This is a genomic window from Nocardioides hungaricus, assembly GCF_054782915.1.
Genome location: NZ_BAAGRO010000032.1, coordinates 88,784 through 146,454, shown reverse-complemented (window position 1 = coordinate 146,454; position 57,671 = coordinate 88,784). Strand labels below are relative to the sequence as shown.

The 57,671-nt window shown below is 72.7% G+C and carries 48 protein-coding genes and 1 pseudogene (1 of these 49 cut by a window edge); 33 read left to right on the top strand and 16 right to left on the bottom strand.

All coding sequences use genetic code 11. The annotated features are described in order from the left end of the window. Positions 1–914, bottom strand: the 5' portion of a protein-coding gene (locus ACYVKX_RS13370) for a mechanosensitive ion channel family protein (protein ID WP_460833091.1). The gene continues 112 nt to the left of window position 1, outside the view; the window shows 914 of its 1,026 coding nt (coding positions 1–914); the start codon lies at positions 912–914; its stop codon lies beyond the left edge, outside the window. 83 nt (positions 915–997) lie between these two features. On the opposite strand from ACYVKX_RS13370, the gene ACYVKX_RS13365 reads away from it, so the two are divergent. Both ACYVKX_RS13365 and ACYVKX_RS13360 read left to right on the top strand, forming a co-directional pair. Beyond that, the gene (locus tag ACYVKX_RS13365) at positions 998–1,369 is read left to right on the top strand and encodes a hypothetical protein (protein ID WP_460833089.1); all 372 of its coding nucleotides are present in this window, start codon (positions 998–1,000) and stop codon (positions 1,367–1,369) included. Then, positions 1,356–1,739, top strand: a complete 384-nt coding sequence (locus tag ACYVKX_RS13360) for a DUF5130 family protein (RefSeq protein WP_460833087.1) — start codon at positions 1,356–1,358, stop codon at positions 1,737–1,739. The genes ACYVKX_RS13365 and ACYVKX_RS13360 overlap by 14 nt, the downstream gene beginning before the upstream one ends. 43 nt (positions 1,740–1,782) lie before the next feature. Here ACYVKX_RS13360 and pepN read toward each other — a convergent pair whose 3' ends face one another. Then, the gene (pepN, locus tag ACYVKX_RS13355; RefSeq protein ID WP_460833085.1) at positions 1,783–4,350 is read right to left on the bottom strand and encodes an aminopeptidase N; all 2,568 of its coding nucleotides are present in this window, start codon (positions 4,348–4,350) and stop codon (positions 1,783–1,785) included. Between the two features lie 18 nt (positions 4,351–4,368). Here pepN and chrA point away from each other — a divergent pair, with 18 nt between their 5' ends. The 3 genes and pseudogenes from chrA (at position 4,369) to ACYVKX_RS13340 (ending at position 6,099) form a co-directional block, all read left to right on the top strand. Then, positions 4,369–5,502 carry a chromate efflux transporter gene (gene chrA, locus ACYVKX_RS13350; RefSeq protein WP_460833083.1) on the top strand — a complete coding sequence of 378 codons (1,134 nt, stop codon included), beginning with the start codon at positions 4,369–4,371 and terminating at the stop codon, positions 5,500–5,502. Further along, positions 5,499–5,618, top strand: a pseudogene (locus ACYVKX_RS13345) (mycothiol-dependent nitroreductase Rv2466c family protein); the annotation flags it as partial. The gene chrA and the pseudogene ACYVKX_RS13345, both read left to right, overlap by 4 nt. Before the next feature lie 82 nt (positions 5,619–5,700). Continuing rightward, complete coding sequence (locus ACYVKX_RS13340; RefSeq protein WP_460833149.1) at positions 5,701–6,099, top strand: mycothiol-dependent nitroreductase Rv2466c family protein; 399 nt, start codon at positions 5,701–5,703, stop codon at positions 6,097–6,099. An 89-nt stretch (positions 6,100–6,188) separates the two neighbouring features. On the opposite strand, the gene ACYVKX_RS13335 is transcribed toward ACYVKX_RS13340, so the two are convergent. After that, positions 6,189–6,341 carry a hypothetical protein gene (locus ACYVKX_RS13335; protein WP_460833081.1) on the bottom strand — a complete coding sequence of 51 codons (153 nt, stop codon included), beginning with the start codon at positions 6,339–6,341 and terminating at the stop codon, positions 6,189–6,191. Positions 6,342–6,681: 340 nt separating this feature from the next. Between ACYVKX_RS13335 and metG the strand changes: the two genes are divergently transcribed. Further along, positions 6,682–8,505, top strand: coding sequence for a methionine--tRNA ligase (gene metG, locus ACYVKX_RS13330; protein WP_460833079.1), 1,824 nt, complete (start codon positions 6,682–6,684; stop codon positions 8,503–8,505). A 21-nt stretch (positions 8,506–8,526) separates the two neighbouring features. On the opposite strand, the gene arfB is transcribed toward metG, so the two are convergent. Together arfB and ACYVKX_RS13320 are read right to left on the bottom strand one after the other, a co-directional pair. After that, entirely contained in the window at positions 8,527–8,946 is a 420-nt protein-coding gene (gene arfB / locus ACYVKX_RS13325) for an alternative ribosome rescue aminoacyl-tRNA hydrolase ArfB (protein WP_460833077.1), read from the bottom strand. 2 nt (positions 8,947–8,948) lie between these two features. Then, complete coding sequence (locus ACYVKX_RS13320) at positions 8,949–9,350, bottom strand: CoA-binding protein (RefSeq protein ID WP_460833075.1); 402 nt, start codon at positions 9,348–9,350, stop codon at positions 8,949–8,951. A 152-nt stretch (positions 9,351–9,502) separates the two neighbouring features. On the opposite strand from ACYVKX_RS13320, the gene ACYVKX_RS13315 reads away from it, so the two are divergent. Next, positions 9,503–10,330 (top strand): hypothetical protein, encoded by an 828-nt coding sequence (locus tag ACYVKX_RS13315; RefSeq protein ID WP_460833073.1) that lies wholly within the window; start codon positions 9,503–9,505, stop codon positions 10,328–10,330. 114 nt (positions 10,331–10,444) lie between these two features. After that, positions 10,445–11,617 (top strand): acyl-CoA dehydrogenase family protein, encoded by a 1,173-nt coding sequence (locus tag ACYVKX_RS13310; RefSeq protein ID WP_460833071.1) that lies wholly within the window; start codon positions 10,445–10,447, stop codon positions 11,615–11,617. Here ACYVKX_RS13310 and ACYVKX_RS13305 read toward each other — a convergent pair. The 7 genes from ACYVKX_RS13305 to ACYVKX_RS13275 form a co-directional block, all read right to left on the bottom strand. Then, positions 11,606–14,119, bottom strand: coding sequence for an AMP-binding protein (locus tag ACYVKX_RS13305; protein ID WP_460833069.1), 2,514 nt, complete (start codon positions 14,117–14,119; stop codon positions 11,606–11,608). The genes ACYVKX_RS13310 and ACYVKX_RS13305 overlap by 12 nt on opposite strands. After that, on the bottom strand, positions 14,116–15,183 hold the full coding sequence (locus tag ACYVKX_RS13300) for an ABC transporter ATP-binding protein (RefSeq protein ID WP_460833066.1): 1,068 nt from the start codon (positions 15,181–15,183) through the stop codon (positions 14,116–14,118). The genes ACYVKX_RS13305 and ACYVKX_RS13300 overlap by 4 nt, the downstream gene beginning before the upstream one ends. Continuing rightward, a complete protein-coding gene (locus tag ACYVKX_RS13295) occupies positions 15,180–16,676 on the bottom strand; it encodes an ABC transporter permease (RefSeq protein ID WP_460833064.1) in 1,497 nt (498 codons plus the stop codon). Before ACYVKX_RS13295 ends, ACYVKX_RS13300 begins: the two co-directional genes overlap by 4 nt. Before the next feature lie 62 nt (positions 16,677–16,738). After that, a complete protein-coding gene (locus ACYVKX_RS13290; protein ID WP_460833062.1) occupies positions 16,739–17,740 on the bottom strand; it encodes an iron ABC transporter substrate-binding protein in 1,002 nt (333 codons plus the stop codon). Positions 17,741–18,046: 306 nt separating this feature from the next. Beyond that, positions 18,047–18,784 carry a GntR family transcriptional regulator gene (locus ACYVKX_RS13285; protein ID WP_460833060.1) on the bottom strand — a complete coding sequence of 246 codons (738 nt, stop codon included), beginning with the start codon at positions 18,782–18,784 and terminating at the stop codon, positions 18,047–18,049. Positions 18,785–18,804: 20 nt separating this feature from the next. Continuing rightward, complete coding sequence (locus ACYVKX_RS13280) at positions 18,805–20,568, bottom strand: thioredoxin domain-containing protein (protein WP_460833058.1); 1,764 nt, start codon at positions 20,566–20,568, stop codon at positions 18,805–18,807. After that, positions 20,565–21,905 (bottom strand): hypothetical protein, encoded by a 1,341-nt coding sequence (locus ACYVKX_RS13275; protein WP_460833054.1) that lies wholly within the window; start codon positions 21,903–21,905, stop codon positions 20,565–20,567. The genes ACYVKX_RS13280 and ACYVKX_RS13275 overlap by 4 nt, the downstream gene beginning before the upstream one ends. Positions 21,906–22,057: 152 nt before the next feature. On the opposite strand from ACYVKX_RS13275, the gene ACYVKX_RS13270 reads away from it, so the two are divergent. The 9 genes from ACYVKX_RS13270 (at position 22,058) to ACYVKX_RS13230 (ending at position 32,795) form a co-directional block, all read left to right on the top strand. Then, positions 22,058–22,630: a hypothetical protein gene (locus ACYVKX_RS13270; protein ID WP_460833051.1), complete on the top strand. Its 573-nt coding sequence runs from the start codon at positions 22,058–22,060 to the stop codon at positions 22,628–22,630. After that, on the top strand, positions 22,627–24,840 hold the full coding sequence (locus tag ACYVKX_RS13265) for an MFS transporter (RefSeq protein ID WP_460833048.1): 2,214 nt from the start codon (positions 22,627–22,629) through the stop codon (positions 24,838–24,840). Before ACYVKX_RS13270 ends, ACYVKX_RS13265 begins: the two co-directional genes overlap by 4 nt. Then, a complete protein-coding gene (locus ACYVKX_RS13260; RefSeq protein WP_460833045.1) occupies positions 24,837–27,893 on the top strand; it encodes an ABC transporter permease subunit in 3,057 nt (1,018 codons plus the stop codon). Before ACYVKX_RS13265 ends, ACYVKX_RS13260 begins: the two co-directional genes overlap by 4 nt. Before the next feature lie 63 nt (positions 27,894–27,956). Next, the gene (locus ACYVKX_RS13255) at positions 27,957–29,240 is read left to right on the top strand and encodes a M16 family metallopeptidase (protein WP_460833042.1); all 1,284 of its coding nucleotides are present in this window, start codon (positions 27,957–27,959) and stop codon (positions 29,238–29,240) included. A gap of 20 nt (positions 29,241–29,260) precedes the next feature. Beyond that, positions 29,261–30,622, top strand: coding sequence for a M16 family metallopeptidase (locus tag ACYVKX_RS13250; RefSeq protein ID WP_460833039.1), 1,362 nt, complete (start codon positions 29,261–29,263; stop codon positions 30,620–30,622). After that, a complete protein-coding gene (locus ACYVKX_RS13245) occupies positions 30,619–31,002 on the top strand; it encodes a hypothetical protein (protein WP_460833037.1) in 384 nt (127 codons plus the stop codon). The genes ACYVKX_RS13250 and ACYVKX_RS13245 overlap by 4 nt, the downstream gene beginning before the upstream one ends. Beyond that, the gene (pcp, locus tag ACYVKX_RS13240; RefSeq protein WP_460833035.1) at positions 30,999–31,604 is read left to right on the top strand and encodes a pyroglutamyl-peptidase I; all 606 of its coding nucleotides are present in this window, start codon (positions 30,999–31,001) and stop codon (positions 31,602–31,604) included. Before ACYVKX_RS13245 ends, pcp begins: the two co-directional genes overlap by 4 nt. A 47-nt stretch (positions 31,605–31,651) precedes the next feature. Then, entirely contained in the window at positions 31,652–32,386 is a 735-nt protein-coding gene (locus ACYVKX_RS13235) for a dienelactone hydrolase family protein (RefSeq protein ID WP_460833033.1), read from the top strand. A gap of 82 nt (positions 32,387–32,468) precedes the next feature. After that, on the top strand, positions 32,469–32,795 hold the full coding sequence (locus tag ACYVKX_RS13230) for a plasmid stabilization protein (RefSeq protein ID WP_460833031.1): 327 nt from the start codon (positions 32,469–32,471) through the stop codon (positions 32,793–32,795). 45 nt (positions 32,796–32,840) lie between these two features. Here ACYVKX_RS13230 and ACYVKX_RS13225 read toward each other — a convergent pair whose 3' ends face one another. Then, complete coding sequence (locus tag ACYVKX_RS13225; protein ID WP_460833029.1) at positions 32,841–34,037, bottom strand: LCP family protein; 1,197 nt, start codon at positions 34,035–34,037, stop codon at positions 32,841–32,843. Positions 34,038–34,180: 143 nt separating this feature from the next. Between ACYVKX_RS13225 and ACYVKX_RS13220 the strand changes: the two genes are divergently transcribed. From ACYVKX_RS13220 to ACYVKX_RS13175, 10 genes are all read left to right on the top strand, one after another. After that, positions 34,181–35,623 carry an LCP family protein gene (locus ACYVKX_RS13220; protein WP_460833027.1) on the top strand — a complete coding sequence of 481 codons (1,443 nt, stop codon included), beginning with the start codon at positions 34,181–34,183 and terminating at the stop codon, positions 35,621–35,623. Between the two features lie 72 nt (positions 35,624–35,695). Further along, the gene (locus ACYVKX_RS13215) at positions 35,696–36,244 is read left to right on the top strand and encodes a Uma2 family endonuclease (RefSeq protein ID WP_460833024.1); all 549 of its coding nucleotides are present in this window, start codon (positions 35,696–35,698) and stop codon (positions 36,242–36,244) included. Positions 36,245–36,248: 4 nt separating this feature from the next. Further along, positions 36,249–37,232: an SEC-C domain-containing protein gene (locus ACYVKX_RS13210; protein ID WP_460833021.1), complete on the top strand. Its 984-nt coding sequence runs from the start codon at positions 36,249–36,251 to the stop codon at positions 37,230–37,232. Positions 37,233–37,254: 22 nt separating this feature from the next. Next, on the top strand, positions 37,255–38,154 hold the full coding sequence (locus ACYVKX_RS13205) for a glycosyltransferase (RefSeq protein ID WP_460833018.1): 900 nt from the start codon (positions 37,255–37,257) through the stop codon (positions 38,152–38,154). Continuing rightward, a complete protein-coding gene (locus ACYVKX_RS13200; protein ID WP_460833015.1) occupies positions 38,147–39,088 on the top strand; it encodes a glycosyltransferase family 2 protein in 942 nt (313 codons plus the stop codon). Before ACYVKX_RS13205 ends, ACYVKX_RS13200 begins: the two co-directional genes overlap by 8 nt. A 6-nt stretch (positions 39,089–39,094) precedes the next feature. After that, positions 39,095–40,291, top strand: a complete 1,197-nt coding sequence (gene glf, locus ACYVKX_RS13195; protein WP_460833013.1) for a UDP-galactopyranose mutase — start codon at positions 39,095–39,097, stop codon at positions 40,289–40,291. An 8-nt stretch (positions 40,292–40,299) separates the two neighbouring features. Continuing rightward, the gene (locus ACYVKX_RS13190) at positions 40,300–42,294 is read left to right on the top strand and encodes a glycosyltransferase (protein ID WP_460833011.1); all 1,995 of its coding nucleotides are present in this window, start codon (positions 40,300–40,302) and stop codon (positions 42,292–42,294) included. Further along, positions 42,287–43,171: an ABC transporter permease gene (locus ACYVKX_RS13185; RefSeq protein ID WP_460833009.1), complete on the top strand. Its 885-nt coding sequence runs from the start codon at positions 42,287–42,289 to the stop codon at positions 43,169–43,171. The genes ACYVKX_RS13190 and ACYVKX_RS13185 overlap by 8 nt, the downstream gene beginning before the upstream one ends. Further along, positions 43,171–43,947, top strand: coding sequence for an ABC transporter ATP-binding protein (locus tag ACYVKX_RS13180; protein WP_460833006.1), 777 nt, complete (start codon positions 43,171–43,173; stop codon positions 43,945–43,947). Before ACYVKX_RS13185 ends, ACYVKX_RS13180 begins: the two co-directional genes overlap by 1 nt. Positions 43,948–44,268: 321 nt before the next feature. Then, complete coding sequence (locus ACYVKX_RS13175; RefSeq protein ID WP_460833004.1) at positions 44,269–47,130, top strand: FG-GAP-like repeat-containing protein; 2,862 nt, start codon at positions 44,269–44,271, stop codon at positions 47,128–47,130. Between the two features lie 7 nt (positions 47,131–47,137). Here the strand turns inward: ACYVKX_RS13175 and ACYVKX_RS13170 are convergent, their stop codons facing one another. Continuing rightward, the gene (locus tag ACYVKX_RS13170) at positions 47,138–47,851 is read right to left on the bottom strand and encodes a TIGR03089 family protein (RefSeq protein ID WP_460833002.1); all 714 of its coding nucleotides are present in this window, start codon (positions 47,849–47,851) and stop codon (positions 47,138–47,140) included. Between the two features lie 18 nt (positions 47,852–47,869). On the opposite strand from ACYVKX_RS13170, the gene ACYVKX_RS13165 reads away from it, so the two are divergent. From ACYVKX_RS13165 to ACYVKX_RS13155, 3 genes are all read left to right on the top strand, one after another. Then, entirely contained in the window at positions 47,870–48,955 is a 1,086-nt protein-coding gene (locus tag ACYVKX_RS13165) for a mannose-1-phosphate guanylyltransferase (RefSeq protein ID WP_460832999.1), read from the top strand. 101 nt (positions 48,956–49,056) lie between these two features. Beyond that, complete coding sequence (locus ACYVKX_RS13160) at positions 49,057–49,407, top strand: helix-turn-helix transcriptional regulator (RefSeq protein WP_460832997.1); 351 nt, start codon at positions 49,057–49,059, stop codon at positions 49,405–49,407. Further along, the gene (locus tag ACYVKX_RS13155; RefSeq protein ID WP_460832995.1) at positions 49,394–50,659 is read left to right on the top strand and encodes a type II toxin-antitoxin system HipA family toxin; all 1,266 of its coding nucleotides are present in this window, start codon (positions 49,394–49,396) and stop codon (positions 50,657–50,659) included. Before ACYVKX_RS13160 ends, ACYVKX_RS13155 begins: the two co-directional genes overlap by 14 nt. A 16-nt stretch (positions 50,660–50,675) precedes the next feature. Here ACYVKX_RS13155 and cofE read toward each other — a convergent pair whose 3' ends face one another. Beyond that, the gene (gene cofE / locus ACYVKX_RS13150; protein ID WP_460832993.1) at positions 50,676–51,638 is read right to left on the bottom strand and encodes a coenzyme F420-0:L-glutamate ligase; all 963 of its coding nucleotides are present in this window, start codon (positions 51,636–51,638) and stop codon (positions 50,676–50,678) included. Further along, complete coding sequence (gene cofD, locus ACYVKX_RS13145; protein ID WP_460832991.1) at positions 51,635–52,633, bottom strand: 2-phospho-L-lactate transferase; 999 nt, start codon at positions 52,631–52,633, stop codon at positions 51,635–51,637. The genes cofE and cofD overlap by 4 nt, the downstream gene beginning before the upstream one ends. Positions 52,634–52,838: 205 nt before the next feature. On the opposite strand from cofD, the gene ACYVKX_RS13140 reads away from it, so the two are divergent. The 3 genes from ACYVKX_RS13140 to ACYVKX_RS13130 all read left to right on the top strand — a co-directional run bounded on the left by ACYVKX_RS13140 (position 52,839) and on the right by ACYVKX_RS13130 (position 57,381). Then, positions 52,839–53,093, top strand: a complete 255-nt coding sequence (locus ACYVKX_RS13140) for a WhiB family transcriptional regulator (protein WP_460833147.1) — start codon at positions 52,839–52,841, stop codon at positions 53,091–53,093. A gap of 71 nt (positions 53,094–53,164) precedes the next feature. After that, on the top strand, positions 53,165–56,011 hold the full coding sequence (locus tag ACYVKX_RS13135) for a glycosyltransferase (protein WP_460832988.1): 2,847 nt from the start codon (positions 53,165–53,167) through the stop codon (positions 56,009–56,011). Beyond that, a complete protein-coding gene (locus ACYVKX_RS13130) occupies positions 56,008–57,381 on the top strand; it encodes a DUF5719 family protein (protein ID WP_460832986.1) in 1,374 nt (457 codons plus the stop codon). Before ACYVKX_RS13135 ends, ACYVKX_RS13130 begins: the two co-directional genes overlap by 4 nt. The last annotated feature ends 290 nt before the right edge of the window (positions 57,382–57,671 follow it).

The following is a 57,671-nucleotide window of genomic DNA, read 5'->3' as shown; positions in this document are numbered from 1 at the left end:
CGGGCCTTGATCCGCTGCCGCAGCGCCCGGGCGACGGCCCACTGCTCCATCGGCGCGGTCTTGAGCAGCACCCGCAGGGTGATCGCGTCCGGGGTGAACAGCTCGACGCCGGTGACCTCGGGCTCCTCGATGATCACGTCCTTGAACTCCTCGTCCTCCCACAGGTCGTGGGCGACCTCGCGGAGCACGCGCTGGACGCGCACCAGGTCCTCGTCGTAGCCGACGTTGACGTCGACGACCGCGCGCGCCCAGTTCTGGCTCATGTTGCCGACGCGGACGACCGCGCCGTTGGGGACGTACCAGACGGTGCCGTTGAGGTCGCGGAGCCGGGTGACCCGCAGGCTGACCGCCTCGACGGTGCCGCTGGCCTCGCCGAGGTCGATCACGTCGCCGACGCCGTACTGGTCCTCGAACATCATGAACACGCCGGAGAGGAAGTCCCGGACCAGCGACTGGGCGCCGAAGCCGAGCGCGATGCCGAGGATGCCGGCGCTGGCGATGATCGGCGCGATGTTCACGCCGAGCTCGCTGAGGACCATCGTGCCGAAGACCGCGATGAGCAGGCCGGTGATGACGCTCTTGAGCAGGTCGCCCATGGTCTTGGCGCGCTGCACCCGCCGGGTCTGGGTCGCCAGGTCGCGGGCGGACGCCTCCTGGGCCGCCTTGCCGCGGACGCCGAACCGGCTCATCCGGTCGGGTAGCACGCCGTCCTGGGCGCGGGACACCAGCCGGTCCACCAGCCGGTGCAGGATCCACCGGATCACCCACATGAGGAGCAGCAGCCCGACGATCGTCAGCGGCTTGCCGATGAGGACGTTGGCGACGTTCGCGACGGTCTGGTTGTCCGTCACGCTGTACGTCCACTCGCAGATGTCCTGTCCCGGGTCGCAGGCAGCGTTGTCGAAGCCGAACATGGGCACCATGTCTACCGCACCGATCAACCTCGTTCGACCGTCCCGGCGGTGAGGCCGGCCACGATCCTCGATACGATCTGCCCGTGACCACGAAGCTCGCGCACCTCCTTCGCCGCGCCCCCGTCGTCCTCCTCGCGGGCGGCATCGCGGGCGGCATCGTCGTCGCCGGTGCCGGCCCGGCGAGTGCGGACGTCCCCGAGTTCTGGGGCGGCGACCCCGCCGGCCCGGTCGACCCCTGGCACGCCGTGCTGGTGCTGGTCGGCATCCCGCTGCTGCTGTTCGTGGTGATCACGCTGCTCGTGGTCGTCCCGGGCATCGTCAAGGGCGAGCGGTTCACGCCCGGCGGTCAGGCGACCGCCGACCAGTGGTTCGGCGGCCCCCGCTCCGGCACCGACGAGCTGCCGGCGCCGGACACCGAGGAGTCGAAGGCGGGCGGCGCAAGTGGGCGTTGGTGAGTTCAACGGCGGCGAGCGGCTCCAGATCGACGAGGCGATCCGCCAGGCCGAGCTGGTCTCCCGCTTCGAGTTCAGCGTCTTCGTGGGCCGCGTCGATGGCGAGCCGCGCGCCTTCGCGACCCGGCTCCACAACCGGCTGGTCGCGCCCGCGCGCAGCGTGCTGATCCTGCTCGACCCGGCCGCTCGGGTGCTCGAGATCGTCACCGGCGTCGTCGTCCGCCGCAGCCTCACCGACCGCGAGGTCGAGCTGGTCGCGCTGCAGATGCAGAGCATGTTCGCCGCGGGCGACCTGGTCGGCGGCCTGCGTCGCGGCATCCAGGAGCTCGCCGACCACGCCACCGCTCCCGCGACGCTGCACGCTGAGTCCTGATCTTGTGGGTTTCGGCTGCTGGCAGCCGAAACCCACGGTCCGATCAGCCCTGGGCGTCGCGCGCCTGGGCGGCGAGCGCGCGGGCGACGTCGGCCCGGCCCTCGCGGACGTACCGCTTGGCGGCCGGATTGGCCGGGGAGGACTCCAACCACGCGTCGACGCGGTCGAGCAGCTCCGGGCTGGCCAGCGGCTTGGGGAAGATGAACTCCAGCGCGGTCGAGGCCCGCTGGGTGCCCTTCTCCTCCCACAGCGTGTCGGCGGCGGCGAGGTACCTCTCGACGTACGGCGCGAGCACCTCGTCCTGCCCGAACTGCTGGAACGCCAGGACGACGCTGCGCTGGGTCTCGTTCGGGACGTCGTCGCGCACCATCGCGATCTCCCACGCCTCGGCCTTGGCCTCGGCGGTCGGCCGCATCGCGCGCGCGGCGGCGGCGTGCTCCTGGCCGGAGATCGTGTTGTCGCGCTCGAGCTCCTCGTCGATCCGGGCCCCGTCGGCGCGGTCGTTGCGGGCCAGGCCGCCCAGCAGCGTCCAGCGCAGGTCGGTGTCGACCGCCAGGCCGTCGAAGGCGAGCGATCCGTCGAGCAGTCCCTCCAGGTCGGCGAGCGCGGTATCGGTGTGGGCGGCGGCCGCGTAGGCGCGGGCGAAGGAGAGCTGGTGGTCGCTGCCCGGCTCGGCGTTCTCCAGCAGCTTGCGCAGCCCCTGCTCCCAGGTCTCGCGCAGCGTGGCCCGGTTGGCCGGCGCGGCGTAGAGCGTCGAGGCCAGGGCGGCGTACGTCGGGATCCGGGCCACGCCGAACGCGTCGGTCTCGCTGCCGATGCCGCTGAGCACCAGCTCGACGAAGTCGGTCGCGCTCATCTCGGCGTCGCGGGTCATGTCCCACGCCGCGCCCCAGCACAGCGCGCGGGCGAGCGCGTCGTCGAGGCTCGCGATGCCGCCGACGACGGTCGCCAGCGAGCGCTCGTCGAGGCGGATCTTGGCGTAGGCCAGGTCGCCCTCGTTGAGCAGGAGCAGCGCGGGCTGCTCCTGGCCGACCAGGTCGGGGATCTCGGTCAGCTCGCCGGCGACGTCGGTCTCCAGAGAGGTACGCCGCACGAGCCGGCCCCCGGCGTCGGGCGCGGCGTCGTACAGGCCGATGCCGAGCCGGTGCCGACGCAGCGTCGGGTGGTCCGGGGGCGCGGTCTGGCGCACGGCGAACGAGGCGTAGCGGCCCTCGGCGTCGAGCTCGAACTCGGGGGCGAGGGTGTTCACCTCCGAGGTCTGCAGCCACTCCTGCGCCCAGGACTCGAGGTCGCGGCCGGAGGCCCGCTCGAGCGCGGCGAGGAGGTCGGCGAACTCGGTGTTCCCGAACTCGTGCTCCTTGAAGTAGCCGCGGACGCCCTCCAGGAAGTTGTCCAGGCCGACCCACGCGACCAGCTGCTTGAGCACCGAGGCGCCCTTGGCGTAGGTGATGCCGTCGAAGTTCACCTCGACCGCGCGCAGGTCGACGTTGTCGGCCGCGATCGGGTGGGTGCTGGGCAGCTGGTCCTGTCGGTAGGCCCAGTTCTTCCGCGCGTTGGTGAAGCCCACCCACGCCTCGGTGAACTCGGTCGCCTCGACGGCGGCGTGGTAGCAGGCCCACTCGGCGAACGACTCGTTGAGCCAGAGGTCGTCCCACCACTTCATCGTCACCAGGTCGCCGAACCACATGTGCGCCATCTCGTGGAGGATCACCTCGGCGCGGAACTCGTAGAACGAGCGGTCCTGGCGGCTGCGCGGGAGGTACTCGTCGCGCAGCGTCACGCAGCCGGCGTTCTCCATCGCGCCCATGTTGTACTCCGGCACGTAGAGCTGGTCGTACTTGCCGAAGGGGTACGGGTAGTCGAAGACCTCCTCGAAGAACGCGAAGCCCTGCTCGGTGAGCCTGACCAGCTCCTCGACATCGAGGTGCTCGACGAGCGACTGCCGGCAGTAGTGGCCGAGCGGGATGTCGCCGTCCTTGCCGTGGAAGACGTGCCGGACCTCGTGGTACTCGCCGGCGACGATCGCGGTGACGTAGGTCGACAGCGGCTTCGTCGGCGCGAACCGCCACACGGCCCGGTCGTCGCCGATCGGCTCCGGGGTCGGCGTGGGGGAGTTCGACACGACCTGCCAGCCCTCCGGCGCGGTCACGGTGAACGTGAACGGCGCCTTGAGGTCGGGCTGCTCGAAGGTGGTGTAGACGCGGCGGGCGTCCGGCACCTCGAACTGCGAGTAGGTGTAGACGCGGTCGTCGGCGGGGTCGACGAAGCGGTGCAGGCCCTCGCCCGTGCGGGAGTAGGTGCAGTCCGCGCGCACGACCAGCTCGTTCTCGGCGGCCAGGCCGGCCAGCGCGATCCGGCTGTCGGCGTACGCCGTGGCCGGGTCGATCGCGGTGCCGTTGAGCGTGATCTCGTGGACGGTCGCGTCGACGAGGTCCGCGAAGGTCTCGGCACCGGGCTCGGCGCAGGCGAACCGGATGGTCGTCGTCGATCCGAAGCTGGTGCTCTGTCCATCGGGGGCGGTCGTGAGGTCCAGGTCGACGGCGTACGACGTGACGTCCAGGAGCGCGGCGCGGACGGCCGCCTCGTCCCGGGTGAGGTTCGTTCCAGGCATGTGCGCCATCCTTGCACCGTGGCAAGCGGGAGCGGAAACGGCCGAGAGGTCGCCCTGGCCTTCCTCCGACTCGGCATCATCGCGTTCGGCGGGCCGGTGGCGCACGTCGCGATGATGCGCGAGGAGCTGGTACGCCGCCGCGGCTGGGTCAGCGACGAGCGCTTCCTCGACCTGGTCGGCGCCACCAACCTGATCCCGGGGCCGAACTCCACCGAGCTCGCGATCCACCTCGGCTACGACCGCGCCCGCTGGCGCGGCCTGCTGCTCGCCGGCGTCTGCTTCATCCTCCCCGCCGCGCTGATCGTCACCGGGCTGGCCTGGGCCTACGTGGAGTACGGCGACACCCCGTCGGCCGGGTGGGTGCTCGGCGGAGTGGTGCCCGCCGTACTCGCGATCGTCGCGTGGGCGCTGGTCGGCCTGGCCCGCACCGCCGTGAGGGGCCCGTGGCTCGCGCTGCTCGGGTCGGCCGCGCTGGCGGCGTACGCCCTCGGGGTCGACGAGCTGGTCGTCCTCTTCGGCGGCGCCGCCGTCGCGGGTGTCGTCCACCTGGCGAGCCGGGTCGGACGGCACGCGCTGGTCGCGCCGCTGGCCGTGCTCTTCCCGGACCCCACCGCGGGGCAGCTGGCCCAGCTCTTCTCGACGATGCTCAAGATCGGCTCGGTGCTCTACGGCAGCGGCTACGTGCTGCTCGCTTTCCTCGAGGGCGATCTCGTCGACCGGCTCGGCTGGATCACGCAGGAGCAGCTCCTCGACGCGATCTCCATCGGGCAGGTGACGCCGGGGCCGGTGTTCACCACCGCCACGTTCCTGGGCTACCTGGTCGCCGGTCCGCCCGGCGCGTTCGTCGCGACGGTCGGCATCTTCCTGCCGTCGTTCGTCCTCGTCGGCCTGCTGACGGCGATCACCGACCGGCTGCGCGCGTCGCCGTGGACCTCGGCGATGCTCGACGGCCTCAACGTCACCGCGCTCGCGCTCATGGCCGGCGTCTCGTGGCAGCTGGGCCGGGCCGCGCTGGTCGACGGCTGGACGGCCGGGATCTTCCTGGTGACGCTCGTGCTGCTCTGGCGGACGAGGCTCAACAGCGCCTGGTACGTCGCCGGGGGAGCGCTCGTGGGAATAGGGCTCGGCCTGGCCGGATTGACCCAGGCATGACCAACGCCGACTTCTGGTTCGACCCCGCCTGCCCGTTCGCGTGGATCACCTCGCGCTGGATCCTCGAGGTCGAGCGGGTCCGCGACATCGAGGTGACCTGGCACATCATGAGCCTCGCCCACCTCAACCAGGACAAGGACATCTCCGAGGAAGTACCGCGAGTTCCTGAAGACGGCGTGGGAGCCGGTCCGGGTGCTGATGGCCGCGGAGGAGAAGCGCGGCAAGGAGGTGCTGCTCCCGCTCTACACCGCGATGGGCACCCGCATCCACGTCGAGAAGCAGGACAGGGACCGCGCGATGATCGAGGCGGCCCTCGCCGACGCCGGGCTCGACGTCTCCCTCGCGGACGCGATGGACGACTCGTCGTACGACGAGGCGATCGCCGCCTCCCACCAGCGCGGCATGGACCAGGTCGGCAACGAGGTCGGCACGCCGACCATCGCGTTCGAGGGCCGGGCGTTCTTCGGCCCGGTGATCAGCAAGGCGCCGAAGGGCGAGGACGCCGGGCGGCTCTGGGATGCGTGCGTCACGCTGTCGGGCTACCCGCACTTCTACGAGCTCAAGCGCAGCCGCACCGAGGACCTCGACTTCGGCTGAGCCATACGGTGGTGGAGGTGTGACGAGCGCCAGCGAGGAGCCTCGAAACCACCTGACCGGTGGCTTCGCATCTCGACCACCGGGTCCGCTCAGCTGCTGCCTGTCCTGATCGCCGTCCCGGCCGCGACCGTCGTGGCCGCGACCGTGGCGGCGGTGATCGCCGCGATCGAGGCGTTGATCGCGTCGCGAACGGTCTTGGCCGCCCACGCGCCCTCGGCGATCGCCTTGGCGCGCTTGCGCACCTCCTTGGTCGGCAGGCCCGGCTGCCATCTCGCCGCAATTGCGCTGTTGTGGCAGTGGTTGGGCTGATCTGGCTGCCATCTCGGGGCAATTGCGCTGTTATGGCAGTGGTTGCCCCGGCTCGACTGCCATCTCGGGGCAATTGCGCTGATATGGCAATGCCCGCCGCGCTCCGACTGCCATCTCAGCGCAGACCGTCGGGCCAGCCACGTCGGATGACGCCCGGCTGGCGGGGACGTCGGACGGCTGGTCGTGGTGGCGGCCGGCGCGTATGACGTTGCGTCGTCCCGCCGGAAACGTCCCGGCGGAAACCGGGTGGCGGCCGATCCCTAGGATCGACCCATGAGCAGAGTCCTGTCCGCGGTCGCCTGGCCGTATGCCAACGGCCCGCGCCACATCGGCCATGTGGCCGGGTTCGGCGTGCCCTCCGACGTGTTCAGTCGGTACCTGCGGATGGCGGGCCACGACGTGCTCATGGTCTCCGGCTCCGACGAGCACGGCACCCCGATCCTCATCGCCGCCAACGAGGCCGGCATGACGCCGCAGGAGCTGGCCGACCAGAACCACCGGATCATCGCCGAGGACCTCGCCAGCCTGGGGCTGACCTACGACCTCTACACGCGCACCACGACCCGCAACCACCACGCGGTCGTGCAGGAGCTGTTCCTCGGCGTCTACGAGAACGGCTACTTCGTCGAGCAGACCACGTACGGCGCCATCTCGCCGTCCACCGGCCGCACCCTGCCCGACCGCTACATCGAGGGCACCTGCCCGATCTGCGGGTACGACGGCGCGCGCGGCGACCAGTGCGACAACTGCGGCAACCAGCTGGACCCGCACGACCTGATCGACCCGCGCTCGAAGATCAACGGGGAGACGCCGGAGTTCGTCGAGACCCAGCACTTCTTCCTCGACCTGCCGGCGCTGGCCGACGCGCTGGGCGAGTGGCTCGACGACCGCGAGGCGACCGGGCTGTGGCGGCCGAACGTGATCCGGTTCAGCCAGAACATCCTCGAGGAGATCCGTCCGCGGGCGATGACGCGCGACATCGACTGGGGCATCGCCGTCCCCCTCGACGGCTGGCGGGAGAACCCGACGAAGAAGCTCTACGTCTGGTTTGACGCGGTCATCGGCTACCTCTCGGCGTCCATCGAGTGGGCCCGCCGCTCTGCCGAGTCCGGGGGAGGCGACGCCGAGCGCTGGCGCGAGTGGTGGAACCCCGCGTCGGACTCCGGGCAGGAGGCGCTGTCCTACTACTTCATGGGCAAGGACAACATCACCTTCCACAGCCAGATCTGGCCGGCCGAGCTGCTGGCCTACGCCGGCAAGGGGGCTCGGGGAGGCACGCCGCGGCAGTACGGCGAGCTGAACCTCCCGACCGAGGTGGTCAGCAGCGAGTTCCTCACGATGGAGGGGCGGAAGTTCTCCTCCTCGAAGCGGGTCGTGATCTACGTGCGCGACCTGCTCAGCCGCTACCAGCCGGACGCCTTCCGCTACTTCGTCGCGGCGGCCGGCCCGGAGAGCCAGGACTCCGACTTCACCTGGTCGGAGTTCGTGCGCCGCACCAACGACGAGCTGGTCGCCGGCTGGGGCAACCTGGTCAACCGCACCGCGAACCTGATCGCCAAGAACTTCGGCGAGATCCCGGAGGCCGGCGAGCTGACCGCCGAGGACGAGGCGCTGCTGGCCGGTGTCGAGGCCGCGTTCGGCACCGTCGGCGACCTGATCGGCCGGCACCGGCAGAAGCAGGCGATCGGCGAGGCGATGCGCGCGGTCGCCGAGGTGAACAAGTACGTCTCCGACACCGAGCCGTGGAAGCTCAAGGGCGACGAGGAGCGCGAGCGTCTCGGCACGATCCTGCACGTCGTCGCGCAGTGCGTGGCCGATCTCAACCTGATCCTCAGTCCGTTCCTGCCGTTCGCTGCGAACGAGGTCGACAAGGCGCTCGGCGGCACCGGGGACGTGGCGCCGATGCCGCGGATCGAGGAGGTCGAGGACCTCGACGGCGGGGCGCCGTACCCGATCATCACCGGCGACTACTCCGGCTTCCCGGCGTGGGAGCGCAGGCCGATCGTGCCGGGCACGCCGGTGGCCAAGCCGACGCCGATCTTCACCAAGCTCGACCCGGCGATCGTGGACGAGGAGCTCGCGCGGCTGGGCGGGTGAGCGCGGGTCTGCGGGCGCGGGTCACGCGTCCCTGATCCGGCCGCGCAGCGCCTTGGTCTCGCCGCGCGCCCTCTTGGCGTCCAGCCGGCGCTGCTGCGAGCCCCGCGTGGGCTTCGTCGGCCGCCGGGGCGGCGGTGGCGGCGCGAGCGCCTCGCGCAGGCGCGACGCGAGCCGCTCGCGGGCCGCCACCCGGTTGCGGTGCTGGGAGCGGTGCTCGGAGGCGACGATGCGCACGGGCGAGCCGAGCCGGCCCACCAGCCGCACCCGTTGCGCCTCGGTCAGCGCGGTCGAGGCGGCGACGTCGTACTCCAGCTCGACCCGGCTGTCCGTGGTGTTGACCGACTGCCCGCCCGGCCCCGGGGAGCGGCTGAAGCGCTCCACCAGCTCGCTGTCCGGGATGTCGAGGCCGTCGGGGAGGCCCGGCCCCGGCGGGACCCGCACGCTCACCCCCGCCGGCGCCACTCGATGGCGGGGCAGGTGTCCATGACCATCGGTACGCCGGCGGCGACCGTGCGCCCGAAGGCGGCCTCGTCGACCACGCCCAGCTGGAACCACACGCCTCGCGCGCCGATCGCGACCGCCTGATCGGCGTACTCGCCGGCCGCCTCGGAGCGCCGGAACACGTCGACCGGGAACGGGATGTCGGCCAGGGTCGCGTAGCCCTGCTCGCCCAGCACCGTCGGCGCGTCGGGGTGCACCGGGACGATCCGCTTGCCGCGCCGTTGGAGCAGCGCCGCGATCTCGTAGGCGGTCCGGGACGGGTCGCCCGAGAGGCCCACGACGGCCCAGGTCTCGCCGTCGTCGAGCATCGTCCGGACCCATTCGGGGTCCTGCCAGTCGGCCATGCATTCCACTCTAGATCGAGGGCCGACCAGAACGGCTTTGCCCGACTTTCGCGGGTTCGGTGTCCACCGCCACATCGGCGGGGTAACGTGCCCCTCGTTGTTTGCTACCTCCTGGTAGCACCGATCGAGTTGCTCGGGAGGGAGCACATTTCATGAAGCTTCGCAGCATCACCCTTCGCGCCGCAGTTGCCGGCGCGACCACCGCACTGGCCGCCGGCGCCCTCGTCGCCGCCACGGTCCCGGCCAACGCCGCCACGGCGAGCACCGACTACACCTGCACCTCGGCGTTCTTCGAGGACACGTTCCCGATGAACATCGACGTGCCGCTGCTCCCGCCGTCGGCACCGGCCGGCTACCCGATCGCTCAGGGTCAGCTGTCGTTCTCGGCGGACCTGACCATCCCGGCCGCCACGGCCGCGTTCCTCCCGGCGACCGTCGACGGCGGCCAGTCCGACGACTACTCGGTCGGCTTCGGGTCCGAGGGCTCGGTCGCCGCGCCGATCGTGTTCGACGAGCGGGTCGACAACGAGGACGGCTCGGTGACGTTCAACGGCGCCGGCGCCAACGAGGCGTTCAGCACCCCGGCCGCCGGCACCTACGCGGTCACCATGCCGGCGAGCTTCACCCTGGTGCCGACCTCGGGTGGCACGGCGCTGCCGTTCGAGATCACCTGCACGAGCGACGCCCCGGGCTCGCTCGGCGACATCACGCTCACCAAGCAGGCCAGCGCCGCCACGGCGAAGGCGGTGAAGGCCGGCAAGAAGTACAAGGTCAACGTGACCGTGACCAACGAGTACAGCACTCCGACCGGCAAGGTCGTCGCGAAGCTCGGCAAGAAGTCCTTCAACGCCACCTTGAAGAAGGGCAAGGCGACCATCACCCTGCCCAAGTCCGCGAAGGGCAAGAAGGTCACCGTGACCTACAAGGGGGACGGCTTCACGCAGGCCGCGAAGACGACGGTCAAGGTGCCCAAGAAGTGACCTGAGCTCCACGAAGCTTCACACGAGCGCCCGGCCGGGTTCTGCCCCGGCCGGGCGCTCGGCACTTCCGGGACCGGCGCCGGGCCGCGGGTTACCCGCAAGTAGAGTCGGGGCATGAGCTCCGAGTTCCCGATGTTCGCGCTCTCCGAGGAGCACCGGGCGGTCCGTGAGGCGGTGCGGGCGGTGTGCGACGCGAAGGTCGCGCCGTTCGCCGCCGACGTCGACGAGAGCGCCCGCTACCCGCAGGAGGCGGCCGCGGCACTGCTGGCGGCGGACTTCCACGCGCCGCACGTGCCCGAGGAGTACGGCGGCGCCGGGGCCGACGCGCTCGCGACGGTGATCGTGATCGAGGAGGTCGCCCGCGCGTGCGCCTCGTCGAGTCTGATCCCGGCGGTGAACAAGCTGGGCTCGCTGCCGGTGCAGATCTCCGGTTCCGAGGAGCTCAAGGCGCACTACCTGGGCAGGCTCGCCCGCGGCGAGGGCGGCTTCTCCTACTGCCTCTCCGAGCCCGACGCCGGCTCGGACGCCGCGGGCATGAAGACGCGCGCGGTCCGTGACGGTGACACGTGGGTGCTCGACGGCGTGAAGCGCTGGATCACCAACGCCGGGGTGTCGGAGTACTACACGGTGATGGCGGTGACGGATCCCGAGAAGCGGTCCCGAGGCATCAGCGCCTTCGTGGTGGAGAGGACCGACGAGGGCGTCTCCTTCGGCGCGCCGGAGAGGAAGCTGGGCATCAAGGGCTCCCCGACCCGCGAGGTCTACCTCGACCACGTCCGCATCCCCGCGGCCCGGATGATCGGCGCCGAGGGCACCGGCTTCGAGACCGCGATGCGCACCCTGGACCACACCCGCGTGACGATCGCAGCGCAGGCGGTCGGGATCGCGCAGGGCGCGCTGGACTACGCGCTGGGGTACGCCGCGGAGCGTCGGCAGTTCGGGAGGCCGATCGGCGACTTCCAGGGCCTGCAGTTCCTGCTCGCCGACATGGGCATGAAGGTCGAGGCGGCCCGGCAGCTGACCTACGCCGCGGCCGGCAGGTCCGAGCGCGGCGACGCCGACCTGACCTTCTTCGGTGCCGCGGCCAAGTGCTTCGCCGCCGACGTGGCCATGCAGGTCACCACCGACGCGGTCCAGGTGCTGGGCGGCTACGGCTACACCCGCGACTACCCGGTCGAGCGGATGATGCGCGATGCCAAGATCACCCAGATCTACGAGGGCACCAACCAGGTCCAGCGGATCGTGATGGCCCGCCAGCTCCTCGCCGGCGTCCAGTCACAGATCTGAGCGGGAGCGTCGGCGGTAGGAGGCGAGGACCGCCCGTGCGGCCGCCGAGCCGCGCACCTGGATCTCGTAGGAGACCAGGCCGACGGCGATCGACGCCGCGATCGCCAGGACCTGGTGGCCGGCGGCCTCGATCTCGGGGTACACCTGCCAGTGGGTCAGGTAGATCCAGAACGACGCCTGCGCGACGTGCTGCACCGGGAGCGCCGCCAACCGCGGCAGGAGGACCGGCCACGGCACCAGCAGCAGGCACAGGCCGGCCATGACCAGGACCTGGCGCTGGAGGTCGTCGGGGAAGAACCCCCACGTGCCGAGGATCGCCAGCACGGCGACGACCGTCCGCTGCGGCCAGGACCGGGCCTCGGCCGCGGCCCAGCCGATCGCGAGGCACCAGGCGACGACCGCGATCGTGTACTTGTCCACGCCGTCGGCGGCGATACCGGTCATCGCGTACCGGATCGCCAGGGTGGCGACGACCGCGGCGACGGCGCTCCAGAACGGCGAGCGCCGCTGGATCCGGTCGACCACCGGGACGGCGAGCACCAGGGCGAGCGCGAGGTAGGTCCACACCAGCACCTCGAGGAACCAGAACTGCCAGTCGGCGCTCCACCCCGGACTGCCGAGCACCTGGTTGAGGTAGAGGGCAGTCGGTGCCGAGTAGTCGCCCGAGATCCGCCCGACGACCAGGATCCACAGGGTCGCCGGAGCCGCGACGGCGAGCGTGACGGCGGCGATCCGCCTGCTGCGGGCCGCCCGGCCCCTCGTCGCGAGCGTGAACCGGGCCAGGTTGAACCCGGCGACGGCGAGCAGCACATGGGCGCCGCCCATGACGATGTAGAGGTCGGTGTGCGAGACGACGATCAGCGTGATCGCGATCGCCCGCAGCAGCACCGGCATCTCCACCGGCGTCCACCCGCGCCGCCAGCGCGGCCGGTCCTCCGGCGCCCGGCTCCGGGACGCGAGCTCGACGGGCGTCAGGCGCTGCCAGCCCTGCGGGAGGTGGCCGAGGCGCCCGGCGAGCTGGGCGGACACCTCGACGAACGACAGCGAGTCGCCGCCGAGGTCGACGAAGCTGTCGTGGACGGTCGCGGCCGGGCGGCCGAGCACGACGGCGTACATGTCGCGCAGGCCGTCCGCGGAGGCGCCGGCGACGTCGCGCTCGGCGACGAGCGTGCTCGCGGCCTCGGCCTGACGCCGGAGCGCGGCGAGGTCGGTCTTGCCGCGCTCCGTCGTCGGGATCTCGGCCACCTCGTGTACGGCGACCGCGCCGGCCGGCAGGCCGGCGGACCTCTGCAGGTGCGACTGGACGACCCGTCGCGAGCGGGGCCGGGCGAGGAACGCGTGGACGGTGTCGCCGACCGCCACGAGCGCCACCTGGACGCCCGTCGCGGACCGGACGTCGGACTCGAGGCGGGCGAGGTCGAGGCGGAGCCCGAAGACCTTGGCGTGGCGATCCAGGCGACCGCACACCTCCCACAGGCCGTCCTCGGCCTGACGGGCGAGGTCGCCCGTGCGCAGCTCGCCGAGCTCGGGGCCGCGGGCCAGATCGGCCGCCTCGACGGCGTATCCCATCATCACGTTCGGCCCCGCGTACACCAGCTCGCCGATCTCGAGCTGCCCGGGCTCGGGCTCGTCGAGCGGGGCGAGGCGGAAGCTCCCGCCGGGGATCGGGATGCCGATCGCCTCGGGCCGGTCGGCGGCGAGGTACGGCGGCAGGTACGCCATCCGGGCGGTGGCCTCGGTCTGGCCGTACATGACGAACAGGTCCCAGCCGCGCTCGGCGCCCAGGCGGGCGTAGCGGACCACCTGGTCCGGCGACATCCGGCCGCCGGCCTGGGTGACGTAGCGCAGATCGGGCAGCTCCCGGTCGGCGAATCCGCTGGCGTCGAGGAGGTCGAAGGTGTACGGCACGCCGGCGAAGCCGGTGGCGCGGGCGGAGACGGCGAGGTCCCAGAAGCACTCGTCGGCCACCGAGAGGTCGGTCAGCGCGACGGAGGCGCCGGCGACCAGGTGACTGGTGAGGACGGAGAGGCCGTAGCAGTAGTGGAGGGGGAGCGAGGTGATGGCGCAGTCGTCCGGGGTGAGCGCGAGGTACTCGGCGATGCTGGTCGCGTTCGCGACGAGGTTGTCCAGCGAGAGCCGGACCAGCTTCGGCGATCCGGTCGTGCCGGAGGTCGAGAGCAGCAGCGCGAGGTCCGGATGCAGCTCGCTCGCGCCGCCGTAGGTGCGGGCGATCTCGTCGTGCCGGGCGGCCTCCTCGGCGCCGAGGAGGACCACCGGATGGCCGGCCGCGAGCGCGCCGAGCAGTCCGACGACCGAGTCGACGTCGTTGCGCATCGAGAGCTTGACCAGGCTCCGCGCCGGTCCCAGCGAGACGGCCGCGCGATGGACGCGGAGCGCCAGCTCGGCGTAGGTGATCGACTCGGTCGCGCTCCTGAGGGCGACGTCGTCCGGCCGGCCGCCGAACAGGCGGAGGCCGATCTCGGGGTGCGGGATCGTGGTCACGTCGCGCCCGTCTCGGGGAAGGCGACGACGTCTCCCAGGACGCGCACGCACACCGGATCGCCCGGATGCGGTACGCCGTCCGCGGGGGTCCGGGCGACCACGTCGGAGCCGTCGCGCAGCCGGACCCGCACGGTCGCGTCGTGGCCGAAGAAGCTCACCTCGACGACCGCGGCGGGGACGCCGGAGGCGTCGTCCGGCTCCGGGGAGCCGGAGCCGGCCAGGACCTGCACCTGCTCGGCGCGGACGGCCACCCGGGCCGGCCCCGGTTCGACGGGGAGGCGGAGCGAGTGCACGCCGAGGGCGGTGGTCGCGCGGCCGTCCCGGTCGACGTGCCCGGCGACCAGGGTCGAGTGGCCGAGGAACGCGGCGACGCGTGACGCCGCCGGCTCGAGGTAGACCCGGGCCGGTGTCGCCACCTGGAGGAACGACCCGTCGATCATGACCGCGACCTGGTCGGCCAGCGAGAGCGCCTCCCCCTGGTCGTGGGTCACGAGGAGCGCGGCCGCCCCGGTCGCCCGGAGCGCCCGGACCACGGCGCGGCCGGTGTCCTCGCGCAAGCCGGCGTCCAGCGACGAGAACGGCTCGTCGAGCAGGACCAGGCCCGGCCGGGCGGCCAGCGCCCTCGCCAGCGCGACCCGCTGCTGCTGGCCCCCGGAGAGCTCGTGCGGGCGCCGCGTCGCCAGGGCGGCGGAGAGCTCGACCAGCTCCAGCGTCTCCGCGACCGCCCGGGCGCCGGCACGCCGCTGCGAGCGGGGCAGTCCGAAGGCGATGTTCGAGGCGACGTCCAGGTGCGGGAAGAGCGCGCCCTCCTGCGGGACGTACCCGACCCGTCGCCGCTGCGGCGGCACCGGCCGCCCGTCCCCGGCGACCGTGCGGTCGCCCAGACGGATCGTCCCGGCGTCGGGGGCGACGAAGCCGGCGACGGCCCGCAGCAGCGTGGTCTTCCCGCAGCCCGACGGCCCGACGATCGCGGTCACGCCGTCCTCGACCACGAGGTCGACGCCGCGGAGCACCGGACGCGAGCCGTAGGAGGCGCCGAGGCCCGAGATCTCCAGGGCGCTCACCGGGCACCTCCCACGGTGAGGCGTCCGAGCAGCCAGGCGGACGGGATGGACAGGAGCACCAAGGCGAGGGCGTACGGCGCGGCGGCCCCGTAGGCGACCGACGACGCCTCGGACCAGAACCTGGTCGACAGCGTGACGGTCCCCAGCGGCGAGAGCAGCAGCGTCGCGGTGAGCTCGGTGGAGATCGCGAGCGCGACCAGGGCGACCGAGGACGCGAGGCCCGGCCCGATCAGCGGGAGCGTGACCCGCGCGGCGGCCGCCGGCCCGGAGCACCCCAGGGACCGGGCGACGTCCTCGTACACCGGGGGCACGAGCTCGAAGCTGGCCCGGACGCTGACCACCGCGCGGGGGAGGAACAGGATCAGGTAGCCGACGAGGAGCATGGCCGTGGTCTGGTAGAGCGACGGCATCGCCCGGATCGACACGGTGACGAGGGCGAGCGCGATCACGATCCCGGGCATCGCGCTCGCCGTGTACGTCGCGCGCTCGATCAGGGTGGTCAGGACGCCCCGGTAGCGCACCGCGAGCCAGACGACGGGGACGGCGGCGGCGGTCGTGAGGACGCCGCCGGCGGCCGCCAGGCCGAGGGTGGTCACGGTGGCCTGCCCGAGCTGGCCGTCGTCGACGCCGGCCGAGGTCCCCACGATCAGCCAGCGGACCAGGCTGGCGACCGGTACGCCGAGTGCGAGCACGGCCAGCCCGCCGAGGGCGGCGAGGACCGGCCATCTCCGCCAGCCCAGGACGACCCGTCGGGGTCGCCTGATCGCGCCGGAGCCGAGACGGGCGCGACGGCCACGCCCGCGCAGCAGCAGCTCGAGCGTGAGCAGGGTCAGGCACATGGCGACGAGCACGAGCGCGAGCAGGGTGGCCGCGGGGCCGTTGAAGACGGTGGCGTACTGCTGCAGGACCGCGGTCGTCAGGGTCGGGTAGTTCAGCAGCTGCAGGGCGCCGTACTCGGCCAGCAGGTGCAGGCCGACCAGGAGGCCGCCGCCCAGCACGGCCGGGCTGATCGCCGGGAGCGTGACGTGCCAGAACACCGACCACGGGCCGCGGCCGAGGGAGGCGGCGGCCTCCTCGACCCCGGCGTCGACCCGCCGCAGCGCCGCGACGGTGGGCAGGTACACCAACGGGTAGTAGGACAGCGACACCACCATCACCGCGCCGCCGAAGCTCTGGACGGCGAAGGTGGCCGACACCCAGGCGTAGCCGTTGACGAACGCCGGGACGGCCAGCGGCGCGCACAGCAGTGCGTGCCACCAGCCGCGCCCGGGTACGTCGGTGCGCTCGACGACCCACGCTCCGGCGACGCCGAGCACGACGGTGACGGCCACCCCGGCCGCCAGCAGCCGCGTCGTGTTGGCGAGCAGGTCGCCGATGCGCGGGCGCAGCAGGAAGTCGGCCGCATCGCCGTAGTCGAGCTCCGCCGTCGTCCAGACCGCATAGCCGAGCGGGACCAGGGCGAGCCCGGCGACCGCAAGCCCGGCGGCCAGCAACGGCAGGGGCGCACGACCGGCCCCCCGGACGGTGTCCGGGGGAGCCGGTGCGGCGAGCGTGCTCAGAGGAAGCCGACCTCGGTCATCAGGGCGACGACCTTCTCCGCGTCCAGGTCGGAGACGTTGACCCGCGGCGGCTCGAGCTCGGAGAAGGGCTTGACCGGCGGGGCGAGCTCGGCGACCGGGTTCAGCGGGTACTCCAGCGCGTAGCTGTCGGCGAGCGCCTGCTGACCGCCCTTGCTGACGAGGAACTCGATGAACTGCTCGGCCTGGTCCTTCATGTCGCTCGACGCGAGGACGCCGGCGCCCGAGACGCTGACGAACGCGCCCGGGTCCTGGTTGCCGAAGAAGTAGAGATCGCTGCTGTCGCTGACGTCGCCGGACTCGGCGCGGTCGCGGTACCAGTAGTAGTGGAAGATGATCCCGATCTCGGACTTGCCGGCGTTGACCGACTCGAGGACGACGTTGTTGCCGTCGTAGACGGTGCCGTTGGCCTTGATCCCCTCCAGCCAGGCCCGCGTCGCGTCCTCGCCCTCGAGGTCGAGGACCGCGGCGACGATCGCCTGGAAGTCCGCGCCGGTGGGGGAGAACGAGATCCGGCCCTTCCACTTCGGGTCGGCCAGGTCGAGGATGGACGCCGGCAGCTCGGCGGGGTCGACCTGGTCGGTGTTGTAGACCAGGACGGTGGAGCGGGCGACGAAGCCGGTCCACATGCCACTCGTGGGCTTGTACATCGCCGGGATCGGCGCGGTGAGGTCGGCCGGGAGCTTCTGGAACAGCCCGGCGGCCTCGACCTGCGACATCGCGGGAGAGTTCTCGGTCAAGAACACGTCGGCGGGCGACCCGTCGCCCTCCTGCACGATCTGGTTCGAGAGCTCGAGGTCGGACCCGTTGCGGAGCTCGACCTCGATCCCCGTCTCGTCGGTGAACATCGGGGCGAGCTGCTCGAGGAGCTGCTCGTGCTGGGCGTTGTAGATCACGAGCTTGGGCTCGTCTTGTCCGCAGGCGGTGGCGAGCAGGCTGGTGGCGAGAGCCAGGGCGGCGAGAGCGGGGGCGCGCTTCATGGCAACCTTTCGATTTAGGGAAGGCTCACCTTACTGAATGCGCGACAGGGTTGGGCAGCCCCGTCTCATGAGAAGGCCTGCGGCCCACCCGGCCGAGGCGCGCCTGACCGGCGACCCGGGCAGACCGGATGCCCAGCTACCTACACGCAGTGGCCGCGTTCGCAGAGCTTGTCGGGCGGGCAGTCGTGGTCGGTGGTACAGCCGTTGCCGGCACCTCGGGCGCCCGGCCGTGGGAGGCGGGTGTAGCGCGGCGTCGCCGGACTGCGGGTCGGTGGCGGGAACGCGATGACACGCGCGCCGTCCTGCTCATCCTTCTCGGACACCAGGGACTCCGTCGATGCTGGCGGGCGTGGGTGGCGCGAGCTTCACCGACCGGATCAGCTCACTGTCCATGATCGCTCCGGTGAGGCGGGCGGCGTCAAGTGCGACGTACTGCCGTGCTTCCTCACGAGCGACATCCTCCGCACCCTCGAGCACGGCCTCCACCACCGCACGCAGGGACAGCGCCTCGGTGCGGCCGGCCGCGCGGACCGGGTCGAGGAGGAGGTAGCGCACCAGCCGGGCGAGGACGTCTTCGAGGCAGCGGTCGAACTCGGGGTTCGCGGAACTGCGCGCGATGCGGCGCAGGCACCGGTACGTCGACACCACCTCCCGGTCGGTCGCCGAGGGCGAGTCCTGCTCGACCTCGAGATGCTCCCGCAGCGCCGCCGTCACCTCGTCGTCGTGGGGAGCGCGGCGGGCCGCGGCCGCCGCGGCCAGGGGCAGCAGGGCGGCGCGGACGGCCAACAGGTCGCGCGCCTCGTTCAACGTCATCGCGCGGACCTGCCAGCCGGCCCGCGGAAGCGGGTCGATCCAGCCGGCTCCGGCGAGGACGATGAGGGCCTCGCGCACCGGCGCGCGACTCATCCCGAGCTCGGCGCACACGACCGCCTCGGACAGCACGAACTCCGGAGGGATCTCGCGTCGCTGGATCCGGGATCGGATCTCGCTGACCGCACGTGAGCGCAGCGAGCCCGCCGGCTGCTCCTCGATGTGGGTACTCATCGGTCCTCCTCGTGTGCGGCTCAGTGCTCCGGCAGGCCCAGCGCGTTCCACCGGCCGTTGATGACGGTCTCGGGCAGCGCCGGGCGCAGCGCCTCGAGCAGGTTGGACGGAGCCGACGGGGCGCCGTCGGGCGGGTAGGCGTACATGCTCAGGACCTCCAGGTCGTCGAAGCCTCGCACGACCGGCGCGAAGGCGCCGGCATCGTCGAGACCGTCGACGACCTCCAGGTCGAGCACCCGCAGGCCGCGCAGCCGGGCGAGCACGCCGGCGAACGACGAGCCGGCGGCCAGCGCGTCGCCGGTGACGGCCGCGTAGAGGACGTCCACGTCGTCCGGTCCGAAGTGCGCGAGCTCCTCGCCCGGAGCCGCGCTGTTCGCGCTCGTGCCGATGTCGGCCATCACCGTCCAACCGTCCGGGACCGTGACCTCGCCGCCGTCGGAGATCGTGACGGCGGCCGGCATCCCGAGCTCGTCGGGATGCAGCGCCAGATGGAAGTCCAGCGGCCCGTCCGGGAGTCGCAGTGTGCGCTCCGGGCGCGCCCGCCGTCGCCGGCCGGGTCGCCCGCGCCCTGACCTCAACGCGTCCAGAGCCGCCGCGAGCGTCGCCGCGAACTCGGCGGGATCCTCCAGCGCGCCGGTGCGCCACACCGGGGCGCCGTCGGCCAGGAGTACGACGGCCGGCACGCCCTGCACGCCCAGCTCGGCCGCTGCCCGCGGGCACCGGTCGGCGTCCCCCGCGAACACCCGGAGATCCGAGTGCGCGGCGGCCGCGGCGTCCAGGAGGGCGGTCACGCCTGCGGTGTCTCCCATCCGGGGAAGGACGAACCCGACGAGCGCGGGACCGGGGGCCGTCGCCTCGCCGAAGGTGTCGTCGGTGACCTCGCGTGCCGGTGCGTCGATCAGCGGTGCCCGTCGGGGGCCGGGCGAACGCACCCCGGGCCGGTCGCGCAGCAGGAGGTGGATCCACTCGTCGTCGAGGAAGATCTCGGTCGGGTCGACGCTGTCCGGTGACAGGCTCGCGTTGAGCGACTGCAGTCGCGGCAGCCCGGACAGCGCCCCGGCGTCCAGCCGCACCTGGCCGGTGGGCGCGCCGAGCTGCCGCAGCCGGCTGAGCGCGGGCACCGCCGCCAGCTGCGTCAGGTCGACCTCCGCGCCGAGTACGTCGAGACCGTCGACGCTGCCCGGCTCGAGACGCTCCAGGGCCGACCACTCCACGGGCTCGCTGAGCCGGTGGTCCGCCTGCAGCGTCACCAACAGCTCGGCTCCGTCGGGGAGCTGGTGGGCGCCCGCCCCGAGGGCCTGGCGTCCCTCGGCGGTCCGCAGCTCGAACTGCACGCCGGGCCCGGCCGCCGGCAGCTCGACCGTCCGCGCGGCACGGGCCGCGGGAGGCCCCGGGCACAGGTCGGGGACGGCGCCGCCGACGCTGTCGAGGGCGTCCAGCATCGGCACGATCAGGTCGGCCACCTGGTCCGCCGAGCGCTCGAAGGCCGCGGCCCGCTGCCAGACCCGGACGCCGTCGTGGAACAGGATCAGCGTCGGGAAGCCGGCGACCTGGAACCGCCGGCGCAGCTCGGCGCTCTCGTCGCCGTCGAGCGCGACGACCGGCACCCGGTCGCCGTACTCGGCGGCGAAGCCGTCCAGGTGCGGTGCCAGGGCCCGGCACGGCTCGCACCAGCTGGTGGTGACCCACACGAGCAGGTCGCCACCGGCGGCGAGGCGCTGCTCGAGCTCGACCGAGTCGACTCCCGAGATGTGCCGCGCGCCGTGCGTCGTGTGGGCGCTCATGGTGCGGTCGGCAGGTTGTCGCCCTGGTAGACGAAGGCCTTCTCGCCAGCGTCGTAGCCGATCCTGCGGACCGCCGTCGCGCCGTCGAAGCGGTCCGCGGTGATCTCGCAGGCGAACGCCTGGACGCAGTCGAACGGGCCGACCTTCCGGGCGCCGACCAGGAACGCCTCGGCGTTGACGTAGTCGCTGCCGCTGCCCTCCAGCGAGGCCTTGAGGAAGCGCAGGTCGTCGCAGAATGCCAGCATGGCGCCCAGCAAGCCGCCGGCGGTCGACACCCGGGCCTGCTTGGCGACGTCGAGGCACTCGGCCGCGGCGGGCTGCTGGGTCGAGAGCTGCTGGCCCTGACCGGCCGGGACGGTGTAGTCGTTGAGCCGCCAGCCGTACTGGCTGATCCCCCCGAGGAAGCTCTCCGGCAGCGTGCCCACGACGCCGGGAGGGATGTAGATGCCGTAGCCGGAGATCCCCGGGTAGTACTTCTGCGCCGCGAACGTCGCCACGTCGATCGCGCCGGAGCCGAAGAAGGTGCCCGGGACCACGAAGTCGACACCCGCCTGCTTGAGCTTGACCACGAGGCTCAGTACGTCGGCCTGAGTGGTGCCCGACGCCTCGAAGGTCTCGACGGCGTAGTCGGGGCTGTCCGCCTCCAGGTCGTCGACCAGCGTCTGCGCGGCCTCCGGGTTCGCGTAGGTGTCGCCGGCCAGGGTGACGACGCCGACCTTCTCGACACCGTCGAGCTGACCGTCCTCGCGCAGCCGCATGGCGAGCGTCGCCGCCGCGCGGACGTCGGTCATGTTCGCGGGCGCGAGCATGTAGGGGGCGGCCTCGGCGTCGAGCCTGGTGAGGGTGATGTCGTTGATGCCCACCATGCCCTCCGTGGTCAGGCACCGGTAGCCCGAGCCGAGGAGCACGAAGAACTCCGGCCCGGACGCGAAGGCGGCACACTGGGCCTGCACGACCTGCTCCGCGGTGGCGTTCGCCGGCTGCGGCAGCTTCGGCGTGGCGATGAGCTTGACCTGGCGGCCGGCGATGCCGCCCTCGCCGTTCATCGTGGCGACGAGCGCGTCGGCGTACTTGTCGAGCGCGGGATCCTGGCCGCGGGTCATGTCCATCACGACGATCTGGGAGTCGGTGACGCCGGGCCCGTTCTCCGACGGGATCGCGATCTTCGAGGCCGGCGTGCTCGGCTCGTCGCTCGTGGTGCTCGTGGTCGAGCAGCCGGTCACCGCGACGGCGAGGACCGCGATCGCCGCCGCCGTCCTGGCCGCTCGGCGACCGGTACGGGGCGCACGCTCGCCGGGGGAGCGGCCCGGCGAGTGCTGGTGCGGGCTCTTGATCATGACCACCTCCGGAGTCGAACTGCGGGCCGCCGTGCGCGGAGCAGGCGAATGGCACGAGAGTACGGCGGTGACCGACGTTGTCAAGGTCAGATGGACAAGTTGAAGTGACGAGTTCTCTTGACTGGTCGACCCAGGTAGCGCACGATCCCGCCATGCAGTCTTGGTGGCGACGCGCGCCGAGGCGCCACCGGACCGCACGAGGCGGCGCCGTCCTGGCGTCGGTCCCCGTCCTGGTCGTCCTGGTCGTCGTCGCGCTGGCGAGCGGCTGCGCCCGGATCGGCGAGCTCCGCTTCCGGCAGGACGACCGGCTGACGTTCAGCGCGCCGCAGGACGGAGCGACCGTGGAGCTGCCCCTGACGATCAGCTGGACGATGACGGACTTCGCCATCCAGAAGCGCGGCAGTGCGGTGCGGCCCGACTCCGGGTACTTCGCGGTCGTCGTCGACCAGTTCCCGATGGGGCCGGGCAAGCCGCTCACCGACCTGCTGCCCGACGGGACCTGCACCGGCGACCCGACGTGCCCGACCCCGGACGTGCTGGAGACCCTGGCGAACACCTACGTCACCAGCACCACGTCGGTCACGCTCCCGTCGGTGCCGGCGAGCCGGTACGGGACCAGCACCCACTTCGCCGTGGTGGTGCTCGTCGACGGCTCCGGCAGGCGCATCGGCGACTCGTCGTGGACGGTCAACTTCACCGTCGAGGACCCGGGGGGCTCGTCATGACCGGTCAGCACGCCGACCAGGCGAAGGTCCAGTACGTCGACGAGGTACGGCGGCGCGCCGACGCGATGCTGCAGGTCGGACGTGAGCTGACCGGCACCGGCGGCGTCGCCGACCGGTCGTCGCTGCGCACGGTGCTCCGCCGCAACGACGCCAGCATCTATCCGATCGTCGCGATCGTCGCGCTGACGACCACGCAGCTCGTCTACGGCGTCGCATGGGTCATCCTGCAGCCGGACATCGCCGCGAGCTTCGGGCTGAGCCCGCTCTTCTTCAACGTCGTCAACCTGTTCAGCAGCGTGGCGGCCTTCGTGGTCCCGCTCGCCGTCGCCCGCTACGTCCAGAACCGCGCCCGCCGGGGCCAGGTGATGCTCGCCTCCGCCGCGCTGTTCTGCGTGATCACGCCCCTGACCGGCCTGGCGCTCGCCCCGGCCGCGCTGGTCGCGGCCGCCGTCGCCGACCAGGTCACCACCTTTGCGAGCAACACGGTGAGCGCACCGCTGGTGATGGACCTCTACCCGCCGCAGGCGCGCGTCCGCGCCATCTCGGCGATGACGGTCAGCCTGATGCTCGCCGGCGTCACGGCGAACGGCGTCGTACTGCTGCTCACCGGTCCACTCAATCTCAACTGGCGCGGCGTCTTCGTCGCCCTCGGCCTCCTCGGCCTGGCCGGCCTCCTGATCGCCTCCCGGCTCCGGGACCCCGGCTACGGCCAGTACGACACCGAGCGCCTGCGGGCCGCGACCCGTGGCGACCAGGTCGACGACGACGGGGCCGTGGCCGCGGTGCGGGAGGTCACCGGCACCAGGCTCACCCTGTTCGAGGCCATCCGCCGGATCTGGTCGATCCGCACCATGCGGATCACCCTGATCGCGACGATGGTCGCGACCCTGTCCGGGCCGGTCGACACCTATCTGGGGTTCTTCTACACCGAGCGCTTCGGCCTCGACGCCTCCCAGCGCAGCCTGCTGTCGGGGGCCTCGGCGCTGGCGGCCATCGTCGCCTACCTGCTGCTCGCCCCGTGGGGCGACCGGATCTACCAGCGCGACCCCGCGCGGCTGTTCGTCATCTCCGGCGCGCTCGGCATCGTCGGCACCGCGCTGTACGGGCTCCAGGTCTACTCGCCCAACGTCACGGTCCTCTTCGTGATCACGATGGCTGCCGCCGCGACCACCGGGATGCTCGGCCCCGCCCTGACCGTCGGCTCCATGTCCCTGGTCCCCGCCGCGCTGCGACCGCACGTCGGAGCCGCGACCGGACTGTTCGCGGTCGTCGGGACCGCGGCGGCCACGGTGCTGCTCGCCGGGGTCGCCACCACCATGGGCCTGACCCGCGCCGTCGTGGTCTCCTCCGTGGTCGGGGTGGTCGGCTCGATCATCGGCATGACCGCCGGACGCAGCATGCGCGGCGACCTCGACGCGATGCTCGAGGAGGTCATCGAGGACGAGGCCGTCGACCAGCTGCGCCACCGCGGCGTCCCGATCCCGCTGCTGGCCGTCCGCGGCGTCGAGTTCTCCTACGGCCAGACCCAGGTGCTGTTCGGCGTGGACTTCCACGTCGACGAGGGCGAGATCGTCGCGCTCCTGGGCGTCAACGGCGCGGGCAAGTCCACCCTGCTGCGGGTCATCTCCGGGCTCGGCATCCCCAGCCGCGGCTCCGTCCGGCTCGCCGGAGAGGACATCACCTTCCTCGAGGCCGACCGCCGTGCCGTCCGCGGCATCACCCAGGTGCCCGGCGGACGCGCCGTCTTCGGCGACCTGACGGTAGTGGAGAACCTCCGCTGCTACGGCTTCCAGGTCTCGGGGCGTCGCGAGCTCCAGGCTCGCATCGAGGAGGCACTCGACGCGTTCCCGCGCCTGCGTGAGCGCAGCGACTCCCTGGCCGCCCAGCTCTCCGGCGGCGAGCAGCAGATGCTCGCGCTGGCGAAGGCCTACGTCATGCGGCCCCGGCTCCTCGTCATCGACGAGCTCAGCCTGGGGCTGGCGCCCATCGTCGTGGACCAGCTGCTCGCCATGGTCCGCAGGATCAACGAGCAGGGAGTCGCCGTCGTGCTCGTCGAGCAGTCGGTCAACGTGGCGCTGTCCGTCAGCGACCGGGCCTGCTTCATGGAGCACGGCCAGATCAGGTTCGACGGCCCCAGCGGCGAGCTCCTCGAGCACGACGAGCTGCTGCGGGCGGTCTTCTTGTCGAGCGCGACGGCGGCGAGCTCGTGAGCGCGGCCGAACGGCTCCGGGCCTCCGGCGTGGCGCGGTGGCTCGGCCGGCTGCCGGAGTCGGTCCGGTCGGTGCTCGGCGGTCTCGCGGCCGTCGTACTCGGTGTCCTGGCCGCCCGGGCGCTGGGGATGGAGACGCCCGACTTCGTGCTGACCCTCGGGGCCCTGATCGGGCTCAGCTACGGGCTGCTCGCCGTCACGCTGGTGCTGGTCTTCCGCATCACCAGGGTGGTCAACTTCGCCCAGCCGGCCATCGGCGCCCTGTGCGCCGCGCTGCTGCCGTTCCTGGTCACCGCGATGGGCCTGCCCTACTGGATCGGCTTCGTCCTCGCGGTCGTGACGGGCTTCGGCGTGGGCGCGCTCGTCGACTTCGCCGTCGTCCGCCGCTTCGCCAGCGCCCCCCGGGTGGTCGTCGCGGCGGCGACCATCGGCACCGCGGTGGCGCTGACCTCGGTGACCGCGGGCCTGGTGCAGACCATGCGCGACCAGCCGCCGCTCTCGCCGCCGGGCCTGTTCGAGTTCTCCGTCGGCCTGCTCTTCATCACCAAGGACTACACGGGCCTGATCATCGCGGCGCCGGCGCTGGTCGTCGCGCTGACCCTGTTCATGACCCGCACCCGCTACGGGCTGGCCATCCGGGCCAGCGCGGCCAACCCCGACGCCGCCTCCCTCGCCGGCATCTCCCCGCGGGCGATGACCGCGATCGCGTGGGGCATCGCCGGTGCGTGCGCGACCACGCTGGCGATCTTCTTCAACAACGGCGCGAGCGGGCCGCAGGGCTCCGTGCACAACTTCACCACGACGTTCTCCAACACCCTGTTCACCCAGTCCGGCATCCTCCCCGCGCTGGCCGCGGCGGCGATCGCGCGGATGACCAGCTACACGCGCGCCCTCGTCGCGGGCGTCTGCCTGGGCATGCTCGAACAGGTGCTGCTGTGGTCCGACGACTATGCCGACCGGTCCCAGGTCGTGCTGTTCCTGGTCGTCCTCGTCGCGCTGCTGACGTTGCGCAGTGTCGGCGGCCGGGCCGAGCCGGTCGGCGCCTGGTCGTCGGTCTCGGTCAACCGCCCCCTGCCGCGGGAGCTGAGCCGGCTGTGGACCGTGCGGGCGCTGCCCGCCGTCGTCGGCCTGACCACGGTCGCGCTGATCGCGTGGCGCGGTCTCGGCTCGGACGCGGCGGCGTACACCTGGACGCCGATCGTGGCGGCCGCGCTGATCGCCACCTCCGCCGGGATGATCACCGGCCTGGGAGGAGACCTCTCGCTGGGACAGTACGCCGTCGCCGGAGTCGGAGCCGCCACGACGTTCCTGGTCCTCGACGCCACCGCCAACCAGGCGCTCGCGCTCGTCGCCGCGGCCGCGGCCGGCGGCCTGGTCTGCGCGGCGCTCGCCTATCCCGGGCTGCGCATCGGCGGCCTGACCCTGACCATCCTGACCGCCAGCTTCGCGGTGACGGTGCCCAGCCTGCTGACCGAGGACCGGCTCTTCGGGATCGGCGGCCAGCCCATCGGGCAGCCGGTGATCGGCACGCTGGCGCTCGACACCGCGCGGTCCTACTTCCTCTGGACGCTCGCCGTCGCCGGCGTGTGTCTGGTCGTGTGCCGCAACGTGTGGCACAGCGGGTTCGGGCGGACCGTGGTGGCGGCGCGCGACAACCGGGCCGCGGCCCGCGCGTTCTCCATCCCGGCCACCCGGATCCAGCTGCAGCTCTTCTTCGTCGCCGGTGCCGCCGCCGGCATCGCCGGGGCGCTGATCGTGCAGGCCTCCCCGACCGCGGCGAGCAACGCCTTCCCGCCCGACTACGGCGCGATCATCGTCCTCGCCGTGATCCTGGGAGGAGCGGGCGCGTTCTACGGCGGCGCGGCCGGGACCCTGTGGGTCCTCGGCCTGCCGCTCCTCACCGTCGCCTCGAACGGGACGACCTCGGTCGTGGGGATCTTCACCGGCGCCCTGGTGCTCCTGCTCGCGTTCCCGCGCGGCATGGCGCAGGTCTTCCTCACGGTGCGAGACCTGGCGGTGCTCGGGCTCGGGCGGCTGCACGGCGTACGCCTCGGGCTCGCCGACGTCCGCGGCGTGGGCCTCCCGGAGGGCTTCGAGGCCGCCCCCGAGAGCGGCCCGGACGAGGACGTCGTGCCGACCGCCGGCGAGGAGGACGCGCCGGCCCCGAGGCGGGCCGAGGCCGCCCGTGCGGAGGGCCTGGCCGGACTGCCGATGCTGCGCCTGCTCGAGGAGCCGGAGCAGCGTCCGGACGCGCCGGAGGGGAGGGCGCTCGAGGCGACCGGCCTCAGCGTCTCCTTCGGCCCGATCCGGGCCGTGCGGTCGGTGGACATCGACCTCCGCGAGGGCGAGATCCTCGGGATCATCGGCCCCAACGGCGCGGGCAAGACCACCACGTTCGAGATGCTCGCCGGCTTCGTGCGACCCGACGCGGGAAGCGTGCGCTACTACGGCAGGGACGTCACGACGCTCTCGCCCGACGCCCGCGCGGCCGGCGGGCTGGTGCGCTCCTTCCAGGACGCCGCCCTGTTCCCGACGATGTCGGTGCTCGACGTCGTCTCGCTCTCCCTCGAACGGCAGCGCCGTAGCGGCCTGGCCTGGGGCCTGGTCGGCATGGAGCGCGCCGGCCGCCGGCGCCGGGCGGTCGCGCACGACCTCGTCGACCACTTCGGGCTCGGGCGGTACGCCGGCCGTACCGTCGGCGAGCTCTCGACCGGCACGCGCCGCATCGTCGAGCTCGCCTGTCTCACCTCGCTCCAGCCGCGCGTGCTGCTGCTCGACGAGCCGACCGCGGGCATCGCGCAGCGCGAGACCGAGGCGCTGGCTGCCCTGGTGGTGAACATGCGATCGGAGTTCTCGATGACGATCGCCCTCATCGAGCACGACATCCCGTTCGTGACGAGCCTGTCGGACCGGATGGTCGCGATGGCCGAGGGCCAGGTGATCTGCGTGGGGACACCGGAGGACGTCTGCACGAACGACGCCGTCATCGACTGCTACCTCGGCATCGACAGCGAGGCGCTCAACCGGTCCGACGTGACCGCCGCTCGCGGTTGATCATATCAATTTCAATTGCTAACCTGATCAAGTTCTCGTTCCTCCGATAGGGGTCCACCACCGATGACCACCACGCTGACCCGGCTGGACAACGGCCTGACCGTCACCGTCGAACGGCGCGCGACCGCCCCGGCGGCCGCCCTCAACATCTGGTACGACGTGGGGTCGCGCCACGAGCGCACCGGCCAGACCGGCCTCGCGCACCTCTTCGAGCACCTGATGTTCCAGGGGTCCGCGAACGTGAGGAGCGGCGAGCACTTCGGCCTCCTCCAAGACGTCGGCGCCGACCTCAACGCCACCACCGACTTCGACCGGACGAACTACTTCGAGGTCGTGCCCACCGGGGCGCTCGACCTCGCCCTGTGGCTCGAGGCGGACCGGCTCGCGACCCTGCCGGAGGCGCTGAACCAGGAGAACCTGGACAACCAGCGCGACGTGGTCAAGAACGAGAAGCGCCAGAGCTACGACGACGTGCCCTACGGCAGCGTGTGGAAGCTCCTCTACGGCGCCATGTTCCCGCAGGGCCACCCCTACGACCACCTGCCGATCGGCTCGATGGCCGACCTCGACGCCGCCACGGTCGAGGACTGCGCGGCGTTCTTCCACGCCTACTACCGGCCCGCGAACGGGTTCTTGAGCATCGTCGGCGATGTCGACCCCGACGAGGCCGTCCAGCGCGTCCAGCACTACTTCGGCGGCCTCGTCGACGGTGCCGGCGGCGACGGCTCCGGCCGCGCATCCGAGGCCGACCAGCTGCCGCCGCTGGCGGCGCCGGTGCGGACGCTGGTCGACGACGAGCCGGTGCCGACCGAGCACGTCTACCGCGCCTGGCGGGCGCCGGCCGACCGGACGCCGGAGGCGGACGCGGTGGAGCTCGCGCTGATGATCCTCGCCGACGGCCCCGGGGCCCGCGTCCACGACCGTCTCGTGCGGCGCGAGGAGCTCGCGCGCCCCGGCGGGTGGAGCGAGCTGAGCCGGCTGTACACGGGCAACTCGGTCGCCCTGATGTCGATCCCGCTGCCCACCGGCGGCGACCTGGGGCGCGCCGAGGCCGCGCTCGACGAGGAGGTCGCCCGGTTCCTCGCCGACGGCCCCACGGAGCGGGAGGTGCGCGGTGCCAAGGAGCGCCTGGTGCACCGCTACCTGCGCCACTCCAGCGACCTGGGCGGCCGCGCCGACGAGCTGTCCCGGTTCGCCTGCCTGTACGGCGACGCCACGCTCGCCGACGGGGTCGTCGACGGCATCCGGGCGGTCGAGACCGACGAGATCGTGCGCCAGGCCGGGCGGTGGCTGGACCCCGCCTCGTCGGCGACCATCGCCTACCAGCCGAAGGAGGAGTCCCAGTGAGTGGGCCAGTGAGCGGACACGTGAGTGAGTCAGTGAGCGGGTCCCGGCTGCGGGAGCGTCCCGAGGTCGCCGCCGCCGGCGAATGGGCCTTCCCGTCGGCCGAGGCCTGGCAGGTGGGCAACGGGATCTCGGGGCACCATGTCGAGATGCCCGGCTGCGGGCTCATCGACGTCGCCGTCCACGTCGACGCCCCGTTGTCGGGCGAGCCCGGCGGCCGCGAGGGCCTCACCGACGTCCTGGCCAGGTGCCTGGGCGAGGGCGTCAGCGCCGAGCGCGACGCCGCCGAGTTCGCCGCGGCGATGGACGAGGTCGGCGCGACGTTCGACGCGGAGGTCACCGCGGGCGGACCGCAGTTGAAGGTCGGCGTGCCCGCCACGGGTGCGCCGGCCGCGCTGGCCCTGGTCGCCGAGCTCCTGCGCGCGCCGCGGTTCGAGGCCGCCGACGTCGAGCGGATGGTCGCCAACAACCTCGACGCCCACGCCGAGATGACCGCGAACTCCGCCGCCTGCGCCCGCGCCGAGCTCTACGCCACGGCCTTCGCCCCCGGGTCGCGGCTGTCGCTGCCGCGAGCGGGTACGCCGGCCAGCGTGTCGGAGATCGGCCACCGAGACGTCGCGGGGTACTGGGGCGCCGTCGCCGGTCCGCGGCGGATCCGCATCGTCAGCGCGGGCGACCTGCCGGCCGAGGCGATCCGGGAGCAGGTGGCGGTGGGGTTCGACGCGGGGTCCTCGGTCGCGACCGATCCGGAGACGGTCCCGGAGCCGATCGGGGCACCGCCCCGGGTCCGGCTCGTGCACCGTCCGGGCGCGGTGCAGACGGCCGTCGCGGTCGGGGGGCCGACCGTGAGCCGGCAGCATCCCGACCACGCCGCAGTCGCCGTGGCCGCCTACGTGCTCGGGGTCCCGATCAACTCGCGGCTGAGCCTGCGGCTGCGCGAGGAGAAGGGCTACACCTACGGCGTACGCGCCGCGCTCAGGCCGGAGCTCCGCGGCGGGCTCTTCACCGTCGCGACGCAGGTCGAGCGCGACGTCACGGCCCCGGCTCTCACGGACCTCGTCGAGATCCTCGAGACGTTCCGCGGCAGCGGGATGAGCGCGGAGGAGCACGGCACCGCGGTCGAGGGGCTGCTCGGCAAGGACCCGATCGCCTTCCAGACCCCCGACCGGCTGGTCAGCCAGCTCGCGGAGCAGGAGGCCTACCGGCTCCCGGCCGGCTGGCTCACCGAGCACCGCCGGCAGATCGCCGAGTCGACGTACGACGGGTGCAACGAGGCCTTCAACGCTCACGTCCCGGCGAACCTCTCCCTGGTCCTGGTCGGCGACGCGGAGGTCGTCGAGCCGGCGCTCACCGCCGAGGGCTGGACGGTCGAGGTCGTCTCGTGAGCGGACCGACGGCGAGCATGCACGCCGCGGCCCAGGCCGGCCGGTCGTCCGCGTCGGTCGTCGTGGAGCCCGGAGCCGCCGAGCGCAGCTTCACCGTCAGCCTCGAGGTCTCGCCGCCGTGGTACGTCTACGCGCCGGGCGCGAGCTCGGGACTGCCGGTCGAGCTGTCGGTCGAGGAGCCCGCCCGGATCACCGGGATCGACTACCAGGTCAACGGCGCGTCGGAGACCCTGCGGCGCGCCGTCATCACCGGCGTCGTCGCCGACGCGCGGCCCGGCACCGTCTTCCGGCTCCGCACGCAGGCCTGCGACGGGGCGCGCTGCGAGGCCCCCGTCGTCGCCCGGCTGACCCTCGCGGACGCGGCCGAGCCTCCGGCGTGAGGATCCTCGTCACCGGCTTCGACCCGTTCGGCGGGGAGTCGGTCAACTCGTCCTGGGAGGCGGTACGCCGGCTGCCCGCCGAGCTCGCCGGAGCAGAGGTCGTGGCGGTCCGGCTGCCCACGTCGTTCGCCCGGTCCGCCGACGCCGTCCGCGCGGCGATCGCGGCCGCCCGGCCGGACGTGATCGTCGGCGTCGGCCAGGACGGCGGCGCGCCGGAGGTCCGGCTGGAGCGGATCGCGGTGAACGTCGACCACTCCTCGATGCCGGACAACGACGGCGACCTTCCCGTGGACCGGACGATCCACGACGACGGTCCGGTCGCCTACCTGAGCTCGCTCCCGGCCGGCGCCATGCACGACGCGCTGCGGGACGCCGGGGTCGCGGTGGCGCTCTCGCACTCGGCCGGGACGTTCGTGTGCAACCACGTCTTCTACGACGTCGCCCACCTCGCCGAGCGCGAGCTGCCCGGCGTGCGCGTCGGCTTCGTCCACGTGCCCTTCCTGTCCGAGCAGGTCGTGGACAAGCCCGGGACGCCGTCGATGGCACTCGACGACATCGTCGCGGCGCTGACCGTGGCGTTGGAGGCGATCGTGGCCGCCTGACGTGCCGGCCCCGGCTCCGGCCGGCCAGGCTGAGTAACGTCACGCCCATGGGCGAGACGATCGAGATCGCGGCACCCGACGGTGCGGCCGAGGCGTACCTGACCGGTGACCCGGGCAGGCCGGGCGTGCTGCTCTACATCGACGCGATCGGGCTGCGGCCGCGGATCGAGGAGATGGCCGACCGGATCGCGTCGTGGGGCCACGTCGTGCTCGCCCCGAACGTCTTCTACCGCGACGGCAGGGCCGCCGACCTGGCCCCCCAGGGCGACCTGCGCGACCCGGGTGAGCGCGAGAGGTTCTTCGCGTCCGGCGTGATGGACCGGGTCGGAGGACTGACGCCCGACCTGTCGGGTCCGGACGCCGAGGCGTGGGTCGCGGCCCTGGCCGAGCGCGCGGGGGAGGGCCCGATCGGGGTCACCGGCTACTGCATGGGCGCCCGTCTCGCCGTACGCACCGGTGGTCGGCTCCCCGGCACGGTCGCGGCCGTCGGCGGCTTCCACGGCGGCGGGCTCGCCACCGACGCGCCGGACAGCCCGCACCTCGCGATCGCGGCGTCGACCGCGGAGTACGCCTTCGGCCACGCCGACCGGGACGCCTCGATGCCGCTCGAGCAGGTGGCGGTGCTCGAGGAGGCGCTCCGGGCGGCCGGCCGGCCGCACCTGAACGAGGTCTACGAGGGGGCCGCGCACGGCTACTCGATGGCCGACACGTCGGCGTACGACGAGGCGGCCGCCGAGCGCCACTTCGACGTGCTCCGCGGGCTGCTGGCGCGCACACTGTGACCTGCCGCGGGACCTGCCGCGGGACCTGCCGCGGGACCTGCCGCCTGGCATGCTGCGGAGCCGACTCGGGTACCGGCCGGGCATGCCTCAACAACAGTGGAGCAAGAAGCGCGAACGGCAGTACGAGCACATCAAGGACGGCCTCGAGGACCGCGGTCGCAGCGCGGACGAGGCCGAGGAGATCGCGGCCCGCACCGTGAACAAGGAGCGGGCCCGCAGCGGCGAGGCCGAGCAGGCCAGCCGCACCTCGACCCAGGACATCTCCTCCTCCCGGCGCGGCGGACTCCGGTCGCGCTCCGGACCCGGCGGCCGCACCCGCGACCAGCTGTACGCGGAGGCGAAGCGGAAGAACATCAAGGGCCGCTCGAAGATGAGCAAGGCGGAGCTGGAGCGCGCGGTCGGCCGCTGACACCACCGGACGCGACGGGCCGAGCCCCGTGGCCGGCTCGGCCGCTCAGCCGGTCACGCTCTTCGGCAGGCCGGTCGGCGTGCAGAGCGCCTTCGGGATGTCCGCGGTCTGGTCCTTCTTGATGTAGTCGAACAGTCGCTGCGACCGCTCGGCGTCCCAGCGCACGGAGAGGTCCGCGATGGGGACGACGCAGCTGAGGTCGACGTTGGTCATCGCCGAGGCCCACCGCGCGGCGCCCAATGGCCCCATCCCCTCGCCGAAGGCGAAGAAGTCGGGCACGGCGTTGGTGAGTCGCCAGTAGCGCACCGGGTTGACGAAGGTCCACGGCGAGATCACCTTGTCGCCGACGGCCGCGACGACCTCGCGCTGGCGCCGGACCCGGTCGATGTCGCCGATCCCCGAGGTGTGCCGCGAGCGCGCATAGCCGAGCGCGGTGGCGCCGTCGGCCTCCTGGCAGCCCTTCTTGACGTCGAGGTTGGCCAGCTTGTCCTTCATGTCCTGCTTGGGGCAGATCTGGATGCCGCCGACCGCGTCGACGACGCCGGCCAGGCCGCCGAGCCCGATCTCGACGTACTCGTCGACCCGGATGCCGGTGCTCTGCTCGATGGTCCGGGTGAGCAGCTTCGCGCCGCCGAACGCGTAGGCGGCGTTGATCTTGGTGGTGCCGTAGCCCGGGACGTCGACCAGGGAGTCGCGCGGGATCGACATCAGCAGGTTCGGGCCGTCGCCGGTGTGCAGCAGCATGATCGTGTCGGTGCGCTGGCCGGCCGCGTTGCCGGTGCCGAGGCGCTTGCGCTCCTCGGCTGAGAGACCGGCGCGCGAGTCGCTGCCGACCAGGAGGTACGTCGTGCCGGGCTGGTCGCCGGGACGGCTGCCGCTCGGCTCGAACGCGACCTTCTCGACCTTGGTCCACGCGTAGAGGGGCACGACGACCAGGTAGACCACCCACGCGAGCAGCAGCAGCCCGACGAGCCCGACGTAGAACCTCGGGCCGCGCCGGCGGCGCGGGCGCTGCGGTCTGGGGGCCGACGGTCCTGGGGTCCACGGTCCGGGCGGCGGCGCCCCGGGGGGCGGGGTCGGCGGCGTGGAGCTGCGGCCGCCCGGGTCGGGCCGCGGCACGGTCGGCATCACCCGGGTCTCGTCGGGGCGCGGCTCGCGCTGCTGTCCCTGCTGTCCGTACAGCCAGCGGTAGTCCGGTGCGCCGTCCCCGGGCGCGCCATCTTCTCGAGGACGGTCGCTCATAGGGCAAGACGGTACCGGCGGGCCGGTCGGGATCTGTCGGCGCGTCGCGGCACGTTGTGACGGGTGTGACTGGTGATACTGGCCATCAGCGTCACTCCAGCGTCACCTCTTCCCCAGTTCCACCCTTCGCAGAGAGGCACTCGATGCCACCCGTCTCTTCCCCCGGGTCGCTCGACAGTCAGGTCCCGCGCTTCACCGCCGGCGACCGCGCCGCTCGGGTGCGCTTCCGCCGGGCCATGGCCCTGATGCTGATGACGCTCCTCCTGCCGGGCTCCGCGCAGATCGTCGCCGGCAACCGCCGGGTCGGCTGGATCGCGCTGCGCACCTGGTTCGTGGTCGCGGTCGCCCTGGTCACGACGACGGTCGCCGGCATGCTCGACCGCAACCTGCTCCTCTGGCTCGGCACCGACACCATGGCGCTGTTCTGGCTGCGCGCCGCTCTCATGGTCCTCGCGGTCGGCTGGGCGCTGCTGTTCTTCGACGCGTGGCGGATCGGCCAGCCGCTCACGCTCTCGATGGGGCACCGCCGCGCCGTGGTCGGCGTCAACGGCCTGCTCTCCCTGGCCGTGGCCGGCTCGCTGCTCTTCGGCGCCCACCTGGTCGGCGTACAGCGCGACCTCATCCTCACGATGTTCGGCGACGGCCGGGCGAGCGCCGCCCAGGACGGCCGCTACAACGTGCTGCTGCTCGGCGGCGACTCCGGCGCCGGCCGCTGGGGCCTGCGCCCGGACTCGATGACGGTCGCCAGCATCGACGAGGACACCGGCCGCACGGTGCTGATCTCGCTGCCGCGCAACATGCAGAACTTCCCGTTCGCCCGCGGCTCGGTCATGCGCGAGCAGTTCCCCGACGGCTTCGACGCCGACTACCTCAACGGCGTCAGCACCTGGGCGCAGGACAACACCGAGCTGTTCCCGAAGTCCGACAACCCCGGCGTCGACGCCACGATCGAGGCGATCGAGGGCATCACCGGGCTGAAGATCAACTACTGGGCGATGGTGAACCTCGAGGGCTTCAAGGAGCTCGTCGACGCGGTCGGCGGCGTCACCCTCAACGTGCGCCAGCCGATCCCGGTCGGGCTGCCCACCGACTCGTTCTACACCTCCATCGAGCCCGGTGTGCAGAAGCTGAACGGCTTCGAGACGCTGTGGTTCGCCCGGGCCCGCTACGACTCCGACGACTACTCGCGGATGGCGCGGCAGAAGTGCGTGATGAACGCGATGCTCCAGCAGGTCAGCCCGCAGACCGCCGTACGCAACTTCCAGAAGATCGCCGAGGCCAGCTCGGCGATGATCTCGACCAACATCCCGGCCAGCGAGGTCGACACGTTCATCTCGCTCGCGCTCAAGGCCCGCGGGCAGCAGGTCTCGACGCTCTCGCTGGTGCCGCCGATGATCGACACCGCCGACCCCGACATCAAGCTGATCAAGGCCAAGGTCGCCGAGGCGATCGATCGCTCCGAGGGTGGTGGCGACGCGCCCGCGAAGAGGAAGCGGAAGAACGTCACGGTCACCGGCGGCTCGATCGGCTCGCTGAGCAAGGGGTACGCCGCCAACCAGGCCGACGACCTCGGCGCCGCCTGCTGAGCCTGTGGATGACGCGGGCGGGGTGCCCGGGATCTGTCGCACCCTTGGTGTCCATGACCCACAGGAGGCACCATGGCATCCATGACGACGCTGCCGCGCGGGCGGGAGTTCACCGCAGCCGACCTCGAGGCGATGCCCGATGACGGCAACCGCTACGAGCTCGTCGACGGCGCGCTCATCGTGACGCCGGCGCCGGTCCCGCGGCACCAGATCGTGTCGGGCAACCTCTATGCGGTGCTGCGAGCCGCCTGCCCGCCGGCGCTGCGCATCCTCTACGCGCCGCTCGACGTCAAGCTCTCCGAGACGACCGTCCTGCAGCCCGACCTGCTGGTCGCGGCCAGGGAGTCGTTCGGCGAGAAGAACCTTCCCCGCACCCCGCTGCTCGCGGTCGAGGTGCTCTCGCCGAGCACCCGCCACATCGACCTCGGGCTCAAGCGCTCGCGCTACGAGGCGGCCGGCTGTCCGTCGTACTGGGTGGTCGACCCGGCGGTCCCCGCCATCAGCGCCTGGGAGCTGCGCGACGGCGTCTACGTCCTCGCCGGCCAGGCGGAGGGTGGCCAGCGGCTGGTCCTCCACGAGCCGTACCCCGTCGAGCTCGTGCCCGCCGATCTGGTCGACTGACGCCATGACCCGGCACCTGCTCGAGGACCTGCTCGACGAGATCGAGGACATCCAGTACGCCGCGGAGCCCGGGGTGGCCGCGCGCCAGCTCGAGGAGGCGGCCCGGTCGATGGGGCCGGGCGAGCTCGGCAGGGCCGCCTTCCTCGTGGCCGCGGCCGAGTCGTGGACCGCGATCGCGGAGCTGGACGCGGCGCTCCGGTGTGCCGAGGACGCCGTCTCCGACGGCGGGCCCACGTCGCTCGGGAGCCACGCTGCGGTGATCGAGGTCCTACTCGCCCGGGAGGAGCACGACCTGGCCCTGGCTCGTGCCAAGGAGCTGCGCGCGCTGCTGGCGGCCGGGCAGGCGTCGGACACGGAGCCGGACTACGTCGCCGAGGCGTTCGAGGAGGCCGGCCTCCTGAAGGAGGCGCACCGCTGGTTCAGCCTCGCGGTCGCCCACGTCGACCCCGGGGAGGTCGAGGCCAGGCTGGGCGGCGTACTCACGACGCTGATCGGACGGCGCCGGGTGCGCGAGCGGCTCGGCCTGCCCCCGGACCGGCTCGACCAGGCCGGCGAGCGGGCGCGCCAGCGCACCCTCGCGCATCTCGGGATCGGTGGCCGGGGCGGTGCGCGGACCGCCGGCCCCGCCGGCACCACCGCGCTCATCCACTGGCCGGCGGGCGAGTGGGAGCGGTTCGTCGACCTCTGGCCGGACCTGGCCGAGGGCTACGGCTCCGACCTGCCCGGCCACCGCCGGGCGACCGAGCAGCGCCTGCGCGAGCTGGCCGGCAACGGCGTCTCGGTCTCGGTCGCGCTGGGTGCGGTCGACGAGTACGCCGAGTTCGCGGTGGACCAGGAGCTGGACCCCGCCGCCAGCGCGTCCAGGGCCCGGTACGCCGCGGAGGTGGCGCGCACCGGACGCGCGACCCGATGGCCGCCCGGCCGCAACGACCGGTGCTGGTGCGGATCGGGACAGAAGTACAAGAGGTGCTGCGGAGCGGCCGGCTGAGGCGCGGCCTAGGGTGGTCGCCGTGCGCGTCGTGGCGGTGGTGGTCACCTACAACCGGCGGGAGCTGCTGCGGCGGCTGCTGGACCGGCTGGACGGCGTACCCGAGGTCGCCGAGGTCCTCGTGGTCGACAACGCGTCGACGGACGGCACGGGGGAGTGGCTGGCATCGCGGGACGGCAAGGTGCGGGCGCGCACGCTCGCCGAGAACCGCGGCGGCGCGGGCGGCTTCCACGAGGGGCTCGCCTGGGCGATGGAGCGCGGCGCGGACCTGGCCTGGCTGATGGACGACGACGGGCTGCCCGAGCCCGGCTGCCTGGCCACCCTGCTGGAGCAGGGCGACCTCGACTTCTGGGGGCCGCTGGTCGTCGACGAGGCGGAGCCGGGCCGGCTGGTGTTCCCGATCCGGCTGCCCGGCGGCACCCGGGTGGTGCACCGGCTGGCCGACGTCGAGGCCGCCGCCACCGACGGGCGGATCGACGGCATCGTGATCCCGTTCAACGGCGTCCTGGTCACCCGCGGGCTGGTCGAGCGGATCGGGCTGCCGCGCGCGGAGTACTTCATCTGGGGCGACGACCACGAGTACCGCCTCCGCGCAGAGGCCGCCGGCGCCCGGGTCGCCACCGTCGTCGGTGCGCAGGTCCGGCACCCCGCCGTCGGCGCGCTCGGGACCCCGATGGCGTTCGGCCGCACGACGTACAACCACAGCCCCAGCGACCTCAAGCACTACTGCATGGCGCGCAACAACCTGCTCAACCTGCGCGAGTACCGGGGCTGGCCGCACGCGCTGGCCTTCGTCGCGAAGACGCTGTGGTTCTACACCTTCACCCGGCCGTCCGCCGGCCGCCTCGGGCTCAGCGCGCGGGCCTGGTACGCCGCCGTGCGCGGCGATTTCGGCGGCCACCTGAGGTACGTGCATGGCTGACGGGGTCTCGACGGGCTCGACCACCGGCGCGGAGTCGGTCGCCGTCGTCGTCGTGACCTACAACCGCGCGGAGCTGCTCGCGCCCATGCTGGCCGGGCTGGCCGCGTTGGAGCGGCAGCCGGACGCGGTGTTCGTCGTCGACAACGCGAGCACCGACGACACCTCCGACGTGCTCGCCGCCGCGACCAACCCCGGCCTGCGGGTCATCCGGCCGGACGACAACCTCGGCGGCGCGGGCGGCTTCCACCTCGGACTCCGGACGGCGTACGACGCAGGCCACGACCGGATCTGGCTGATGGACGACGACGTCGTACCCGCCCCGGACTGCCTGACCGTGCTGATGGCCCAGGACCCCGACGTCTCCGACTGCCTGATCGCGGTCCGCGAGGACCTCGCCGGCGACCTGGTCGAGAAGGCCGCGGTCCGCTTCGACCTGCGCAACCCGCTGGCGATCAAGCCCAAGACCGCGATGGTGGAGACGGCGTACGGCGCCCGCGACCGGATGCCCGAGCGGGTCGAGGTGCAGAACGTCGCCTTCGAGGGGTTCCTGGTCCGCCGCGGCGTGGTCGAGGCGATCGGGCTGCCCGACCCGTCGTTCTTCATCTTCTACGACGACGCCGACTACGCCGTGCGCGCCCGGCGGGCCGGCTACCGGATCTGGGCGGTCCGCGACGCCGTCCTGGTCCGCCAGCTCGACTTCGACCAGCAGCACGATCTGGGCGGCTGGAAGGGCTACTACATGTACCGGAACCTGTTCGCCGTCCACCTCCGGTACGGCGAGAACCGACTGGTCCGGCTCAAGCCGTGGCTGATCGCCGCCGCCGTCGTCCTGCTCAGCCCGGTCCGCGGCGGCCGGGCCGAGGCGCGCAACGTGACCCGCGCCATGCGCGACGCGCGGGGAATGCGGGCCGTGCCGCCCCGGTCCGTAGACTGACCCATCGTGTCAGCCCTTCCCACCGGTTCGCCCCAGCTCGTCGTCGTCGGCTCCGGCTTCTTCGGCCTCACCGTCGCCGAGCGGTGCGCGACCGAGCTGGGCCTCAAGGTCCTCGTGCTCGAGCGCCGCCACCACCTCGGCGGCAACGCCTACAGCGAGCGCGAGCCCGAGACCGGCATCGAGGTGCACAAGTACGGCGCGCATCTCTTCCACACCTCCAACGAGAAGGTCTGGGAGTACGTCAACCGGTTCACCGCCTTCACGAGCTACCAGCACCGCGTGTTCGGCAAGTACCAGGGGCAGATCTACTCGCTGCCGATGAACCTGGCGCTGATCAACCAGTTCTTCGGCAAGAGCCACACCCCCGACGAGGCGCGCGCGCTGATCGCCGAGCAGGCCAGCGAGATCGCCACCGAGGACGCCACCAATCTGGAGGAGAAGGCGATCAGCCTGATCGGGCGCCCGCTCTACGAGGCGTTCATCAAGGGCTACACCGCCAAGCAGTGGCAGACCGACCCCACCCGGCTGAGCGCGGACATCATCACCCGGCTGCCGGTGCGCTACACCTTCGAGAACCGCTGGTTCAGCGACACCCACGAGGGCCTGCCCACCGACGGCTACACCGCCTGGCTGAGCCGGATGGCCGACCACCCCAACATCGAGGTGCGGCTCGAGACCGACTTCCTCGACGTACGCGACGAGTACGTCGGCACGGTGCCGATCGTCTACACCGGGCCGCTCGACGAGTACTTCGGGCACTCCGAGGGCCGCCTGTCGTGGCGGACCGTCGACCTCGAGGAGTCCGTCGAGGACGTCGACGACTTCCAGGGCACCGGCGTGGTGAACTACAACGACCAGGAGGTGCCGTTCACCCGGATCATCGAGTTCCAGCACTTCCACCCCGAGCGCGCGAAGACGCACCTGCCCGGCAAGACCGTGATCGTGCACGAGTACAGCCGGTTCGCCGAGGAGGGCGACGAGCCGTACTACCCGGTCAACACCGCCGAGGACCGCGAGAAGCTGCTCCGGTACCGCGAGCTCGCCGGGAAGGAGCCGATGGTGCTCTTCGGCGGCCGCCTCGGCACCTACCAGTACCTCGACATGCACATGGCGATCGGGTCGGCGCTCTCCATGTACGAGAACAGGCTCCGGCCGCACTTCGCCGAGGGTGCGCCGCTGACCAGCGGCGGTGTCGACGAGTGACCACCCGCATGACCACCCGCCTGCTCCAGCGCCAGATCCTGCCGCTGGACCACGACCTCGACGTCCTCGCCCTGTACGTCGACCCCGGCCCGGCCGTCCTCGACGCCGACAAGTACGAGGTCGGCCACAACCGCCAGGCCCGCGAGCTCAACGCCGCCACGATGCGCCAGGCGATCGGCGACGGCTCGTCGATCCACCCCGACCAGATCCAGTCGCGCACCGCCATCACGGTGAAGTCCGGCGAGCGACTGTCCTTCGGCACCTACTTCAACGCGTTCCCGGCGAGCTACTGGCGCCGCTACAGCGTCGTGAAGGACGTCCGGCTCACCATCACCCTGCGCGGCCACGACGCGACCGTGATCGTCTACAAGTCGATGGCCAACGGCCGCTCCCAGCGCGTCGACGCCGCCACCGCGGGGTCGGCCGGCGCCGAGACGTTCACCTTCGACCTCACCCTCAAGCCGTTCGTCGACGGCGGCTGGTACTGGTACAACGTCGTCGCCGGCGACGAGGACGTCGTGGTGGAGTCGGCGGAGTGGACCGGCGACGTGCCGGAGGACAGGGCCCAGCACGGCACGGTCGACATCGCGATCACCACGATGAACCGGCCCGACTTCTGCGCGAAGCTGCTCGGCCAGATGGGCGACGACACCGCGCTCGCGCCGTACCTCGACACCGTCTACGTGATGGAGCAGGGCACCGACAAGGTCGTCGACAGCCCCGACTTCGCCAAGGCCCAGGGCGCGCTCGGCGACAGGCTGCGGATCATCGAGCAGGGCAACCTCGGCGGGTCCGGCGGCTACGCCCGTGGCCAGCTCGAGTCGCTGCGCAAGGGTACGGCGACGTACGCGATGATGATGGACGACGACGTCGTCTGCGAGCCCGAGGGCATCATCCGCGCGGTCACCTTCGGCGACCTCGCCCGCCGCCCCACGATCGTCGGCGGCCACATGTTCAGCCTCTACGCCAAGTCGCGCCTGCACAGCTTCGGCGAGATCGTGCAGCCGTGGAAGTTCTGGTGGCAGTCGGCGCCCGGCGTCTTCGGCGACTGGGACTTCTCGGCGCGCAACCTGCGCTCGAGCCGGTGGCTGCACAAGCGCGTCGACGTCGACTTCAACGGCTGGTTCATGTGCCTGATCCCGCGTGAGGTCATCGCCGAGATCGGCCTGTCGCTGCCGCTGTTCCTCAAGTGGGACGACTCGGAGTACGGCCTGCGCGCCAAGGAGGCCGGCTATCCGACGGTGACCTTCCCGGGCGCGGCGGTGTGGCACGTTCCGTGGACCGACAAGAACGACGCGCTGGACTGGCAGTCCTACTTCCACCACCGGAACCGGTTCGTGGCGGCGCTGCTGCACTCGCCGTACAAGAACGGCGGCAGGATGGTGCAGGAGAGCCTCAACCACCAGATCAAGCACTTGGTGTCGATGCAGTATTCCACCGTCGAGATCCGGCATCGGGCGCTCGAGGACGTGCTGGCCGGGCCGGAGCACCTGCACGAGATGCTGCCGACCCGGCTCACGGAGATCCGCGAGCTCGTCAAGGCGTTCACCGACGCCCGGCTCGAGGCCGACCGCGACGCGTTCCCGGCGGTGCGGCGCACGAAGCCGCCGCGCAAGGGCCGTGACGACACGGCGGTCCCGATGCCGCGTGAGGTGAAGCTGGCCGCGCTCAAGGCGCCGATCCGGCAGCTGCTGCCGGTGCGTCCGCTCAGCAGGCAGTACCCCGAGGCGGAGCTGCCGGCCATGGACACGCAGTGGTACCGGATCACCAAGTACGACTCCGCGATCGTCTCGATGAACGACGGCACCTCGGCCGCGCTCTACCAGCGCGACCCGGAGAGGTTCCGCGAGCTCCTGGGCAAGACCATCGCGATCCACCGCCGGCTGCGCAGGGAGTGGCCGCGGCTCGCCGCGGAGTACCGCGCGAAGCTCGGCGAGGTGACCTCCCCGGAGGCGTGGGACGAGACGTTCCGGCCCTGGACCGAGCAGCGCCCGGATGACTGACGCGGGACGCACGCACGTCGTCGACGCGCCGCTGTCCCCCCCGGCACCGCGGGCGGGTCTGCTCGAGGTGTTCCGGCACCGGTACCTGCTCCGCATGCTGGTGCGCCGCGAGATCAGCGCGCGCTACCAGGGCTCGTTCCTCGGCCTGCTCTGGTCCTACATCAACCCGCTCTCGCAGCTGTTCATCTACTGGTTCGTCTTCGGCGAGATCCTCGGCCGGGGCCGGGTGGACAGCTTCCCGATCCACGTGTTCAGCGGGCTGATCGTCGTCCAGTTCTTCATCGAGACGTTCAACGCCGGCACCCGCTCGATCGTGCGCAACAAGGCGCTGGTGCAGAAGATGGCGGTGCCGCGGGAGATGTTCCCGGTGGCGTCGATGCTGGTGTCGCTCTACCACATGGGCCCCCAGCTGGTGATCCTCGTCGTCGTGTGCTCGATCGCGGGATGGACGCCGGATCCGGTCAGCATGCTGGGCTTCGTGCTGGCGATCCTCATCATCGCGCTGCTCGGCACGTCGCTTGCGCTGACGTTCAGCGTCGCGAACGTGTTCCTGCGCGACGTGAGCAGCTTCGTCTCGATCCTGACCAACTTCGTGCGCTTCGGCGTCCCGATGGTCTACCCCTACTTCCTCGTGGACCAGCGGTTCGGGTGGTTCGCGCAGTTCTACCTGCTGAACCCGATCGCCGACGCGGTGCTCCTCGTGCAGCAGGCGTTCTGGGTCGGCACCACTCCCGACCCCGAGCTCGTCCAGGCCGAGAACATCCCCGACAGCCTCTACGCGTTCAGCCTCCTGGCCCTCGCGGTCTCCGCGGCGATGCTGGTCGTCGCTCAGTGGATCTTCCGGCGGTACGAGAACCGCATCCCGGAGCGCCTCTGATGGCCCACTCCCAGAGCACCTCGATCGTCGTCGAGGACGTCACCAAGTCGTTCACGCTCCAGTTCCACCGCACGCTCAAGCAGATGGCGGTCGCGCGCCTGCGCGGCCAGCAGCTCCGCAACACCTTCGACGCGCTCGACGGGGTGTCGTTCACCGTCGAGCAGGGTGAGTCGATCGGCCTGATGGGGCTCAACGGCTCCGGCAAGAGCACCCTGCTCAAGCTGATCAACGGCGTGATGCGTCCGGACCGCGGCGAGGTGCTGACCCGCGGCCGGATCGCCGGGCTGATCGCCACCGGCGCCGGCTTCCACCCGCAGCTCACCGGCCGGGAGAACGTCTATCTGAACGCCGCCGTACTCGGCATGTCCGAGGCCGAGACCAAGCGGAAGTTCGACGACATCGTCGAGTTCGCCGACATCGGCCGCTTCCTCGACACCCAGGTCGGCCACTACTCCTCGGGCATGTTCGCCCGGCTCGGCTTCTCGGTCGCGATCCACGTCGACTCCGACATCTTCCTCGCCGACGAGGTGCTCGCCGTGGGGGACAAGCCCTTCAAGCAGAAGTGCCTGCAGAAGATGCAGGAGATCCGCGACGGCGGCCGGACGCTCTTCTACGTCAGCCACGCCCCGGGATCGGTCCGCCGGATGTGCGACCGGGTCCTCGTCCTCGAGCAGGGCCGGCTCGCCTTCGACGGCTCGGTCGACGAGGGCATCAAGTTCGTCAAGTACGACCAGGGCGAGGACACCGCCGAGGACGAGGCCGGGGGAGACATCTAGCGAGCGAAGCGAGCTAGATAGGAGCCGAGTCGGCGCTCGCCCCACAACCCGCGGGCCGCAAGCCCGCCGTCACCCCCGCCGACTCGGCGCGTCTTGCCCAACCGGCGGGCAAGTTGCGCCGACTTGCGCCCTTCTGGCGGGCAAGTTGCGCCGACTCGGCGTCGAATTACAAGAATGAGATTTCTTGACAAATCTCGGATCTGTCGGCGTGTCGAATGGAAATTACAAGACTGTAGTTACTCAGTTCCTCTTCCGTGGTGCGTGTTGCGCGTGTGAAAGTTGCGTCTCGTGTGAACTTCCCCGCGCACATGGAGTACGTCGATGTCCCCCAGAAGAACCAGCTTCGTCACCCTCTGCCAGCAGCTGCTGGCCCTCGGTGTCGTCATCGCCGCCCTGACCCCGGCGGCCAGCGTCGTCAGCCTCGACGTCGTGCGTGAGACCCCCGGCGCCAGCGGGGGTCCCGCGCTCGGCGGCAGCCTGGCGGCGTACACGAAGAGATCCGCGGTCCCCTCGCGCGTCTCGACCGAGGTGGTCGACCCCACCGTCGAGGAGTACGCGCTCACCGCCCCCGCGGGCACCAAGTCGGGCACCAAGTCCGGCGCGCTGCGCTCGGTCAGCGCCCGCAGCAGGACCGGCGAGCTCGGCGGCCCGGAGGTGGTCAGCCTCCCGCAGCCGGTCTCCGGGTACGGCACGATCGGCGTCACCTGGGCGAGCGGCGAGGACATCCCGGACGAGGACCTCGACCTCGCCGTCCGCACCCGCACCGGCGACACCTGGTCGGAGTGGATGGACCTCGAGTACACCGACGACCATGCCGCCGACCCGGGCACCGAGGAGGGCAAGGACGCCCGTCCCGGCACGGACGCGCTGCTCATCGGCGAGGTCGACGAGGTCCAGGTGCGGGTCTCCGGGGCCAGGCGGCTCCCGGCCGACATGAGGCTCGCCGTCATCGATCCGGGCACGGACCAGAAGACCGCCGTCGAGCGGCCCGCCCTGGACACCTCGACCATGGACGACGGCACCGGCGAGGACTCCGCAGAGCCCGCGGAGCCCGACGAGCCGACCGACGACGGGCTCGGCCTGAGCGCGGCGACGTACACCCCGAAGCCGCAGATCTTCTCCCGCGCCCAGTGGGGGGCCGACGAGAGCATGCGCGACAAGGGCTCGTTGAGCTACTTCGAGGTGCACGCCGGGTTCGTCCACCACACGGTCAACGCGAACAACTACACCCGGGCCCAGGTGCCGGCGCTGCTGCGCGGCATCTACGCCTACCACACCCAGTCGCGCGGCTGGTCCGACATCGGCTACAACTTCCTCGTCGATCGGTTCGGCCGGATCTGGGAGGGCCGGGCCGGCGGGGTCGACCGCCCGGTCGTCGGGGCCCACACGCTCAACTACAACGACTACTCCTTCGCGATGTCGGCGATCGGCAACTACGAGACCGCCAAGCCGACCAAGGCCGTGATCCAGGCCTATGCGGCGCTGTTCGCGTGGAAGCTCTCCCTCCACGGCGTGGACGCATCCTCGAAGCGGCAGTGGGTCGGGTCGCGGTACTTCCAGGCGATCAACGGCCACCGCGACGCCGCGTCGACCGCCTGCCCGGGGCGCTACCTCTACGCGAAGATCCCGCAGATCCGCAAGCTCGCGGCCGCCGCGCAGAAGGGCTGGGACGGCCGCAACCTCGAGTCCAACCTGGCCGGGAGCGGGTATCCCGACCTGATCGTGCGGCGCGCCAGCGACGGCAAGGGCGTGATCCTGCCGACCGGCGGGCTCACCGGCTTCGGTGCCGGGCTCCCGGCCGCCAGCGGGATCGGGGCCGACGACAAGCCGGTGGTCTCGCCCGACCTCACCGGCGACGGGTACGGCGACCTGCTCGTCGTGTCACCGAGCGGCTCGGCGACCGTGCGGCCCGGCGACGGGAACGGCGGCTTCGGGGCGAGCGTGCGGACGGTCAAGGGCTTCGGCGGCCACGACCTGGTGACCGCCGTGGGCGACCTGAACGCCGACGGCCGCAACGACCTGGTCGCGCGGCGTACCTCCGACGGTCGGCTCGACGTCTACCTCGGCCGCTCCGGCACCCGGTTCCGGCTGCAGAAGGCCGGCACCGGCTGGGACGGCTACACCCAGCTCATCGGTGCCGGCGACGCCGACGGGGACGGCAGGGCCGACCTGATCGGCCGCGATAGGTCCGGCACGCTGTGGCTCCACCCCGGCAACGGCAAGGGCGGCTTCGGGGCCCCGGTCAAGGTCCCGGGCAGCTTCGCGAAGTACTCGACGATCACCGGCTACGGCGACTTCGACAAGGACGGCGACACCGACCTGTTCGCCCGCGAGGCGGGCAGCAAGAACGGCTGGGTGCTGCCCTCCAACGGCGATGGCAGCTACGGCCGCCCGCTCGGCCCGGTGCTCCGCATCGCCACGGTCGGCGGGCTGGTCGGCGCCGCGCAGGTCTCCTCGGACGGTACGCCGGACCTGGTCGGCCGCACGCGCGAGTCGCTCGTGACGTTCCCGAACGCCGGGACCACCGAGGTCGGCCGGCCGATCGTCACCAACCTGAACCTGAAGGGCGCGAACCTGGTGCTCAACGCGGGCGACTGGGACCGCGACGGGCGCGGCGACGTGATCGTGCGCAGCAAGAAGACCGGCGCGCTGAAGCTGCGACGCGGCGACGGCACCGGCACGTTCGCCAAGCCGATCCGGCTGCCGGGCAACTTCAAGAGCGTCGGACTGCTCGCCGCGGTGGGCGACATGACCGGCGACGGGTTCCCGGACCTGATGGGCCAGCCCGCGGGCGGGGCGATGCGGATCTACCCCGGCGCCGGCACCGACGGCCTGAGGCCGAGCTACGTCGCGCACAGCCGGATCGATGCCGGCAAGCAGATCGCGGTCGGCCGGTGGAACGGCGACGGCGCCCCGGACTCCCTGTTCCGCAAGGGCAACCGGCTCACGCTCTACCCCGGCAACGGCCCCGGTGGCCTCACCGGCGGGAAGGCGCTCGGCCTCGACCTCTCGCCGTACGACTGGGTCGTCGGCATCAGCGACGTCATGCTCACCGGCCACGCGGACCTGCTGGTCCGCGAGCGGAAGACCGGCGACCTCTACCTGATCCAGGGCACCGAGACGGGCTTCCAACCCCGGCGCTACCTGGCGAGCGGAATGGGGGCCTACGACCTGGCTGGTTGACCCGCGATCAAGGGAAGCGGGCCGTGGTGCGCTCGGCGGCCGACAGTGCGTCGAGACGCCCCGGCCCGGCGTGGGCGACCAGGACCAGCGAGCCGTCTCTGGCGAGCGGCTCGGTGAGGGAGGCGATCCCCGGTGGGGAAGCCGGGTTCGCCTCCGACAGAAGGCGGCCGCCGTCGGTGAGGAGACTCCCGGCGGCGGCCGCCCGCCAGATCTCCCCCTGGCTGAGGCCGGGCAGCGCCGGGTCGTCCGGGCCCGGCGGGTCCCAGGCCGTGAACGCGTCCGGCTGCGACCACACCTCGACGCCGACGTCGTGCACGCCGGCCGGCAGCGGGCCGGCGAACCGCACCCCGAGCGGCAGCAGCGAGCAGGCCAGCACCGGCAGGTCGTCGGCGTGCTCCGCCCAGCGGTCCAGCCCGTCCGGACCGCACACCACCCCGTCCGGACCGCCGTCCCCGGGGCCGGTCACGACCAGCCCGACCGTCCAGGCCGCGCCCAGGAACACCGGGCCGAGCCAGTGTGGCGGCAGGTCCACGCACAGGGCCTGGCCGCGCTCGAGGCCGTGCTCCTCGCTGAGCAGGCTCGCGGCCTTCGCCACCCAGTTCGCGTACGTCGCGACGGAGAGCTCGACCCGCTCGCCGGTCGCGTCGTCGTAGAACGTGACGAACGGGCGCCCCGCGTCGGCGCGGAGCCGGCGAGCCAGGAGCTCGGAGAAGGTGGTCACCTCGCTAGCCTCTCAGGCATGGCTGCGACCGACGCGATCGACCACTTCTGGGCCGTGATCCCGGCGGGCGGTGCGGGCACCCGGCTGTGGCCGCTGTCGCGCTCGTCGGCGCCGAAGTTCCTGCACGACCTCACCGGCGGTGGCCGCACGCTGCTCCAGGACACCCGCGACCGGCTGGGGCCGCTGGCCGCGGACCGGTTCGTGGTGGTCACCGGCCGGCCGCACCGCGAGGCCGTGCTCGGGCAGCTGCCCGAGGTCGCACCGGAGCGGGTGCTCGCCGAGCCCTCGCCGCGCGACTCGATGGCCGCCATCGGCCTGGCCGCGGCGATGCTCGAGCGCGAGGACCCGCAGGCGGTGATGGGGTCCTTCGCGGCCGACCACGTGATCCCCGACCCCGGCCTCTTCGCCGACGCGGTGCGCACGGCGGTCGAGGTGGCGCGCGAGGACTGGCTGGTGACGCTCGGCATCGAGCCGGCGTGCCCGTCCTCGGCGTTCGGCTACATCCACCTCGGCGACGAGCTCGCCGGCCACCCGGGCGCGCGGTCGGTGCGGGAGTTCGTCGAGAAGCCGTCGGTCCGCACGGCGACGGAGTACGTCGCGACCGGCCGCTACCGCTGGAACGCCGGCATGTTCGTCGTCCGGCCCACGGTGCTGCTCGACCTGCTCGGCACCTGGCACCCGGAGTTCGCCGCGTCGCTGCGCGCGATCGCCGCCGAGCCGGTCCGGCTCGACGAGCTGTGGCCGGGCCTGCCGAAGATCGCGCTCGACCACGCCGTCGCCGAGCCCGCGGCCGACGCCGGCCGGGTCGTCTGCGTGCCCTCGGCGTTCGGCTGGGAGGACGTGGGCGACTTCGACTCGCTGGCGACGCTGCTCGGCGACGCCGCGGCGACCACCGTCCTCGGCGACGCGGAGCGGGTGGTCGCGCACGACGCCAGCGGTCTCGTCGTACCGGCCTCGGGCCGCGTGGTCGCGGTCGTCGGCCTCGACGACGTCGTCGTGGTGGACACCCCCGACGCCCTGCTGGTGACGACGCGCGCGCGGGCCCAGGACGTGAAGCAGGTCGTCGCGGAGCTGAAGGAGAGCGGCCGGGGCCGGCTGACCTAGCGAAGCTAGGGACAAGTCAGGCGGTTGACATCGACAGCCTCCGAACTACAATAAAAAGCATCTATTCCGGTTTTAGATTCTTTTTATTGCAGGTGATGGCGGTGGCGAAGCGCAGCGTGGCGGTGTCCCGAGCGTCCCGGGACGCGCTGTCGGTGCTGGCGGCGCAGGTCAAGCGGGCCCGGCTCGAGCGCGGCTGGACGCAGCGCGACCTCGCGGCCCGCCTCGGGGTCGACGCCCGCACGCTGTCGGCGGTGGAGAACGGGTCGCCGAACGTTGCGGTCGGCACGGTCTTCAACGCCGCCTTCACGGTCGGCGTGAACCTGTTCGGGCTCGAGGGTGACGACCTGGCGCTGGCACGCCGGCGCGGCGAGGAGACCCTGGCACTCCTGCCCAAGCAGGTCCGGCCGCCCCGTGCCGCGCGGACCCAGGACGGTGCGGATGACGACTTCTGACCGGCTGGCCTCGCCTCCGGAGGAGGCGTTCGTCTGGGTCTGGCTGCCCGGCTCGGCCGAGCCCGTCCCAGCCGGCCGGGTACATCACGTCGGCGGCGGGCAGCACCGGTTCATCTACGGTCGCCGCTACCTGGACCGCTCGGACGCCATCAGCCTCTACGGCCCCGAGCTCCCGCTCCGGGCCGGGTGGCAGGACCCTCCCGACGGCCTGGAGCTGGCCGGCTGCCTGTGGGACGCCAGCCCTGACTCGTGGGGCCAGCGGGTCATCAACATCCGCCTGGCCGGTGGCCGGTACGGCGATGCGGCTGACCGGGTCAGGGCCACGAAGCTGACCTACCTGTTGGAGTCCGGGTCCGACCGTATCGGCGCCCTGGACTTCCAGGCCAGTGCCGACGAGTACGTCCCACGGGAGGAGCACGCCAGCCTGGACGAGCTGCACGCCGCGGCGCAGGCGGTGGAGCGCGGTGACCTGCCGGCCGTCCTCGGTGACGCCCTGGTCAACGGGACCGCGGTCGGCGGCGCACGACCCAAGGTCCTGGTCTACGACGATGAGACCAGCTGGATCGCGAAGCTGTCGTTGTCGTCGGACCCGTACCCGGTGGTCAAGGCCGAGGCGGTCGCGATGGAGCTCGCGCGACAGGTCGGCATCGACGTACCGCAGACCATGGTCAGGACCTCGCTCGGGCGTGACGTCCTGCTCGTCGAGCGGTTCGACCGACCCGGTGACGGCCGCCGGCGCATGATGATCTCCGCGCTGACGATGCTCGGGTTCGGCGACTTCCTCGGCGCCCGCTACTCCTCCTACCTCGAGGTCCTCGACGTGCTTCGCCGCAGGGGCCGTGACGGTGATACCGCGGGACGCAAGCTGTTCGAGCGCATCGTGTTCAACGTCGCGGTCGGCAACATCGACGACCACGCCCGCAACCACGCGGCGTTCTGGGACGGGCGCGGGCTCGAGCTCACCCCGGCCTACGACATCTGTCCCCAGGTGAGATCCGGCGGCGAGGCGCGACAGGCCATGGACATCACCGCCGACGGACGACGAGACAGCCGGTTCGCGGTGTGCGTGAGCGCCGCCGGCGCCTACGGCCTCTCGACGCAACAGGCTCGCGAGATCGTCGACCGTCAGGTCACGACCATCCGCGGAGGGTGGGACCAGGCCGCCGACGACGTCGGCATGACCGCGGACGACCGCAGGTATCTGTGGGAGCGCCAGATCCTCAACCCGTACGCCTTCCACGGCTACCGATGACGGGTTCCCGGTCGACCTAGGGACGCGCCGGCCGCAGGCGGGCGTCGCTCGGGGAGTCGGTGGGCAGGACCTCCCAGCCGTGGGCGAACGCGAGGGCGCCCAGCGCCCGGCTCATGCCGCGCGGGTGGGTGACCACGAGCGAGCCGCCCTCCTTGACCGAGTGGGACGCCACGAGCCCGAGCACCCGGGCGATCGCGGCGGCCAGCTCCTCGGGCGGGGCTGGTGCCCCGAACACCGGGCGGTCGGCCGGGTCGCCGGCAAGGGCGCGGACCACGGCCTCGCGGGCGCCGAAGCCGAACAGGTCGCCGCCCTCGGGGCGGACCAGCGACGCCGCGCCCGGGCCGTCCTCGTCCGGCGGGAGCACCAGGTCCGCGCGCCCGCGGACGACGGCGAACGGGCGCCCGCCGAGCTTGCCCTGCACGAGCTCGGCCATCCCCGCGATCTCGTCGGCCACGGCGGGCAGGGTCACGGCGAGCTCGTTGCCGTGGGCGTCGGTGCGCCCGGCGTACTCCTCGGCGACGAGGAGCCCCGCGGCGCCGATCGCGATGTCGGTCTGGCCCTCGCGCCAGGCGCGTCCGGCGGTGTCGGTGACGACGACGGCGACGTTGCGGCCGGTGCGGTGGCGGACGCCGGTGCGGATCCCGCGCGCGGAGGCGTCGGGGTCCTCGGGCAGCAGCACGACGTGGCCGGCGGCGACGTTGGAGCTGTCGATGCCGGCGGCGGCCAGGGTCAGGCCGAGGCGGTTGCGCACGATCGTGGTCGGGCCGCGGCGCGCGACCACCCGGACGGTCTCGCCGGGCAGCGCGTCGTCGCGGGTGCCGCGGCGGACCCGGCGCTCGGCCTTGCTCACCACCTTGCTCGTGACGACCACGATGTCGCCGTCCTCGAGGTCGACCAGCGGCAGCAGGGCCTCGACCAGGTCGGCGCCGGGGTGGACCTCGGGCGCGCCGTCGGGCGCGACCACCTCGACGCGGGTCATCGGGCGACCAGCTCCACGGCGGCGGCCGCCATCGCGGCGGTGGCGTCGTGGTCGGTCATCATCAGCGGCACCGCGCGGCAGGCCAGCCCGGCCGCGGCGACCCGCTCGACCTGGTCCGCGTCGACCTCGTCGACCAGCCAGCCGTCGAGCACGCCGCCGTCGCCGCGGCTGCCGTAGTGCAGGCCGACGCCGGCGGCGCTGACCTCGACGCCGATCGAGGTCAGCAGCTGCTCGGCCATGCCGCGCACGTGGGCGCCGCCCACGATGGGGGAGAGGCCGACGACCGGCGCTCGCGTGGCGGCCAGCGCCTCGCGGACGCGGGGTACGCCGAGGATGGTGCCGACCGAGACGACCGGGTTGGACGGCGGCAGCACGACCAGGTCGGCGTCGGTGATCGCGTCGAGGACGCCCGGCGCGGGTGCCGCGTCGTCGAGGCCGACGAACACGACGGCCTCGGCCGGCACCTCGGCGCGCAGCCGCACCCAGTACTCCTGGAAGTGCACGACCCGCCGGCCGCTCGGCGCGTCCGGGTCGGGGATCGCGACGTGGGTCTCGACCCGGTCGTCGGTCATCGGCAGGAGCGTCACCCCCGGCTGCCAGCGGTGGCACAGCGCGGCGGTCACGTCGGTGAGGGAGTAGCCGGCGTCCAGCATCTGGGTGCGGACCAGATGGGTGGCGATGTCGCGGTCGCCGAGCCCGAACCAGGTGCGCTCCACGCCGTACGCCGCCAAATCCTCCTTGACGCTCCACGTCTCGTCGCGCCGGCCCCAGCCGCGGTCGAGGTCGATCCCGTCGCCGAGGGTGTACATCACGGTGTCGAGGTCGGGGCACACCTTGAGCCCGTGGATCCACAGGTCGTCGGCGGTGTTGGCGATCACCGTGACGCGTGCGTCGGGTGTGACACCGGGCAGGCGGCCGGTCGCGATCCCGTGCAGCAGTCCCTGCAGGAAGCGGGCGCCGCCCATGCCCCCCGAGAGCACCGTGATGTCGTGCATGCGGATACCTTGCCGCACGTGGGGAGGGCGTCCGTCCCCGGGTCCGGGGCCCATAGCAGATCCGGGCTTGACTTCCGGGGTACGACAGGCATGTAATTCCCACAGTGTCATCCGCGTTCCACCGCGGTGATCCGGGTCCGTGACGATCGGGACCGCGGCGGGCAACGGGGATGTGGGAGCAGGACGGGTCGAAAGGGCGAAGGCCGTGAGAGAACTATTTCTCCTCGACGGGGACGCCGAGGATGCTGGTTGGCAGGATCGTGCGCTCTGCGCGCAGACCGATCCCGAGGCGTTCTTCCCCGAGAAGGGAGGGTCGACGCGGGAGGCCAAGAAGGTCTGCCTGACGTGCGAGGTGCGCGAGGAGTGCCTCGAGTCCGCACTGATGAACGACGAGCGCTTCGGCATCTGGGGCGGTCTCTCCGAGCGGGAGCGCCGCAAGCTGAAGAAGCGCGCCGTCTGACTCGGTCGCCGGCTCACGACCGGTAGGGCGCCCGAGTCGGCGTCCGATCCCCGGCCGTTAGGGTTCGGGCCGTGGGTTGCTCGGTCACGGCACTGCTCGTCAGCCATGACGGCAGCCGCTGGCTGCCGGCCGTCATCGACGGCCTGACCTCCCAGCAGACGCCCGTCGACGCGGTCGTCGCCATCGACACCGGCAGCAGGGACGACAGCGCCGAGTTGCTGGAGCGCGCCTTCGGAGACGTGCTGCGCGCCCCGGGCTCGACCTCGTTCCCCGCGGCCGTCGCGATGGGCCTCGAGCAGCTGCTCGTGTCGGCCTCGACCAGCGACTGGGTCTGGATCCTCCACGACGACGCGAACCCCGACCCCGGCGCGCTGACCGCCCTCCTCGAGGCCGCCGCGGCCGACCCGGCCGCCGACGTCCTCGGCCCGAAGCTGCGCGAGTGGCCCTCGCTGCGGCGGCTGCTCGAGCTCGGCGTCACCATCTCCGGCACCGGCCGGCGCGAGACCGGCCTCGAGCGCGGCGAGTACGACCAGGGCCAGCACGACGAGGTCCGCGAGGTCCTGGCGGTCAACACCGCCGGCATGCTCGTGCGCCGCGAGGTGCTCGAGGAGCTCGGGGGGTTCGACGCCCGGCTGCCGATCTTCGGCAACGACCTCGACTTCGGCTGGCGCGCCGCCGCGCGCGGCCACAAGACCGTCGTGGTGCCGCAGGCGGTCGTGTTCCACGCCGAGGCCGCGCACCGCGGCGTACGCCGGACGCCGCTGACCGGACGCCACACCCACTACCAGGAGCGGCGGGCGGCGCTCTACACGCTGCTCGCGAACGCGCGGCGCCGGGCGCTGCCGTGGCTCGTGGTCCGGCTGTTCCTCGGGACGCTGCTGCGGATGCTCGGCTTCCTCGTCGTGCGCTCGGTCGGCGAGGCGCTCGACGACCTGGCCGCGCTGCTCAGCCTCTACGCGCATCCCGGGGAGATCCGGGCCGCCCGCCGGTCCCGGCGCGCCGGCGGCGCCGATCCGGCGCGCGCTCGGCCGCTGCTGGCGCCGTGGTGGGTGCCCTACCGGCACGGCCTCGACTTCGTCGGCGACCTCCTCGCCGCGGCCACCAACCAGGCCGCGGACGTGGCCGAGCGCCGCCGGATCGCCGCGGCCGAGCACGCGCCCGCCAGCACGATGGCCAGCACCGTGGCGCGCTCGCGCACCGAGGAGGAGCTCGCCGAGGACACCGGTGTGGTGGCTCGGTTCCTGACCAACCCGGTCGCGCTGGCGCTCACGGTCTTCGTCCTCGCCGCGGTGGTCGGCGCGCGAGGCGCGCTCGACCCGGTCGCGGGCGGCGGGCTCTCCCCGGCACCGGCCGGGGTGTCGGACTGGTGGCGCCTCCAGTACGAGACGTGGCACCCGCTCGGCACGGGGACGGCGGTCCCCGCGCCGGCGTACCTCCTCCCGCTGGCGGTGCTCGGCACGCTGCTGCTCGGGAGCGCGAGCGCCGCCGTCTCGGCGGTGCTGCTGCTCGCCGTACCGCTCGGGCTGTGGGGCGCGTGGCGCTTCCTGCGCGTGGCCGGGCGGCTGGCGACGCCCGCAGGGGCGCCGCGCCGGGTGCTGCTCTGGGGCTCGGTCACGTGGGCGCTGGTGCCGGTCGCGAGCGGCGCGTGGGGCGACGGCCGACTCGGCGTGGTCGTGGTCGCGGCGCTGCTGCCGTGGCTGGCGCACGCCGCCCTCGGCTTCGCCGACCCGGACGCCGACCGGCGCTGGCGCGCGGCCTGGCGGGCCGGCCTGCTGCTGGGCGTCGCGTCGGCCTTCGCGCCGGTGCTGTGGCTGTTCGCGGTCGCGCTCGGGCTCGTCGTGGTGGCCGCGGCGCTCGCGATCGCGCGGAGCGCCGGGTGGTCGGTGTGGGGTCCGCCGGCGCTGGCCCTGGGCCTGGTCCCGGCGCTGCTCGCGCCCTGGTGGATCCCGTCGGTTCAGCGCGGCGCGGCCGAGGGTCTGCTGCTCGACACCGGCCGGCTGCCCGCGGCGGCCGTCGACGGACTCGACCTGGCGTCGGGCCGGCTCGGCGGCCTCGGCGCCCCGTGGTGGCTCGGGCTGGTGGTCGCCGTCCTGGCGCTGGTCGCTCTGGCCCCGCGGGCGACCCGGATCCCGGTGCTGGTCTGCTGGATCGTCGGCCTCGTCGCTGCCCTGCTGGCCGCGGTGCTCGCGACGTTCTCCCTCGACCTCGCGGCGATCTCGACCGGCATCGGCCTCGGGGCGCTGGTCGTCGTGCTGCAGGGTGCGTTCGTGGCCGCGATCGTGCTCGGCGCGGTCGGCGCCGACCTTGCGGGCCGGCGGCGGGCGGTCGCCGGGGTGCTCGCGACCGCCGCGGTCGCCGTACCTCTCAGCGGCCTGGCCTGGTGGATCATCGACTCCGATCCGGCGATCGCCGACGGCGTCGACACCGACATCCCCGTCTACATGGTGCAGAGCTCCGAGCAGGGGCCGGAGCGCGGCATCCTCGTCGTCCGCGGCGGCGTCGACGACGGCCTCACCTGGACGGTCCGCCGCGGCGACGGCGTGACCCTCGGCGAGGACGAGGTGCTCAACCTGACCGCCGGGGACGACGACTTCACCGCGCTGGTCGGCCGGCTTGCGTCCCGGCCGACGCCGGCGCTCGTCGACGAGCTGGGGGCCTCCGGCATCGAGTACGTCGTGCTGCCCGCGCCCGCCGACGGCGACGTCGCCGCCGTGCTCGACGCCGCGGCCGGCCTGGTGCCGGCGAGCGCCGAGGAGCGCACCACCCGCGCCTGGCGGGTCGACCGCCCGCTCGACGCCGGGCTGCTCGACGGGCCGACGTCGTGGCTGCGGGTCGTGCTGCTCGTCGGGCAGGGCGGCGCGATCCTGCTGGTGCTCGTGCTCTGCCTGCCCACGGCGAACCGGCGGCGGTCGGCATGAGCGGCACCACGTCCGGCCGCCGGTCCGCCCGCCGAGGGAGCCGCGTCGACCTCACGACCGTGCTGGCCGTCGTACTGCCGGTCGCGTGCGCGCTCGCGCTGCTCCTGGTGCGCCCGCCGGAGCCGGCGGACCCGTCCGCGGCGCCGACCCGGACGCCGCTCACCCGCGCGACCGCCGTCTGCCCCTCGGGCCGGGGCGACGTCGCGGTCACCAGCGCGGCCCCGGACGTGCGGGGTCCGGTGCAGGTCGGCTCCCGCGCGGCGCAGGTCGCCACGGGCCGGGTGGCCTCGGTCGACGCCGGCGCCGACCCGGTCGTCGTGTCCGGCGAGGACGACACCGCGCCCGGTCTGGTGGCGTCGCGGATCGGCGAGGGCGCGGCCGCGGCCTGCCTGCCGCCGTCGCCGAGCTCGTGGTTCGCGGGCGTCGGGTCGGGCGCCGGCCACCGCTCGGTCCTCGAGCTCACCAACCCCGACTCCGGCCCCGACTCCGGTACGGCGGTCGCCGACGTTGCCGTCTACGGCCGCCGCGGGGTCGTGGACGCGCCGCGGCTGCGGGGCGTCTCGGTCCCAGCCGGCTCCAGCGTGCGGCTCGACCTGTCCTCGATCGTGCCGCGCCGCGACGAGCTGTCGCTGCGGGTCGTGGCCGCCCGCGGCCGGATCGGTGCCACGGTGCTCGACCGGTTCGACCCGCTCGGCCGCGGCGCGACCGTTACGGGTTGGCTGCCCGCGCAGGCCGAGCCGTCGACCTCGAACCTCCTGCTCGGCATCGGCCCCGGCACGGACGCCCGGCGCATCCTGGCCGTCGCCAACGGCGGGCCGGACGAGGTGCTCGCCTCGATCCGGGTCGTCACGAGGGAGTCGGTGTTCGCGCCGCGCGACGTGCCGGACCTGCGCGTCCCCCCGCAGAGCACGGCACGCCTGCGCGTCACCGGCGCGCTCGCGCGGGCGCTGGAGGGCGCGACCGGCCTGCTGGTCACGGCGAACGAGCCCGTCAGCACCTCGCTGCGCACGTACGTCGAGGGTGACCTGTCGCACGCCGTACCCGATCTGGAGGTGGCGAGCCCCGCCGCCGTCCTCGTCCCCGAGGGCGAGAAGCGGCTCCTGCTCGCCGGCGCCTCCGGCGCCGGCTCCGTGGAGGTGGTCGCGGGCTCGGCCGCCGGCGAGGTGCTCGCCACCCGCCGGATCGAGGTCGTCCCCGGCCGCGGCTACGCGGTGAGCCTGCCCGCCGGCGCGGTCCTGGTGACGGTGTCGCCGTCGCGGGCCGCGGTGTCCGGCGCGGTGCTGGCCACCGGCACCGGCACCTCGGTCGTGCCGCTCACCCGACCCGCGACGAGCGGGCTGGTGCCGGCGGTGCGGCCGGGGCTGCCGTAGCGGCGCCTCCTGTCCTGGGCGCCTTCGGCGGCTACCGCGCTGGTCTCGGTTGGGTACTGAGCTCTGGACCGCGCGCCGTGCGCGGGACCTCTCATCTCCCGGGACAGTCATACGACGTGGCTGCCACAACGGCGCAATTGCGCCGAGATGGCAGTGGGGGTGGGGCAGGCGCTGCCACAACAGCGCAATTGCGCCGACAGGGCAGTCGGGACAGCCCAGGCACTGCCCCCACGACCAGCCCGCATGACTGGGCCCGAGTCGTGGGGAGGTCATGCGGGGGGGGGGGGGGG

Bases quoted from the DNA above. Each gene is read 5' to 3' on its own strand.
- pepN (WP_460833085.1), bottom strand. From the start codon at position 4,350: ATGCCTGGAACGAACCTCACCCGGGACGAGGCGGCCGTCCGCGCCGCG.
- ACYVKX_RS13340 (WP_460833149.1), top strand. From the start codon at position 5,701: ATGGCCGCGGAGGAGAAGCGCGGCAAGGAGGTGCTGCTCCCGCTCTAC.
- metG (WP_460833079.1), top strand. From the start codon at position 6,682: ATGAGCAGAGTCCTGTCCGCGGTCGCCTGGCCGTATGCCAACGGCCCG.
- ACYVKX_RS13320 (WP_460833075.1), bottom strand. From the start codon at position 9,350: ATGGCCGACTGGCAGGACCCCGAATGGGTCCGGACGATGCTCGACGAC.
- ACYVKX_RS13315 (WP_460833073.1), top strand. From the start codon at position 9,503: ATGAAGCTTCGCAGCATCACCCTTCGCGCCGCAGTTGCCGGCGCGACC.
- ACYVKX_RS13310 (WP_460833071.1), top strand. From the start codon at position 10,445: ATGAGCTCCGAGTTCCCGATGTTCGCGCTCTCCGAGGAGCACCGGGCG.
- ACYVKX_RS13290 (WP_460833062.1), bottom strand. From the start codon at position 17,740: ATGAAGCGCGCCCCCGCTCTCGCCGCCCTGGCTCTCGCCACCAGCCTG.
- ACYVKX_RS13285 (WP_460833060.1), bottom strand. From the start codon at position 18,784: ATGAGTACCCACATCGAGGAGCAGCCGGCGGGCTCGCTGCGCTCACGT.
- ACYVKX_RS13280 (WP_460833058.1), bottom strand. From the start codon at position 20,568: ATGAGCGCCCACACGACGCACGGCGCGCGGCACATCTCGGGAGTCGAC.
- ACYVKX_RS13275 (WP_460833054.1), bottom strand. From the start codon at position 21,905: ATGATCAAGAGCCCGCACCAGCACTCGCCGGGCCGCTCCCCCGGCGAG.
- ACYVKX_RS13270 (WP_460833051.1), top strand. From the start codon at position 22,058: ATGCAGTCTTGGTGGCGACGCGCGCCGAGGCGCCACCGGACCGCACGA.
- ACYVKX_RS13265 (WP_460833048.1), top strand. From the start codon at position 22,627: ATGACCGGTCAGCACGCCGACCAGGCGAAGGTCCAGTACGTCGACGAG.
- ACYVKX_RS13255 (WP_460833042.1), top strand. From the start codon at position 27,957: ATGACCACCACGCTGACCCGGCTGGACAACGGCCTGACCGTCACCGTC.
- ACYVKX_RS13235 (WP_460833033.1), top strand. From the start codon at position 31,652: ATGGGCGAGACGATCGAGATCGCGGCACCCGACGGTGCGGCCGAGGCG.
- ACYVKX_RS13230 (WP_460833031.1), top strand. From the start codon at position 32,469: ATGCCTCAACAACAGTGGAGCAAGAAGCGCGAACGGCAGTACGAGCAC.
- ACYVKX_RS13225 (WP_460833029.1), bottom strand. From the start codon at position 34,037: ATGAGCGACCGTCCTCGAGAAGATGGCGCGCCCGGGGACGGCGCACCG.
- ACYVKX_RS13220 (WP_460833027.1), top strand. From the start codon at position 34,181: ATGCCACCCGTCTCTTCCCCCGGGTCGCTCGACAGTCAGGTCCCGCGC.
- ACYVKX_RS13215 (WP_460833024.1), top strand. From the start codon at position 35,696: ATGGCATCCATGACGACGCTGCCGCGCGGGCGGGAGTTCACCGCAGCC.
- ACYVKX_RS13210 (WP_460833021.1), top strand. From the start codon at position 36,249: ATGACCCGGCACCTGCTCGAGGACCTGCTCGACGAGATCGAGGACATC.
- ACYVKX_RS13200 (WP_460833015.1), top strand. From the start codon at position 38,147: ATGGCTGACGGGGTCTCGACGGGCTCGACCACCGGCGCGGAGTCGGTC.
- ACYVKX_RS13190 (WP_460833011.1), top strand. From the start codon at position 40,300: ATGACCACCCGCCTGCTCCAGCGCCAGATCCTGCCGCTGGACCACGAC.
- ACYVKX_RS13185 (WP_460833009.1), top strand. From the start codon at position 42,287: ATGACTGACGCGGGACGCACGCACGTCGTCGACGCGCCGCTGTCCCCC.
- ACYVKX_RS13180 (WP_460833006.1), top strand. From the start codon at position 43,171: ATGGCCCACTCCCAGAGCACCTCGATCGTCGTCGAGGACGTCACCAAG.
- ACYVKX_RS13175 (WP_460833004.1), top strand. From the start codon at position 44,269: ATGTCCCCCAGAAGAACCAGCTTCGTCACCCTCTGCCAGCAGCTGCTG.
- ACYVKX_RS13165 (WP_460832999.1), top strand. From the start codon at position 47,870: ATGGCTGCGACCGACGCGATCGACCACTTCTGGGCCGTGATCCCGGCG.
- ACYVKX_RS13155 (WP_460832995.1), top strand. From the start codon at position 49,394: ATGACGACTTCTGACCGGCTGGCCTCGCCTCCGGAGGAGGCGTTCGTC.
- cofE (WP_460832993.1), bottom strand. From the start codon at position 51,638: ATGACCCGCGTCGAGGTGGTCGCGCCCGACGGCGCGCCCGAGGTCCAC.
- cofD (WP_460832991.1), bottom strand. From the start codon at position 52,633: ATGCACGACATCACGGTGCTCTCGGGGGGCATGGGCGGCGCCCGCTTC.
- ACYVKX_RS13130 (WP_460832986.1), top strand. From the start codon at position 56,008: ATGAGCGGCACCACGTCCGGCCGCCGGTCCGCCCGCCGAGGGAGCCGC.